Origin of the sequence: Arthrobacter sp. FW306-05-C (assembly GCF_021801725.1) — a bacterium.
Lineage (GTDB): Bacteria > Actinomycetota > Actinomycetes > Actinomycetales > Micrococcaceae > Arthrobacter.
The window spans coordinates 4,330,201-4,386,092 of record NZ_CP084556.1 but is presented as its reverse complement, the minus strand read 5'-3'; the positions used below and the strand labels follow the sequence as shown (position 1 = coordinate 4,386,092).

Here is a 55,892-nt window from a genome sequence, read left to right as displayed (position 1 = left end):
TGAGTGGCTGCCGGCAACAAGCTACGAAGCGGTCAATGCGCTCGCGGGCTCGTTCGTCTCCAACGACATCGAAGACTATTACCTCACGCCCTGGGAGCTCGGCTACGGATCTTTCGTGAAATTCGACCACGACTTCATTGGCCGCGACGCCCTCCAGCAGATCGATCCAGCCAGGCAACGGAAAAAGGTGACCCTTGCCTGGAACGACGAGGACCTCGCCCGGATCTGGGCATCGTTCCTGGACCGTGACACCCCGGGCTACCAATTCTTCGACATCCCCAACGCCAACTATGGCTCGTCCAACTACGATTCCGTGGTGGACGCCGACGGCACGGGCGTCGGCCTCTCGCTATTCACCGGGGTCACGGCCAACGAACACCGCGGCCTTTCGCTGGCAACGGTTGATCCAAACGTAGAGCTGGGAACGGAAGTCAGGGTTATCTGGGGGGAGCCCGACGGCGGGTCCCGCAAGACAACGGTGGAGCCGCACGAACAGATCAGCGTCCGTGCCGTGGTCAGTCCCGCCCCTTATGCCGTCACTGCCAGGACCGAATACCACGGGGGCTGGCGAACCGCGGCCGCCGGTGCGCGGTAGCAGGAGGGGGACGGACGGTATCTGGATCGCCGTCCTGGGCCTCGGGGAAGCCGGAAGCATCTATGCGCAGGACCTTGCTGCCCGCGGGCTGAAGGTCACCGCGACAGACCCCGCCGTCGAGGCTGTCCCGCTGGGCGTCGTGCCCGCCGGCTCCATCAGCGAAGCGGTGACGGGTGCAGGCCTGGTGCTCAGCCTGGTGGGAGGACGTGCTGCGGAACATGTCCTCCAGGAGGCGCTGCCCGCCATGGAACCGGGGGCTCTCTTCGCGGACCTGAACACCTCCGGACCGGACCAAAAGCGGCGGCTCGCTGAACAGACAGCCCGCAGGAACGTCCTTTTCGCGGACGTGGCCGTTCTGGCGCCTGTACCCCGCAGCCGGATCGATTCGCCCCTGCTGATAAGCGGCACGGGGGCGGATGCCCTGGCATCCCTCTTCGGCGGTTGGGGCATCCCGGCCACCACCGCAGGAATTGAAGCGGGGGCGGCAGCGGGCCTCAAGCTGCTCCGCAGCGTGTTCATGAAAGGACTGGCGTCGGCCATCCTGGAGTCGGTCACTGCCGCCGAAGCGGCAGGCGCGAAAGAGTGGATGATCGGCCAGATTGCGGGAGAGCTGGGTCCCTCCGGTCCGGCGCTTGTGGCCCGGATGCTTGAAGGTACGCGCCTGCACGCTGAGCGAAGGGAAGCGGAGATGTTGGATGCCCGGGCATTCCTCGAGTCGTTGGGAACCCCGCATCCGGTGACCGATGCCGCCATCGCGTGGCTGCAGTCGCTGGCGCAGATGGACCAGGGGCGGGTTGCGGACAGTCCTTCCTGACTACGTCCGCCTCCCGCTGCCCGGAAGTCCTACGCCACCCGCCAGACGCTGCACTCGTCCGTATTGATCGCCTTGCGGAGGCCGGTGAGCCGGTCCAGGATCCAGACGACGCCGATGCCGGGGGCGGTTTCCTGGACGCTGCCGCGGCGGATCACCACGTCGTCGTAGGACGGCCCCACTGAGAGGCGGGCTTCAATTTCGTCACCGCGGTGGAGCTGGTCCAGGGCGCGGATTCTTGTTACATGCGGGGTCGCTTTCTTCAACATCGGGGCCTCCTGGCTGGAGCTGGTGCCGGCTCTTGCCTGCACTCACCAGTGTGGCCGTGCAATGTTGCGTACCGGTTTCCCCGCTGTTAGGGGCCGGTTAGTTCTTCACTCCGTCACTGTTTCAACTTCGAAGGCCGCCTCACGGTTGCGGTAGGCGGCAAGGAACGTGGAGATCCGGCGGACCGCTTCCTCGATCTCGCGCACCGAGGGAAGGATGACGAAGCGGAAGTGGTCCGGTGTGGGCCAATTGAAGGCCGAGCCGTGCGAGACCAGGATTTTCTGGTCCTTCAGAAGATCCAGGACAAACTGTTCGTCGCTGTCGATCGGGTAAAGCTCCGGGTCCAGGCGGGGGAACAGGTACATGGCGCCCGACGCCGGCACGCACGTTACGCCTGGAATGGCCGTGAGGAGCTTGTGGGCCAGGTCCCGCTGCTCGCGCAGGCGGCCGCCCGGCTGCACCAGGGCCTCGATGCTTTGGTATCCGCCCAGGCAGGTCTGGATGGCGTGCTGCGCCGGGACGTTGGCGCACAGCCGCAGCGAGGCCAGCAGTTCCAGGCCCTCGCGGTAGGCGGCGGTGGCGGCCAGGGGCCCGGTGATGGCCACCCATCCCGCCCGGTAGCCGGGCATCCGGTAGGCCTTGGACAGGCCGCTGAAGGTCAGGCAGCAGACGTCTTCGGCCACGGCGGCGGTGTGGATGTGCTTGGCGTCTTCGTACAGCACCTTCTCGTAGATCTCGTCGGAGAACAGGACCAGGTTGTGCTTCCGCGCCAGGGCCGCGAACTGCTCCAGGATGTGCCGCGGATAGACGGCACCGGTGGGGTTGTTCGGGTTGATGATGACGATGCCCTTGGTGCGGCTGGTGATTTTTGCTTCCACGTCCGCCATGTCCGGCCACCAGTTCTCCGCCTCGTCGCAGAGGTAGTGCACGGGCTTGCCGCCGGTAAGGGTCACGGCAGCGGTCCAGAGGGGGTAGTCCGGTGCGGGGACCAGGATCTGGTCGCCGTTTTCCATGAATGCCTGCAGGCACATGGAGATCAGTTCGCTGACGCCGTTGCCGATCACGATGTCCTCGACGCCGATATTCATCAGGCCGCGGGTCTGGTAGTACTGCGAGATGGCCGTCCGCGCGGTGAAGATGCCCTTTGAGTCGCTGTAGCCCTGGGCGCCGCGCAGGTGGTGGATCATGTCCACCACCACGGACTCGGGCGCTTCCAGTCCGAACGGCGCGGTGTCCCCGAGGTTCATCTTCAGGATCCGGTGCCCTTCAGCCTCCATGTTCTTGGCTGCCTGGAGGATGGGTCCCCGGAGTTCGTACCGGACGTTCTGGAGTTTGCTGGAGTGCTGCATGGCGTGCATGGTTGATTTTTTCACAAACCACGACGGCGGACGGCCGGTTACGGCGCCAGCCGGTCACCTTTGCGGTGCACACGGAACCAGCGGCAGCCGTAGCGCCCCAGCTTCACCGTGAAGCCGCCGTCGGGCGCCAACCCAACGCTGTCGCCGTCGAACAGGTCCAGCAGCATGGCGTCCCGGAAGCCCCGGGGACCGTCATCCGGCTCCAGTCTCCCGCTGACCTTCACGGAATCTTCGCCGAAGTTGTGCAGCAGTACCAGCGTCCCGCCCTCGGAACTGCAGGTGTGGGCGAACACCGCGGGCTCACCCTGGTCGATGACCCCGAAGCTGCCCCAGCCCAGCTCGGCGGCCTCACGGTACCGCGCGATCAAGGTGGCCATGAAGTTAAACAGCGACTCCGGGTCCCGCTTGGCCGCGGCGGCGTTGACCCGGTCCGGACCGTACTCCCCGCGCACCAGGGGTGCCACCAGGTCCGCTGTTTTGGCGCTTGAGAAGCCGCCGTTCTTCTCGTTGTTCCACTGCATGGGGGTACGGACGGCAGCGCGGCCCTTCTGCCGCAGGTCTTCGCCCATGCCGAGCTCCTCGCCGTAGAACAGCACCGGGGTACCGGGCAGGGAGAACATCAGGGAGTACACCATCCGCAGGCGGTCCGGGTCCCCGCCGAGCATTGGCGGCAGCCTCCGCCGCAGTCCGCGCCCGTAGATCTGCATGTTCTTCTCCGGCCCGAAAGCTGCAAAGACCTCTTGGCGCTCGCCGTCACTGAGCTTGTCCAGCGTGAGTTCGTCGTGGTTCCGCACGAACATGGCCCACTGGTTGTCCGGGTTGATCTGCGGCCGGCCCTTCAGCGTTTCCGCCAGGGGACGTGCATCCTGCCGGGCCAGGGACAGGTAGAGGTGCTGCATGGACAGGAAATCGAACTGCATGTTCAGCTCGTTGCCTTCCATTCCGCCGAAGTACTCCAGCTGCTCCTTGTAGGACAGGTTCACCTCGCCCAGCAGCACCGCGCTACCGTTGCGCCGGTTCAGGAAGCTGCGCAGTGCCCTGAGGTAGCCGTGCGGGTTGATCCTGGCTGCCTGGTCCTTGGGCTCGCCCTTGGTCTCCAGGAAGAACGGCACGGCGTCCAGCCGGAACCCGTCCAGTCCCAGTTCCAGCCACAGTCCCATGGCCTTGGCGATCTGGTCCCGGACCTGCGGATTGGTGACGTTCAGGTCCGGCTGGTACTTGGCGAACATGTGGAGGTACCACTCGCCCGTGGCCTCGTCCCGGGTCCACAGCGAGTTCTCCTCCCCGGGAAACACCACCTCGGCGGAGGTGTCAGGGGGTGTGTCCTTGCGCCAGACGTAGAAATCGCGGTACGGGTTGTCCGTGGACTTCCTGGCCTCCACGAACCACGGATGCTGGCTGGAGGTGTGGTTCACCACGAAGTCCGCGATCACCCGCATCCCCCGGTCCTTTGCGGCGCGGATGAATTCCACCAGGTCGCCCAGCGTGCCCAGCCGCGGGTCCACATTGAAGAAATCCGTCACGTCGTAGCCGTCGTCGCGGTCGGGGGACGGGTAGAACGGCATCAACCAAATGCAGGTCACGCCCAGGGCAGCCAGGTAGTCAACCCGCTGGGTGAGGCCGGCGAAGTCCCCCGTGCCGTCGCCGTCGTCGTCATGGAACGTCTCCACGTCCAGGCAGTAGATGACGGCGTTCTTCCACCAAAGGTCGGAGGTCTCGGCGATCCTCATGCGGAAGCGTCCGACGCCGGTTTGCCGGCTGCCGCGGCCAGTTGCGGTTCGGCGGGGGTGCCTGCGGGGGTGCGCAGTTGGGGGAGCACCTCCGCGGCGAAGGCGTCGATGAAGGCTGCCTGCTCCTGCCCCACGAAGTGCAGGTACAGCTCGTCGAAGCCAAGGTCCGCGTACCTGGCCAGCCACTCCACGTGCTGCTGAAGATCCGCGGAGACATTGACGGCGCTGCGGACCTGATCTTCGGGCACATGCGCCCCCGCGGTGTCGAAGTGCCGGGCGGTGGGCAGGTCCCAGGGGATGGGCGGGGCGAAGGTGTTGGTCCGCCACTGGTCCAGGGCAATGGCCGCGGCTTCCTTGTCCGTGCCCGCCCACGACAGGTGGACCTGCAGTACCGCCTTTCCCTTGCCGCCGTTGTCCCGGTAGGCGGACAGCATGTCCCGGAGCTTTGGCGCCGGCTGGTTTATGGTGACCAGGCCGTCCGCCCAGGTGGCCGCGCGGTGTGCCGTTTCCACGCTGACGGCGGGTGCGATGAGCGGCGGCGGTGTGTCCGGAACGTCCCAGATCCGCGCCTGCTCCACCGTGACCAAGCCCCGGTGGGTCACCTCCTCGCCGCGGTGCAGGCGGCGGATTACGTCCACGCATTCCTCCAGCCGGCGCTGCCTGATGTCCTTGGCGGGCCACGCGTCCCCAGTGATGTGTTCGTTCATGTTCTCGCCACTGCCTGGGGCGAACCAGAACCTGCCGGGGAACATGCTGGCCAGCGTCGCCGTGGCATGGGCGGTGATGGCCGGGTGGTAACGCTGACCCGGCGCGGTCACCACCCCGAACCGCAGGCTGGTGGTGGCAAGCGCCGCGCCCAGCCAGGACCACGCGAAGCCGGCGTGCCCCTGCCGTTGGGACCATGGTTCGATATGGTCTGAACACATGGCCGCGTCGAAGCCTGCGCGCTCTGCGTGCTGGACGTCCTTGAGCAGCTGGCCGGGGCTGATCTGTTCGTGCGAAGCGTGGAAGCCGACGGTAACCATCGTTAACCTGTACCGCCCCGGAAGCGCCGTGTCGAGGGGCCGGCGGCACGGCGGTGGGCCATTCTGTGGACGCTTCTGGCGCAGCGCTCCTTATTCGATAAGTTTGGGACTTGTAGTACTGCCTTCCTGCGGTGGTGCATGGTGGAAGCGGAAGGAAGTACCCACGTGGGCGGTGTGCTCATCGGACTGGCGGTGATCGGCGTGGTCATCGCCGTCGGCTATATCGCCGCGCGCTGCGGGCTGGGGGATGAGCCCACCATTTCGGCGCTGACGCGGACCGCCTTCTTCATCACCAACCCGGTGCTCCTCTTCACGGTGGTACTGAAATCGGATTTGTCAGTGGTCTTTTCCGCCTACGTTCCGCTTGCCATCATCACTGCAGGGGTAACGGCACTGCTCTATGTCGCCGCCAGCCGCATCTGGTTCCGGAGGCCGGCGGCCGAAACAGCCCTTGGTGCCATGGCCGGGTCCTACGTCAACGCCAACAACATCGGCATCCCCATCACCCTCTACGCCCTGGGTGACGCCACCCCGGTCGCCCCGGTCCTGCTGGTCCAGCTGCTCCTGTTCGCCCCGCTGGTACTGACCCTGTTGGACCTTTCGGCGGCCGGCCGGTTCTCGCCCCGGCTGATGCTGACCCAGCCCTTCCGCAACCCAATGATCATCGCCTCGCTGCTGGGCGTGGTCCTGGCCGCATTCCATGTGCAGCTGCCGGAACCTGTGATGGCGCCGCTGACCCTGCTGGGCGGCGCCGCCGTCCCGGTGGTGCTCCTGGCGTTCGGCATGTCGCTGCGCGGGACCAGGATGCTTCGGAGCGGCGGCCACACGGCCGAGATCCTCACTGCCACGGCACTCAAGTCCGCGGTGATGCCGGCGGTGGCGTTCGTCGTCGGACGCTTCCTGTTCAACCTGGACCACCGGATGCTCCTGGGCGTGGTGCTCATGGCGGCACTTCCCTCGGCCCAAAACGTCTTCCTGTTCGCCAGCAAGTACGGACGCGGGGTGGCTGTGGCGCGGGAAACCATCCTGCTTTCCACCGCGGCCGCAGCACCGGTGCTGGTGCTGATCGTCTGGCTGCTGGCGGGCTGACGCCGGGCGTGCCGCCCTACCGCCAAGCGGGCCGGCCGGGCAAGAATGGGCACATGGAACTTCCCGTGATGCCGCCCGTCCCGCCCATGCTCGCCAAGGCCGTCAGCGGCATCGACGGCATTCCAGGCAGCGGGGACCTCAGCTATGAGCCCAAGTGGGACGGCTTCCGCTCCATCATCTTCCGCGATGGTGACGATCTTGAGATCGGCAGCCGCAACGAAAAACCCATGACCCGCTACTTCCCGGAACTCGTTGCCGCGCTCAAGGAGAACCTGCCGCCCCGGTGCGTGGTGGACGGCGAGATCATCCTGGTGGGGACTTCGGGCGACCGCCTTGATTTCGACGCCCTGCAGCAGCGGATCCATCCCGCCGCCAGCCGCGTGAAGCTGCTGGCACAGCAGACACCCGCCTCCTTCGTGGCCTTCGACCTCCTTGCCCTCGATGATGACGACTACACCGGCAGGCCCTTTTCCGAGCGGCGGGCGGCGCTGGAGAAAGCCCTCGCGGCCAGCAAGGCACCCGTCCACTTGACAGCGGCAACCACGGACAGGGACACGGCCGCGCAGTGGTTCGAGCAGTTCGAGGGGGCCGGGCTGGACGGCATCGTCGCCAAACGGCTGGACGGCAGGTATGAGCCGGACAAGCGGGTGATGTTCAAGGTCAAGCACGAGCGCACCGCGGACTGCGTGGTGGCTGGCTACCGGCTCCACAAGAGTGGCCCGAACGCCATCGGTTCCCTGCTGCTGGGCCTGTACAAGGACGACGGCGGCCTGGCCAGCGTGGGGGTGATCGGCGCCTTCCCCATGAAGAAGCGGCAGGAATTGTTCGAACAGCTCCAGCCGCTGGTCACCGACTTCGAGGGCCACCCGTGGGCGTGGGGCAAGCAGGAGGAGGGCGAGCGGACGCCGCGGAACGCCGAAGGCAGCAGGTGGAGCGCCGGGAAGGACCTCTCCTTCGTTCCGCTTCGGCCCGAACTGGTGGTGGAGGTCCGCTACGACCACATGGAGGGCGACCGTTTCCGCCACACGGCGCAGTTCAACCGCTGGCGGCCGGACCGGGACCCGGAATCCTGCACGTATGAGCAACTGGAGGAGCCGGTGAACTTTGACCTGGCCTCGGTGCTGGAGACCGGCCGGGGGTAGCGGCCCCCTGCCGGGCACCCGGCCGGGCTCCGTCGTCGTGCATTCCTGCCCGGTTACCGGTGTCCAGCCTGTTGCGGCGCAACGGAAAAGCCCGCCGCCCCTGGTTTTTCCAGGAGGCGGCGGGCTTTCTGCGTTAAGTAACCGGGCAGGAACGCGCGCGGGCGCCTACTTCAGGCCGAGCTGCTTGGTGGGTGTCCGGAAGGACTCCTTGGCGGTCAGCGCTGACACTGCGGCGATGGCGCAGATGATGGCCGTGAAGATGGTGATCTGCACCCAGCCGCCGGCCTTGATGCCGCCCATGGCAGCCACGATGGCCGGAGCGAACCCTGCCATCAGGAAGCCCAGCTGGGTGCCGATGGCCAGGCCGGAGAAGCGGACCTTGGTGCTGAACATCTCGGCGTAGAAGGACGGCCATACGGCGTTGGCGGCCGCGTAGCCACCGGAGAAGTAGCCGATGGCGGCCAGGAACATCAGCGGGACGCTGCCGGACTCCAGGCTGAGCAGGAACACGGGGGTCAGGAGCGCGCTGGCCACGGCGCCGTAGATGAAGACGGGCTTGCGGCCGATCTTGTCAGCGAGCATGCCGAAGAGCGGCTGGGTGCCCAGGGCCACGATGTTGGCGGCCACCACCAGCCACAGGGTGGTGGTGCCGTCAACGCCGGCCACGGTCTTGGCATAGCTGATGGCCAGGGTGCCGAACACGGTGGAGACGGCGGCGATGAAGGCGCAGCAGATCACGCGGAGGACGTCGCGCCAGTGGCCCTTGAGCAGGTCAGCGACCGGGAGCTTGGCGATCTGTGCGGTCTTCCGGGCCTCTTCGAAGGCGGGCGGCTCGTGGAGCGTGCGGCGGATGAGGAATGCCACTACAACCACCGCGGCACTGAGCCAGAACGGGATGCGCCAGCCGATGCCGAATTTGATCTCATCCGGCAGGGCCAGGACGGGAATGAACACCAGGGCGGCGAGGATCTGGCCGCCCTGCGTTCCCGTGAGCGTCCAGGAGGTGAAGAAGGAGCGGCGGTTGTCCGGGGCGTGCTCAAGGGTCATGGAGGAGGCGCCGGCCTGCTCACCCGCGGCGGAGAGGCCCTGGCACAGCCGGGCCAGCACCAGCAGGGCCGGAGCCCACCAGCCCACAGTCCGGAAGTCCGGGAGGCAGCCGATGACGAAGGTGGACGCACCCATGAGCACCAACGTGAACATCAGGACCTTCTGGCGGCCCACCCGGTCACCGAAGTGGCCCAGGATGATGGCGCCGACGGGGCGCGCCACGTAGGCGAAGCCGAAGGTGGCGAAGGACATGATGGCGGCGTTGGCATCGGCACTGGGGAAGAAGACCGTGGGGAAAATCAGCGCCGCGGCGGAGCCGAAGATAAAGAAGTCGTAGTACTCGACGGCGCTGCCGAGGAAGCTGGCGAGGGCGGCCTTCCTGGGCGTCCCGGCATGCGTGAGGGCACCCGCCTCTGCGGACGGAAGTGTCTTGCTCATGGTGTTCCTTTGGTGTGACGACATTGTCGCGGATGGATCTGGTGGTCGCAGCCGCCGCTGCCTTGGTGCGGGCGGGGCGCGATGCGGCTGGAGTCCGGAAAAGACCCGGCATAAATAGCCACATGGTGGGAGCTACTTGTGCGATACAGAAACTATGACTGTGAGTGCTGTCACCTGTCAAGAAAAATAATCACCATCTAGAAGCAGCTCTCACATTGTGGCAACATGGAGTCATGAGTGTGAACCAAACCACAGCGATCAACGACGACTCCGCTGTAGCCGCCCCCACTGCGGAACCTGTCAACGCCATGCCTCCGGAGGGAAGGGTTGCTGCCCGTCCCGCCGACCGCACAGACATGGTGGGCAAGGCCCTTGGCCTGCTCGTCCTGCTGGGCGAGGAACCGCGGGGCGCCACCGCCGCAGACATCTCCCGCCGGGCGGAACTTCCGTTCAGCACCACCTACCGCCTGCTCGGCTCCCTGACCCGCGACGGTTTCGTCGACTACGAGCCGGACGGCCGCCGCTACCACCTGGGCCTGCGGATCTTCCAGCTGGGGCAGCGGGTCTCCAACCACCACGGCTTTGCCGGCACTGCTATGCCGGTCCTCCGCCGGGTGACGGCCGAAACCGGCGAAGCGACCATCCTGAGTGTCCGCGACGGCCTGCACCACCTGACCGTGAGCAAGGTGGACGGCCCGCAGACTTTCCGGGTGACCAGCGACCCCGGCCACTTGGGCTCCCTGTCAGCCACCGCCGTCGGCAAAGCTCTTGTGGCGTTCGCCGAGGACGCCGAACGGGAAAAACTGCTGGACGAGCTGCCGCTGGAAGCGTTCACCGGGAAGTCCATCACCGACCGCGACGCCTTCCGTGCGGAAATCGACAAGGTCCGCAGGCAGGGCTACGCCGTCATGGATGAGGAAAACGAGGCCGGCATGCGGGCCGTGGCCGTCCCGCTGCTCAACAGCCAGGGACATGCCTTTGCCTCCCTGGCCACCGCCGTGCCCGTCTTCCGACTGGGCCTGGATGAGCTGGTTGCCCATGTACCCCTGCTGCAGGAGGCGGCTGCGGAGCTCGCAGCACGGCTTCCGCAGCGCTAGCGGGCTGCTTCATTACGCCCTCTTGACCCGCCAATGTTCGTATCTAGAACAACGGTGCGATAAGTGAACATTTGATGTACCGTAATCCCTATCACCCCGCAGCGCGGCCCAAGTTCCGCTGCTGCCCGGTGCCGTACCAAAGGAGCTGCACGCATGAGCAATCGAACTGAGTCCTACCTGGTGGGACTGGTTGGTGATGGTGTGATGCCATCGCTTACGCCGCCCATGCATGAACGGGAAGGTGATGTGCAGGGCCTGCGCTACCTCTACCGGCCCATTGACCTGCTTGAACTGGGGCTCACCGGGGAATCCGTGGGTGACATCCTGAACTGCGCCCGCAACCTGGGCTTCAACGGCCTGAACATCACCCACCCCTGTAAGCAGCTGGTCCTGCAGCACCTGGACGAGGTGAGCCCCGATGCCCGCCGCCTGGGCGCCGTCAACACCGTGGTGATCCGCGACGGCAGGTTCATCGGCCACAACACCGATTTCTCCGGTTTCGCCGCGGCGCTCGCCGCCGGACTTCCCGGCGCCCGCCTGGACCGTGTGGTGCAGCTTGGTGCCGGCGGCGCCGGATCGGCGGTGGCCTACGCCCTGCTCACCGCCGGCGTGCGGACGCTGGACCTGGTGGACATGGACCCCGCCCGGGCCGCCGCACGGGCTGCCGAGTTGCAGGCCTTTTTCCCGGACAGCACCGTCACGGCAGGCACGACGGCGGAGCTGCCGCAGCTCATGCCCCTGGCCGACGGTTTGGTGCACTGCACCCCGGTGGGCATGGCCGCCCACCCCGGCGTCCCGCTGGACCTGGACCTGCTGGAGCCCCGGCACTGGGTGGCGGACATCGTCTACCGCCCCATCGACACCGAACTGGTCCGCGGCGCCCGCGCCAAGGGCTGCGAGGTGCTGGACGGTGGCCGCATGGCGGTAGGCCAGGCCGCCGACGCCTTCCGGATCTTCACCGGGCTGGAGGCGGATCCGGACCGGATGCGCTCACACTTCCTGGAACTCGTGGCCGCCGAGGAGGTGGCCGCCTGATGCGCACCGGAATCGCCACCGTCTGCCTCTCCGGGACCCTGAAGGAAAAGATGCAGGCCTGCGCCATCGCCGGCTTCGACGGGATCGAGATCTTTGAACAGGACCTGGTCACGTCCCCGCTCAGCCCCGAGGACGTGCGGAAGATGGCGGCGGACCTGGGCCTTGGCCTGGACCTGTACCAGCCGTTCAGGGACTTCGACGGCGTCTCGCCGGACCCGCTGAAGGCCAACCTCCGGCGGGCCGAGGCCAAGTTCAAGCTCATGGCGCGCCTTGGCATGGACACGATCCTGGTCTGCTCCAACGTCGCCACTGCCACCATCGACGACGATGCCGTCCGCGCTGAACAGCTGGCGCAGCTTGCCAACCTCGCCGGGGACCACGGCGTCAAGGTGGCCTACGAGGCCCTGGCCTGGGGCAAGTACGTCAACGACTACGAGCACGCCTACCGCCTGGTGGAGATGGTGGACCACCCCAACCTGGGCACCTGCCTGGACTCGTTCCACATCCTGAGCCGGGACTGGGAGACCTCCCACATCGAGGCCTTTGACCCCGAAAAGATCTTCTTTGTCCAGGTGGCGGACGCCCCCAAGCTCTCCATGGACGTCCTCTCCTGGAGCCGCCACTACCGCGTATTCCCCGGCGAGGGGCAGTTCGAGCTGGCCAAGTTCATGGGCCACGTGGTCCGGGCAGGCTACTCCGGTCCCGTCTCCCTCGAGGTCTTCAACGATGTCTTCCGCCAGTCCGACGTTGAGCGTACGGCCGTGGACGCCATGCGCTCGCTCATCTGGCTGGAGGAGCAGAGCGCCAAGTGGCTGGCCGGTACCCCAGCCGAAGGTGCGGCGGGGAACAGCGGCGTGGTCCGCCGTCGTTATCCCATGGAACTGGCCACGCTGCCCAAGGTGAACGAGCCCGCCGGCTTCAACTTTGCCGAGGTGAAGGCGGACGATACCGCGCAGCTGGAGAAGTTGCTGGGCCAGCTGGGTTTTGCGTTCGAGGGCCGGCACCGCACCAAGGACGTCCAGCTGTGGACCATGGGGCAGGCGCGGGTGATCATCAACGAGCAGGCCGCGCAGCACGCGGAACCGGCCATCGCCGCGCTGGGGTTCGACGTCGATTCCCCCGTGATTGCCTCCGCCCGGGCCCAGCAGCTCAAGGCGCCCGTGGTGGCCCGCAAGGTGCAGGCGGACGAGGAAGTGTTCCAGGGTATCTCCGCGCCGGACTCCACCGAGATCTTCCTCTGCCAGGGCAGCCCGGACGGCACCGCAGCGTGGACGCATGAGTTCGGGGAAGGGCTCGAACACCCATCAGCCGGGTCCAGTGCCGTGATCGACCACGTCAACCTTGCCCAGCCCTGGCAGCACTTTGATGAGGCCGTCCTCTTCTACACCAGTGCCCTGGCCCTGGAGCCCCAGCCCTTCGCCGAGGTGCCCAGCCCCAGCGGCCTGGTGCGCTCACAGGTGATGCAGACCTCCGACGGCGCGGTGCGGCTGGTGCTGAACCTGGCCCCCATCCAGCAGGCACGGAACGAGGCCCGCAAGACCTACCAGGAACACATCGCCTTCGCCGTGGACGACCTCGTGGCAACCGCCCGGGCTGCGAGGGACCGCGGCCTGGAGTTCCTGCAGATCCCGGCCAACTACTACGAGGACCTGGACGCCCGGTTCGACCTCGAGCCGGATTTCCTGGCCACCCTGCAGGAGCTCAACCTGCTGTTCGACCGGGACGCTGACGGAGAATTCCTGCACTTCTACACCGCCACGGTGGGCAGCGTGTTCTTCGAAATGGTGGAACGCCGCGGCAACTACGACGGCTACGGCGCCCCCAACGCGCCGGTACGCCACGCGGTCCAGTACGACTCGCTGCACCGCAGCACGCCACACCGCACCACTTAGACCAGAGCAGGAAACGAACAAAACAGAAAGGAGCCAGCCGTGCCGGAAAACATCACCGAGGAGCTGGAGTCGGAGGAACTCGTGCCCCCGGCCGAACCCAAGGCCGCCCACCAGCTGGACAAGGCCATCGAATCGCAGGCAGACCTCAGTGCAGAGATCACCGCCATCGGCGAGGCCTACCAGCGGGCCCTCAAGGACGGCGCCCAGCAGGAAACGCAGCCGCGGCTGGACTACCCGCCCTACCGCAGCAGCATCCTGCGCCACCCCACCAAGAGCCTGCAGCATGCGGACCCGGAGACCATCGAGCTGTTCTCGCCGGCGTTCGGACACCAGGACGTGCACGCGCTGGAGTCGGACCTGACCATCCAGCACAACGGCGAACCGCTGGGTGAGCGGATCATCGTGTCCGGCAAGGTCCTGGACGGCGACGGCCGCCCCGTGGCGGGCCAGCTCGTGGAGATCTGGCAGGCCAACTCCTCCGGCCGCTACATCCACAAGCGCGACCAGCACCCGGCCCCCATTGATCCCAACTTCACCGGCATCGGCCGCTGCATCACCGGCCCGGACGGTTCCTACCGGTTCATCACCATCAAGCCCGGTGCGTACCCCTGGAAGAACCACCTGAACGCGTGGCGGCCGGCGCACATCCATTTCTCGTTGTTCGGCAGCGAGTTTACCCAGCGGATCATCACCCAGATGTACTTCCCGGGTGACCAGCTCTTCCCGCTGGACCCGATCTACCAGACCATCGTGGACCAGGACGCCCGCGACCGCCTGGTGGCCACCTACGACCACAGCCTCACCGAGCCGGAGTGGGCCCTGGGGTACAACTGGGACATTGTCCTGACCGGCCCCAAGCGGACCTGGACCGAGAATGAAGCATTCGGCACCGAAGGCGACGAGGAGTAGACATGAGCACCAAACTGGTACCCACCCCCGGGCAGACCGTGGGCCCGTTCTACGGCTACGCCCTCCCGTTCGAGAAGGATAACGAGCTGCTCCCTCCCGGGTTCCCTGGCGGCATCCGCCTGCAGGGTACGGTCTACGACGGCGCCGGCCACACCATCCCGGACGCCATCCTTGAGATCTGGCAGCCGGATGCCGACGGCAAGATCGTCCAGCGCACCGGCTCCCTGGTCCGCGACGGCTACACCTTCACCGGCTGGGGACGCGGCGCCGTGGGCAACTCCGGCGTGTTTACCTTCACCACCGTCAACCCCGGCCCCACCAAGCCGGGTGCAGCGCCCTTTATTTCCGTGGCGCTCTTTGCCCGTGGCCTCACCAACCGGCTGTTCACCCGCATCTACCTGCCGGAGGACACCGAGGCCCTGGCCAACGACCCCCTGCTGAGCTCCCTGGACCCGGAGCGCCGCAAGACGCTCATCGCCCGCCGAGACGCCGACGGGGGCCTCACCTGGGACATCCGTCTCCAAGGTGAGGACGAGACGGTCTTCCTGGACTTCCAGTGACCCACGCCGCCGCCTTGGGAGACTTGCGCGCCTTCGCAGAAGAGGCCGACGCCGGCCTGCTCAGTCCCGTCTCAGCCTCACCTTTGGTGGCAGCGCTGACGGGGGACCGGGCAGTGCTGGCGGCCATCCTCGCCGTCGAGTCCGGCTGGGCAGCCGTGCTGCAACGGGCCGGCCTGGCACCCGCCGGTTCGGCCGCCGTCGTCGCTTCCGCCGCAGAGGCGGGGCGCTACGACCTGGCCGGTATCGCGCTGCGCGCCCAGGGCGGCGGCAACCCGGTGATTCCCCTCCTGGCCGATCTCCGGAAAAACGTGGCGGCCCTGGACATCGCCGGCGTGGGAGCCGGGAAGGCCGTGCACACGTCCCTGACCAGCCAGGACGTGCTGGACACCGCACTCATGCTGCTGGCCCGCAACACCGTCCACGCCGTGCTGGCAGACATAAGGGGTACGACGATGGCGCTCGCCGCCCTGGCGGGGCAGCATGCGAACACGCTGTGCGTGGGCAGGAGCCTGACCCAGCATTCCCTTCCCTTCACCTTTGGGCTGCGGGCGGCGCAATGGTTCCAGGGCGTCGCCGCCGCGGGCCGCCAGCTGGAGGCACTGGAGTTCCCGGTCCAATTCGGCGGGGCTGCTGGAACGCTTGCTGCGGGCACCGTGCTGACGGAGGGCTCCTCCGCCACCCCGTTCAGCCTGGCCGATGCCCTCGCGGTGCAGCTGGGCCTGGCCCCGGCGGCCGCTCCCTGGCACACCAACCGGCTGGCCATCACGTCCCTGGGCCATGCACTGGCTTCCGTGCTGGACGCCTTTGGCAAAATCGCCGCGGACGTACTGTTCCTCAGCCGGCCCGAGGTGGCAGAACTCGCCGAACCGCGCGCTGCCGGCCGCGGCGTCTCCTCCGCCATGCCCCAGAAACAGAACCCCGTGCTGTCCGTCCTGGTCCGCAGCGCCGCACTGCAGGCACCGCAGCTGGCAGCTCAGCTGCACGTGGCCGCCGCCAACTTCAACGATGAGCGCCCGGACGGAGCCTGGCACACGGAGTGGCCGGCTCTCCGACAGCTGCTGGCCCTCGCCCTCGGGGCCGCTGGGCACCTCCGCGAACTCGCCGAGGGGCTGCGGGTATTCTCGGACGCCATGCGCCGCAACCTTGACCTTGCCGGGCCGCTGCTGCTGGCCGAGGGCGTCAGCGCAGCGGTGGCACCGTTGCTCGAGGAGAAGGACGGCCGCAGCGGCAAGCAGCAACTGCAGGACGTGGTGGACCAGACGCTGCAGGCGCCCCCCACTGAGCAGGGGGCCGCGTACCGGAAGCTGCTCCGTGAAGCTGTCCCCGCCGCCGTCGTCACCGACGCACGGCTGAAGGAACTCCTGGATCCGGCCAGCTACCTGGGCCAGGCGGCGGAGATCGCGCGCCGCATCCTGGCCACCTTCCCCGACTTTGTTTCCCCCGACGCGAATGGAGCTTCCCGTGGCTAGACCGGCTTTGAAGGCAGCGCTGCTGTCCCCCCAGCGGCCCCTTGGCGACCACCCCCTGCTGGTGGCGGGCCCGTCCCTGGGCACGTCCACGATCCTGTGGAACAGGGTGGCGTCCCTGCTTGGCAACGACTACGACGTAGTGGCCTGGGACCTTCCGGGCCACGGCGTCTCGCCCGCCGCCACCGAAACCTTTGACGTCGCGGACCTTGCAGACGCCGTGGTGGATCTGGTCGACTCCATCGCTCCCGGTGAAAATTTCCACTACGCCGGCGTTTCCCTGGGCGGGGCCACCGGCCTGCAGTTGGGCATCAAGCACGGGGAGCGGCTCAAGAGCCTGTCCGTGCAAAACAGTGGTGCCAAGATCGGCACGCCGGAGGGTTGGCTGGAGCGCGCCGAAACGGTCCGCACCCAGGGCACGCCGGTGATGATCCAGGGCTCCGCGCAACGCTGGTTCGCGCCGGGCTTCATGGACCGCGAACCCGAGTTCAGCAGCCGGCTCCTGCACGCCCTGCGCGACGCCGACCGCTTCAGCTACGCCTTCTGCTGTGAAGCCCTGGCAGCCTTTGACGTCCGGAACGAGCTCGGCAGCATCACCGTTCCGACCCAGGTCATCGCCGGCGCGCTGGACGGCGTGGCCACGCCCGCCATGGCGGAGGAAGTGGCCTCGGGAATCACTGCCGGCGGCGGCACCGCCACCGCCGTGACAATCGAGGGCATCTCCCACCTGGCCCCCGCCGAGGCGCCCGCGCACGTGGCGGACCTCATGCGCAGCCTGATCAGCTGGGCCGAATCCCGGGCGGCAGCCAAGTGAGCGGCGCCGAACGTCCGGGCCTGGAGCGTCACGGCGTGGTCCAGCCGGGCGCCACCAGCCAGGAGATTTACGACGGCGGCATGGCAGTCCGGCGCGAAGTCCTGGGCGACGCGCACGTGGACCGGGCCAACGCCAACAAGGATGAGTTCACCGAGGACTTCCAGGACATGATCACCCGCATTGCCTGGGGTGGCATCTGGACCCGTCCGGGGCTCCCGCGCCAGATGCGCTCGGCCGTGACCATCACCGCCATGGTGGCGCACGGGCACTGGGAGGAACTGGCCATGCATATCCGCGCCGCCCTCCACAACGGCCTGAGCCGGGACGAGATCAAGGAAATCCTGCTCCAGACCGCCATCTACTGCGGCGTCCCCTCCGCCAATACTGCCTTCAAGACCGCCCAGCAGGTCTTTCGCGAGATCGACACCACGCATGAAGAACCTGCGGTCCCCGACACCAACCCCACCCCTCCCAACTAGCTCGCAGCAGTTGTCGTTTTGGGCCGCCAAAACGACAACAAGTGCCAGTCAGTTGGGCCCAGAGAACCAGAGGAATCATGAACCAGGCTTTTGTGTACGACGCCGTGCGCACCCCGTTTGGCAAGTTCGGCTCCGGCCTTGCGGCCGTGCGTCCGGATGACCTTGCCGCGCACGTGATCAGGGAGTCCGTGAAGCGCGCCCCGTCGCTGGACGTCGAGCGGATTGACGAGGTGGTGTTCGGCAACGCCAACGGCGCCGGTGAGGAGAACCGCAACGTGGCCCGGATGGGCACTCTGCTCGCGGGCCTGCCGGTGTCGATTCCGGGCACCACCGTGAACCGGCTCTGCGGGTCCTCCCTGGACGCGGCGATCATCGCGTCCCGCCAGATCAACGCAGGCGACGCCGACCTGATGCTCGTGGGCGGTGTGGAGTCGATGTCCCGGGCCCCGTGGGTGCTGCCCAAGACCGACAAACCGTACCCGGCCGGGGACATGACCCTGGCCTCCACCACCCTGGGCTGGCGCCTGGTGAACAAGGCAATGCCCAAGGAGTGGACCATTTCCCTGGGCGAGGCCACCGAGCGGCTGCGTGAGAAGTACGGCGTGACCCGGCAGGCGCAGGACGAGTTCGCCGCCGACTCGCACAACCGTGCCGCCGCAGCCTGGGACGAGGGGTTCTACGACAACCTGGTTGCACCGGTCCCCGGCACGGACCTGGTCCGTGATGAGGGCATCCGCCCCGGCTCCACCGCAGAGAAGCTGGCCGCGCTGAAGACGGTGTTCCGCAAGGACCCCGAGGGCGCAGAGGTGGGCGGCACGGTCACCGCGGGCAACGCATCGCCGCTATCCGACGGTGCCTCCGCGGCCTGGATCGGATCCGAGGGAGCCGCCGGGCTGCTGGGCCTGGAGCCGCTGGCCCGCATCGCCGGCCGCGGGGCACACGCGAACGATCCGCAGTACTTCGGCTACGCCCCGGTCGAGGCGGCGAACAAGGCCCTGGCTAAGGCGGGCATCGGCTGGGACCAGGTGGGCGCTGTCGAACTTAACGAAGCGTTCGCCGCGCAGTCGCTGGCCTGCATCAACGCCTGGGGCATCGACCCTGCCATCGTGAACCGCCACGGCGGCGCCATCGCCATGGGCCACCCGCTGGGCGCGTCCGGCACCCGGATCCTGGGCACCCTGGCCCGGTCGCTGCAGGCCTCCGGCGAACGTTGGGGCGTGGCCGCGATCTGCATCGGTGTGGGCCAGGGCCTGGCCGTGGTGCTTGAAAACGTGACTGCTTCCGGAAATGCCGCTGGAAAGGACCAGTAATGCTGAACTTTGTCGACTCCGTCCAGGCCGCCGTGGCCGAAATCAAGGACGGATCCACCGTGATGATCGGCGGGTTCGGCAACGCCGGCCAGCCGTTCGAACTGATCGATGCGCTGCTCGAATGCGGTGCCACCGACCTGACCGTGGTGAACAACAACGCAGGCCAGGGCGACCAGGGCCTGGCCCTGCTGATCAAGGAGGGCCGGGTGAAGAAGATGATCTGCTCCTTCCCCCGGCAGTCCGATTCCTGGCACTTCGACACCAAGTACAAAGCCGGTGAGATCGAGCTCGAACTGGTGCCCCAGGGCAACCTGGCCGAACGGATCCGTGCCGCCGGAGCCGGGATCGGGGGCTTCTTCACCCCCACCGGCTACGGCACCATGCTCGCCGAGGGCAAGGAAACCCGCTTCCTGGATGGCAAGTGGCAGGTCTTCGAGACCCCCATCCACGCCGACGTCGCCCTCATCAAGGCGTTGAAGGCGGACGGCAAGGGTAACCTCGTCTACCGCAAGACGGCCCGGAACTTCGGCCCGATCATGGCCGCGGCCGCTAAGCACACCATCGCGCAGGTCTCGGAGATCGTCCCCACCGGCGGGCTGGACCCCGAAAACGTGGTGACTCCGGGAATCTACGTCAACACCATCGTCAAAGTTGCCGGCAGCGGCAACCCCGCTGCAAGCACAAACCCGAAGGTGGCCTGAGATGAGCCTGACCGAAACGTCCCTCCAGACCTCGGCGACGCCCCTGGGCCGGGATGACCTGGCCCGGCTCGTGGCCAGGGACATCGCGCCCGGGTCCTTTGTGAACCTCGGCATCGGGCAGCCCACGCTGGTGTCCAACTACCTCACCGAGGAGCAGAACATCACCCTCCACACGGAGAACGGCATGCTCGGGATGGGTCCCGAAGCCCAGGGCGATGAGATCGACGAGGACCTCATCAACGCCGGAAAGATCCCCGTCACCGAACTCCCCGGCGCCTCGTACTTCCACCACGCCGACTCCTTCGCAATGATGCGCGGCGGGCACCTAGACATCTGCGTGCTCGGTGCGTTCCAGGTATCAGTCACTGGCGACCTCGCCAACTGGCACACCGGGGCACCGGGTGCCATTCCCGCCGTCGGTGGTGCCATGGACCTGGCCACCGGCGCCAAGGACGTCTTCGTCATGATGACCCTCCTGACCCGCGAAGGTGCCTCCAAGATCGTGGAGTCCTGCACCTACCCCGTCACCGGCGTGGGGTGCGTGACCCGCGTTTACACGGACAAGGCCGTGTTCCTGACCGGACCCGAGGGCATTACCGTGCGGGAAACCTTCGGCTGCACCCTCGAAGAACTCCAGGAACTGGTGCCCGTCCCGCTCAAGGCCGCCGCCGCCATCGGAAGCGCCACCTAGGATTGGTAACCATGACCGACGCCGTCCGCACGGACACCCAGCCGCCGCAGGCCAGCGACCAGTACGTCCAGTCGCTGGCGCGGGGCCTGGCCGTGATCCGTGCCTTCGACGCCGACCGCCCCGTCATGACGCTCACGGAGGTGGCGTCCCGCACCGGGCTGACCCGCGCCACCGCCCGCCGGTTCCTGCACACACTCGTGGAGCTGGGCTATGTCAGGACCGACGGCAAGACGTTCGCGCTGACGGCCAAGGTCCTGCAGTTGGGGTACGCGTACCTCTCCGGCCTGTCCCTGCCACAGCTGGCCCAGCCGCATCTGGAGGAGCTGTCCCTCAAGCTGGGCGAATCCACCTCCGCTGCGGTGCTGGACGGCACGGACATTGCGTACGTTGCCCGCGTGACCACCCGCCGGATCATGACCATCGGGATCACCGTGGGCACCCGTTTCCCGGCCTATGCCACCTCGATGGGCAGGGTACTGCTCGCGGCACTCCCGCCTGCGGAACTCAAGGCTTACTTGGCGGCCGCCGATATCAAGCCGCTCACTCCGCGCGCCCTGGGAAGCGTCCCGGAGTTGCTGGGGGTGCTGGAAACCGTGCGGGCGCAGGGCTGGTGCCTGCTCAACCAGGAACTGGAACTGGGGCTGATGTCCGTTGCGGCGCCCGTGTACGACGGAACCAAGGTGGTGGCGGCCGTAAACGTCTCCCTGCAGGCCCAGTCCGTGGAGGCCAAGCCGGACCCGGACGCCTACCTGGCATCGGTCACGCGAGAGATCGTGGCCACCGCCAAGCTGATTTCCGCAGACCTCACCGCCCGGGGATAGGCCGCCGCCAGCGGTACGCGCCCTTGTCCCGCCGCCCTACCCGGGGGCAGACTCGGATGCATGGTCAGCGAGGACGAAGTCAGGCAGGCTGCCCTTGCCCTGCCGGGCGTGACGGAACGGTCCAGTTGGGGACAGCCGGCGTGGTTTGCCAGAACCCTGGTGGCCCGAATCTGGGAGCCCGGCGTCCTCACCGTCAAGACCGGGGAGCGCCACGCGCTGGCCGGGACCGAGCCGGAGACCTTCTTCTGGACTGCGCACCACGAACGCTCACCCCTGCTGGTGCTGGTCCGCATGGAACGCATTGACGCGGCGCTTCTGGCGGAACTGCTCGAGGATTCCTACCGGCTGGCAGGAGGTACGACGGCCCGCGGACAGCAGTCCCCTTAAGGCAGGAGGCCGACGGCGGTGCTTCCCGCCGTCGGACTCTTCCTGTTTGCTGCGTGGCTGGTAGGGCCCCTACCGCACGTGGTTGCCCAGCTCCCGGAGCGGGGTCTTGGCTGTCTCGCGGGCCCACCAGGCACCCGCCACGGCGAGGACCGAAGAACCTGCCACGATCCAGGCTGCCGGTCCCCAGTTGGCCTTGTCCGCTCCCACCAGGGCGGTGCCCAGCAGCGGGGTGAAACCGGCGCACAGGATTCCGATCTGGAGTCCGATCGCCATGCCCGAGTAGCGGACCTTCACGTTGAACAGCTCCGAGAACCAGGCCGGGTAGATGGCATTGGACATGGCGTAGGTTCCGGCCGTGATCAGCGTGCTGGTCAGGAAGATCATGGGGATGTTCCCGGTGGAGATCACCCAGAAGTAGACGAAGATCATGGCGCCGGAACCGAGCACGCCCCCGATGAAGATGGGACGCCGGCCAAGGCTGTCGGACCATCGTGCCATCAGGGGCTGGCTGCCGATCGCCAGGACGTTGCCGAGGATGCTCACCCAAAGCATGGTGGAGGCCGGGACGCCCACCGAAACCGCGTAGGCGAGGCCAAAGGACTGCATGAACGTGTTGGTGACGGTCTCGAAGGACATCAGCGCCACCTGGAAGAACTGGGCGGGGTGGGTCTGGAACATCTTGGCGAAGGGCAGCTTTACCAGTTCGCCGTGGTCATGCTTTTCCTCGAAAACCTCCGGCTCCTCCAGGGAGCGGCGCACCAGGTAGGCCACGATCAGGACTACGAGGGAGAGCCAGAAGGGGATCCGCCATCCCCAGGCAAGGCGGTCCGCCTCGCTCATGGCGGCAACAGGAAGGAAGGCCAGGGATGCCAGCACGATGCCGGCCGAGATGCCGCTCATGGCGAAGCTGGCGAAGAAACCGCGGCGGCCTTCAGGGGCTTCCTCGGTGGACAATGCCGAGGCGCCGGCCGTCTCGGCGCCGGCGGACAGGCCCTGCATCAGGCGCAGCACCACCAGCAGTGCCGGGGCCCAGTAGCCCGCCACGCTGAAGTCCGGCAGCGCGCCGATCAGGAACGTGGCGCTGCCCATCAGGACCAGGGTGAGAACGAGGGTGTTCTTGCGGCCGATCTTGTCACCCAGGTGGCCGAACACCACTGCGCCGAACGGCCTCGCGACGTAGGCGACACCGAACGTGGCGAAGGACGCGATAAGCGCCACGGTGGGGTCGCCCGCGGGGAAGAAGATCTTCGAGAAGACGAGGGAGGCGGCAGTGGCATAGATGAAGAAGTCGTAGTACTCCAGCGCGCCGCCGAGGAAGGCTGCCAACGCTGCCTTCTTTGCGCGCTTGAGACGGCGCTGCGCCTCGGGCGTCGCCTGGGCTCCTGTTGCGATGTTGGTCATTGTGGGGTTCCTTCCACGCTGAAGGTGGGAATCTTATTCTAGTTTGTACGCATAGCGAACAAGTGTGCGAAATGCGCCTAAAAAGAGGATACTAGCCGGTGACGCCAATCACAACGCCAATCTCTGCGAAAGGTGGAGCCACGTATGGAACCGCGCGCTCACGCTTCCCGCCTGGTCCTGATCGGGTCAGCTGCTTCCCAGGCCATGTCCCCCGCGCTTTGGAATCCCGTCCTGGCCCGGCTGGGCAACGGCTGGAGGTATGAGGCATGGGATGTGCCACCGGATGGCGACCTGGCGCAGGTCCGCAGAGAGCTCTTGGACCCGGACCTGGTGGCGGCGAACGTGACCATGCCGCATAAGCACTGGGCGGCGGAAACCGCTGATGTTGCCGACGGGTCCGTGAGGCTGAGCGGTGCCTGCAACCTGCTGGTGCGGGCAGGCGAAAGGTTGGAGGCCCACAACACCGACATCACCGCTGCCCGCGAACTGCTGGGGACCGCCTACCAGCGCCACGCCCTCCTGCTCGGGGCCGGGGGAGCCGCCCGCGCAGCCCTCATTTCCATCCGGGAAAACGTGGGGACCGTGTCCATCACGGACCGCGATCCCCGCGCTTCCGCCGCACTGCTGGAACTTGCGTGCCAACTGGGCCTCGAGGCGCACGCCATCACATGGGAGCAAGCCCGCGATGCCGCCGCTGATGCCTCCCTGATCGTCAACGCCACGCCTATCGGAAAGAGCACCTCCGATCCGGCTGCCTGGGGTGGTGCTGCCCTGGCACCCGACGCTGTCCTGTACGACTTCGTATACGCCCGCCACACCACCGCCAGCGTGGCCTGCGCAGAGGCCATGGGCATTCGGTGCATCGATGGATGGGACCACCTTCGGGAGCAGGCGGTGGCCATGGTGCCCCTCCTGGGACTGGACGAGGAAACAGGCGTGTTGTTGCAGGAAACCCTCGTCCGTCTTCGGGCTACGCACTAGGGCGACTTGGCCAGGCTTGCTCCCCGCCGGTGCCCGATATGATCGAACAGGTGTGAAAAGCCCGGCAATTCCGTGCCGTGCGCACGGTTGGTTCGGAAGGGAACAGGATAGTGGAGGAGCAGGCAGGCTACTTCGTTAAGTCGGTTGAGAAGGCTTTTGACGTCCTGCTTGCCTTTACCCCGGACCAGCCCCGGCTCACCGTTTCGCAGGTTGCAGCCCGGACGGACATGACCCGGGCTTCGGCCCGGCGCTTCCTGCTCACCCTCGCTGACCTTGGCTACCTCCGGGCTGTCGGGCCAGCCTTCGAGTTGACCGCGCGGTCCCTGGACGTGGGCAGGTCCTATCTTGCCGCGCTGACCTTGCCCAAGGTGGCCGAGCCGCACCTGAGGGACTTGGCGGCGGAGCTTAACGAGACAACGTCCCTGTGCATCCTCGACGGCGGCGACGTGGTCTACGTGGCCTGTGTTCCTTCTCCCCGCCTGCTGAGCGTGTCCATCACGGTGGGTACCCGCTTCCCGGCCTGGGCCACCTCCATGGGCCGTGTCCTCCTGGCCGGGCTGCCTGCGCCGCAGCTGGAGGAATACCTCCACTCGGTCCGGCTGCAACGCTTCACTGACCGCTCCATCGGCAGTGTGGAGGACCTGCGTGCCGAAGTGGAAGCGGCCAGGGCCAGGGGCTGGTGCATGGTTTCACAGGAGCTGGAGGAAGGTCTCCGGGGCGTGGCCGTCCCGGTCCGGCGCGGACATGAGGTTGTGGCCGCGGCCAACGTTTCGCTGCAAACGCACCGGGCCGCGGCGCAGGACATTGAAGCGGCCGTCCTGCCACAGCTGATGGAAGCCGCGCGCCGTATAGCGCTTGATTATGGCGGTCCCGCCGTTCGTGCCGTTCAATCCACGTAGCGCATCAATCCACGTAGCGCAGTCCCGCGGCTTCGAGCGGCCCCCGCATGCTGTAAATGTCCAGTCCAAGTTCCCCGCTGGCAAAGCGCTCACGCTTGGCTTTTTCGTTGTCTTCCCGGGCCCGTGCTGCTGCCGCCACGTCGGCTGCCCTGGCGGCGGGCACCACCACCACCCCATCGACGTCGGCAATCACCACGTCGCCAGGCGTGACCAGGGCGTTGGCGCAGACTACCGGGACATTGACTGAGCCCAGGGTGGCCTTGACGGTGCCCCTGGAATTGATTGCGCGGCTGAAGACGGGAAAGTCCATGGCCTGGAGGGCGGCGACGTCCCGGCAGCCGCCGTCGATGACCAGCCCCGCTGCGCCCTGTGACCGCAGTGATGTGGCCAGCAGCTCGCCGAAAAAGCCGTCTTCGCATTCCGTGGTGCAGCCGGCAACCACCACGTCTCCGGGCCGGACCTGCTCGGCGGCCACATGCAGCATCCAGTTGTCCCCGGGCTGCAGCAGGACCGTAATGGCAGTGCCGCACATTGCCGCGCCCGGGTACGCCGGCCGGATGTAGGGGCGCATCAGGCCCAGCCGGCCCATGGCCTCGTGGACGGTGCTGACGCCGAAGGCGGACAAGGCCTTGACGCTGTCTTCAGCCGCGCGGGTGATGTTGGTGTGGACAATACCGAGTTCCTGCATGGTGGTTCCCTTCCCAGGCGGGGTCAGCGTCCTTGAGTAGGGCGTCAAGGCCTGTATAGACGCTCCTGGCCGGGCCGGGGACGACGCCAAATTGACGAACAAACCGCACAAGCAAATTTTGTCAGCGATATAGCTAACAATCAACGGTGGGTATTTGGCACCTGCCCGCGGGAGCTGGAGTACGCTGAGTTCGGAAATTGTCAGCAAAATTGGCAACCGAAAGGGACAGGGAGAAGGTTGGCTGTGGACACCGTGAATAGAGCGGGCCGGACCCTTACCGCCGTTGAGCTTGCAGAGCTGCTGCGCACCGCTATTGTCAGCGGAGAGCTGGTGCCTAACCAGCGCCTCGTCGAAGGGGACCTGGCCGCCGAGTACGGGGCGAGCCGGGGAAACATCCGGGTTGCCCTCTCGGAGCTGAGCGTCGAAGGCCTGGTGGAGCGCGTCCAAAACCGGGGAGCGCGGGTGCGTGCGGTCTCGGTAGGGGAAGCGGTGGAGATCACCGAGGTGAGGGCCGCCCTGGAGGGCCTCTGTGCCCGTAAGGCTGCCGAACGGGCCACCGATGAGGACATCGCTGAGCTGCAGGACCTGGCCGCCCGGATGAAGGACGCCGTGGACCGGGGAGACCGTGAGTCCTACTCCGAAGGCAACCAGGCGATGCACGAAAAGATCATCGCCATGAGCGCGCAGCAGACGGCCGCAGCAACCATCCAGCGGCTCCGGGGACAGGCGGTCCGGTTCCAGTTCCGCCTTGCCCGCCAGCCTGGCCGCCCGGCCGTTTCCTTGCCGCAGCACCTGGCCATCATTGATGCCGTCTGTGCCCATGATCCGGACGCGGCGGCAGAAGCCATGCGGCTCCATCTCGAAAGCGTGGCGGACGCCATCCGCGCCAGCAACAAGTAAGGGCAGTCCTTCAGCCAGGCAACCGCCCGGGCATGGCGGTGGCGGGCTGACAGGCGAATTGTTACCACTTACCCTCCAGCCCCCACTCCCGCCGCAGCGCAGGGCGTTCTAGACTCATGCCAACTGCGTGCAGCAGAGCGGCTGCACTGCTCGTCAGGAAGAGGAGTTGGCGGGTGAGACTGGGGATTCCGCGGGAACGCCGGGAGGGCGAGCGGCGTGTGGCCGCCACCCCGGATACCGTCAGGCAACTGGCTGGGATGGGGCTTGAGGTTCTGGTTGAGGCGGGGGCCGGGGACGGTGCCGGGCACGCAGACCCCGCCTACCAAAACGCCGGGGCCGCCATCGTTCCCCAACTGGACTTGGCCGCCCTCGACATCCTGGCCCACGTCCGTCCCCTTGACCCGAACGCCGCTGCGCATCTCAAAAAGGGAGCCGTCACGGTGGGGCTCGCCTCGCCGTCGTCCGAACTGCCGGCCGTACAGGCGCTCGCGGACAGCGGCGTCACCTCCTTCGCCCTGGAACTGGTGCCGCGTATTTCCCGGGCCCAGTCCATGGACGCGCTGACGTCGCAGGCGCTGGTGGCCGGGTACCGCTGCGTCCTTGAGGCCGCCATCAGGCTGCCCCGGTTCTTCCCGCTGTACATGACCGCCGCCGGAACCATCCCGCCCGCCCGCGTCCTGGTGCTCGGCGCCGGCGTGGCCGGGCTGCAGGCCATCGGCACCGCCAAGCGCCTGGGCGCCCGCGTCTTCGCCAACGACATCCGCCCCGCCTCCGCCGACGAGGTAGCGTCCATGGGCGGCACCTTCATCCGTCTGGATCTGGAAACGGCCGAGGCGGCAGGCGGCTATGCCCGACAGTTGAGCTCCGACGCCGGGACCCGGCAGCGGCAGCTGCTGGCACCCCACGTGGCGCAATCGGACGTTCTGATCACGACGGCGGCAGTTCCCGGACGCCCCGCGCCCCTCTTGGTGACCCGCGAGATGGTGCAGGGCATGCGCCCGGGATCGGTCGTCGTCGACCTCGCCGCCGAGTCGGGCGGCAATGTGGAGGGCTCCGTACCTGGCCAGGAAATCCCCATTCCCACCGCCGACGGAACAGGTCTCATCACCCTGGTGGGGCTGAAGGACGCGGCCTCCGCGATGGCCTCCGACGCCTCCCGCCTCTATGCCAAGAACGTAGCCAACCTGCTGGCGCTGCTGGTCCACGACAGCGCGCTCATGCTGGATTTCGACGACGAAGTGGTGGCAGGTGCCTGCCTCACCCACGCCGGGGAGGTGCGGCACCAACCCACTGCGGAGTTGCTGAAGGCACGTGCTTCAACAGCCGGCGCCGCCGCAGCCCGGCAGGAAGGAGGGATCTGATGGACGGGATTGCCCTGCTGACCATCACGGTGCTGGCGGTGTTCGTCGGCTTCGAAGTGGTGTCCAAGGTTTCCAGCACCCTGCACACGCCCCTGATGTCCGGCGCCAACGCCATCCACGGCATCATCCTGGTGGGTGCCATCATCGTGGCCGGCCAGGCAACCGACCCCTGGGTGCTCGCGGTGGCGCTGCTCGCCGTCGTCCTTGCCACTGCCAACCTGGTGGGCGGCTTCGTGGTGACGGACCGGATGCTGCACATGTTCCACGCCAAAAAGGACGCGGTGGAACCCAAGGGGGGCAGCAAATGAGCCTCCTCGATCCGGTCTGGACCTCCGTCCTTTACCTCACTGCGGCGGTCTGCTTCATCCTGGCGCTGCGGGGGCTGAGCTCACCGCGCACGGCCCGCCGTGGAAACCTGGTGGGCGCACTCGGGGCGCTGATCGCCGTCGTCACCGTCTTCCTGTCCGCCCGGCTGGAGAACATCCCCTGGATCCTGGCCGCCATCGCCGTGGGTTCCGCGGTGGCGGCGCCGGTGGCCCGGCGCGTGAAGATGACGCAGATGCCGCAGCTCGTGGCGCTGTTCAATGGTGTGGGCGGCGGCGCCGCCGCCCTGGTGGCCCTCCTTGAACTGGCGCACGCGGAGGATCCGTGGGTGCGGGTGGCCATCGTGTTCACGCTCCTGGTGGGCGCGGTGTCCTTTGCCGGCTCGGGCGTCACGTTCGCCAAGCTGCAGGAACTCATGACCACCCGGCCGGTGGTGTTCCCGGGCCTGCCGGTGGTGATGGCCGTGGTCCTGCTCGCCGCGGTGGCCGCCGCGGTTGCCGTGGTCCTCACCGCGGCGCTGCCCCTTGCGGTCCTGCTGCTGGTCCTGGGCCTTGCCGCCGGTGTGTTGCTGGTGCTGCCGGTAGGCGGCGCCGACGTGCCCATTGTCATCTCGCTGCTGAACGCCTTCACCGGTCTGGCCGTCGCCGCCTCCGGCCTGGTGCTGGGCAACGTCCTGCTGGTGGTGGCCGGCACCCTGGTGGGCGCCTCGGGCACCATCCTCACCCGTGCCATGGCGGCGGCCATGGGCCGCAGCGTGGCAGGTATTCTGTTCGGCGCCTTCAGGGGAGGTTCGACGGCGGGATCCACCGCCGTGAGCGGGCGTCCGGTCCGCTCGTCCTCGCCGGAGGACGTGGCGGTTCTGTTGGGGTACGCCCAGCGGGTGATCATCGTCCCCGGCTACGGCCTGGCGGTGGCCCAGGGCCAGCACACGGCCGCCGAACTGGCCCAGGCCCTGGAAGCGCGGGGGATTGAAGTGGATTTCGCCATCCATCCGGTGGCCGGCCGCATGCCCGGGCACATGAACGTTCTTCTGGCCGAGGCCAACGTGCCGTACGAGTCGCTCAAGGAGATGGGCGACATCAACCCGGAGTTCAAGACCACGGACGTGGTATTGGTGGTGGGTGCCAACGATGTGGTGAACCCGGCCGCCAAGACCTCCTCAGGCTCACCGATCTACGGGATGCCCATCCTGGAAGTGGCGGAGGCGCGGCAGGTGGTGTTCCTGAAGAGGTCCATGCGCCCGGGTTTCGCCGGCATCGAAAACGACCTGCTGTATGAGCCGCAGACGTCGCTGCTGTTCGGGGACGCCAAGGACTCGCTGGCACAGGTGCTGGGCGCGGTCAAGGCCCTGTAGGCGCGGAACATGCCCCGCGCCGGGTTACCCTTCTTTGAGAAGCCTGCTTTACATTCCGCCATCTGAGGACGTCATGACTGAGACCAGCTCCACCCCTTCGCCCAAACGAGCCGCCGTCGTCATTAACCCGGCCAAGACGGTGGACATTGACGTGCGCGAGCTGATGGCCAAGCACTGCGAGGAGAACGGCTGGGGCGAAACCCTCTGGTTCGAGACAACGGAGGAGGACCCCGGCGTCGGTCAGGCGAAGGAAGCCCTGGCCCAGGGCGCGGACCTCATCATCGCGGCAGGCGGCGACGGAACAGTCCGCTGCGTGGCCGAGGTCCTTGCCGGCGGCGACGTCCCCATGGGCCTGCTGCCGCTGGGCACCGGGAACCTGCTGGCCCGCAACCTGGGCATCGACGTGACCGACTACGACGGTGCCCTGTCCGGAGCCCTGGTGGGCACCGAGCGGAAAATCGACGTGGTCCGCGCCCGCCGGAACGACCCCGACGAGGAGCAGCTGTTCCTGGTCATGGCCGGCCTGGGCTACGACGCCACCATCATGGCGGACACCAACCAGGAACTGAAGCACAAGGTGGGCTGGCTGGCCTACGTGGACGCCGGGATCCGCAACCTTCCCGGGAAACCGGTCAAGGCAACCGTTGCGATCGACGGCAAACGGGTTGTCCACCGCGGCGTGCGCAGCGTGATGGTGGGCAACTGCGGCAAGGTCCAGGGCGGGCTGGAGATCTTCCCCGACGCCAAGATCGACGACGGCCTGCTGGACATCGCCGTCCTGGCGCCGCACCACGGCAAGCTGGGCTGGCTCTCCGTGCTCGCCGGCATCATCGGCAAGGGCAAGAACAAGGACACCGCCGTGGAGTACTTCCAGGGCAAGAGCGTGGAGATCACGCTGGAGCACAAGGACGACTACCAGCTGGACGGCGACCACGAGGGCCAGGGCAAGCACGTGCTCATGACCATGGAGCCCGGTGCCCTGACCCTGCGGATGTAACCTTCCTGCCGATGTAGGGGCGGTCAGCCCAGCAGCCGCCCCCAGCGCCGCTCCAGCAGCGGTGCGCCGGCCAGTTTCAGGGCGTGCCACAGCGTGACCGCCACGGAGTCCAGCACCGGGACCCCGGTGGTTTCCTCGATCTCTGCAGTGATGTTGGCTCCGTAAAGGTTGGTGCACAGGTAGACCAGGGCATCCGGGGCCGCGGCGGCGAGTTCCCGGGAGCCGGGCCGCATCTCGTCGTCGGTCACCCGGGCAAAGGACTCGTTGTCGCTCAGGCCCAGCGCCCGGTGGTCCACGGTCTTGATGCCTTCACGCTCGTAGGATGCGATGACCTGGTGGTTCACGTCTTCCGTGTACGGCGTGAACAGGCCGATCCGTTCCGTCCCGAAGGCCCGGAACGCCTCGAGGTAAGCCAGCGTGGAGGTGGTCGCCGGGACCCCGGTGGCGGCGGTGATTTCACCGGCCAGCTCCTGGTCGTGGCCCGAACCGAGCCAGGAACCTGACGTGCCGTTCCAGGCAATCACGTCCACGTCCGCCGTCGCCAGCAGCTGCGACGCCTGGCGCATGACGGCGGGGTCGAACTGCCGGTCCGAGGAATCGTCCAGGGCGATGCGGGTCACCGGGATCCGGGTGAAGTGCACCGTGACGTCGGTGCGGCTGCCCAGGATGCGGTACGTCTGGGGTTCCAGGCAGGTGTTGGAGGACGGCACGATCATGCCGATCCTGTGCGGGCGGGTGGTTGCAGGCATGGTGGCTCCTAGAGCGCGGGGGCGGGAAGTTGGGCGGCGTCGGCGGCGGCTGACTGGTGCTGGCGGAAGCCGTTGCGGTGGATGAAGCGGCCTGTGGCGCCGGGATCGTGGAAGCCGTCCGCGTCCAGCACCACGCGTCCGTTGGAAACCACGACGGCGGGCCAGCCGGTCAGTGCCTTCCCGTCGAAGGGTGAGAAATCGGTGCCCATGTGCAGGGCTGCGCCGTCCACCGTGCGTTCCTCTGCGGGATCGAAGACCACCAGGTCGGCGTCGAACCCTTCGGCGATGCGGCCCTTGCCGGGAACGGCGTTGATCCGTGCAGGTTCGGCGGCGAAGGCGTTGACGAATTGTTCAACGGTGGCCCCCGCGGAGGTCATCGCGGTGAAGGTGACCGGCATCCGCGTCTCCACCCCGGGCAGTCCGTGCGGCATGGCGCGCACGTCATCGGTCCGCTCGCGCTTCTGGGACAGGTCGTAGCAGGAATGGTCCGAGGACATGGTGTGGATGGCACCGGACACCAGCCGCTCCTTGAGGGCAGCCACCGTTTCCGCGCTGCGCATGGGCGGGCAGCAGGCGAACCACTCCGGGAAGGTGGAGGCATAGACGGAGTCGTCCAGGGTGACGTAGTGCGGGCAGGTTTCGGAGTAGGCCTCAAGCCCGTGGTCCCGTGCCTGCGAGACCAGGTCCACCGCTCCGGGCGTGGACTGGTGCACGAAGTACACCGGCGCTCCCGTGTATTCGGCCATGGCCAGGGTCTCCTTCACGGAGATCTCCTCGGCCAGCTCGGGCCGGGTCCGGTGCAGGTGTTCGATGCCGATCCGGCCGTCCTGGGCGTGCTGTTCGGTGCAGTCGGCAATGATGGGGTCGTGTTCGGCGTGGATGTAGGCCAGGCCGTCCAGCCGCACCATTTCCCGCATGACCTTGACGATGGTGTCGCCGTCGGCCATGGTGGTGCCCCGGTTGGTGGTGTACATCTTCACTGAGCGGACGCCCTCGGCGGCCAGCTGCTCCAGCTGCCATGGCACCGTTTCGTCCCAGCTGATCACGGCGCCGTGCAGGGCCACGTCGCAGCGGGACTGGGTGGCGAGTTCCTTTTTGTGCAGGACGGCGGCCAGGGGGGTTTCCTGGGCGTCCCGCGGAATTCCGAAGTCGATGATGGTGGTGGTTCCGCCCCACAGGGCGGCTGTGGAGGTGGTGCGGTAGTCGTCCAGGGTGCGGAAGCGTCCGGTCACCTGGGCCACGTGGCAGTGTCCGTCCACGCCGCCGGGGATCACGAGTTTGCCCGTGGCGTCGACGGTGCGGTCCGCCGCGGGCACCGGCTGGGCGGCGTCGACGAGTTCGGCAATCTTTCCTTGGTGCACCACGATGTGGGCGTCCTGGCGGCCGTAGCTGTTCACCACGGTGGCGTTGGCAATGACGAGGTCTGGCTGGTGGGACATCGGTGTCCTCCTGGGTTGGTGAAGTCGGGGTTAGGCGGCGGGCTGCGGGGTGCCGGCGTGCTCTTGGCGGGCGGCGAGGGCCGCGTCCAGGTTGCCGGACAGGCCTTTGCGGTCCTTGGCCGGGGGTGGGGCGAAGGCGCCGGCGCGGTGGCTTCCGGACTGCAGGGCAGCCACGGCCTCCGCCATGCGGATGCCGGCGGAAATGCCGTCAACCACGGGCACGGGAATCTGTCCCTTGAGTTCGCGGGCCAGGCCTGCCAGCGGGGCGCCGGCAAGGATGACGACGTCGGCACCATCCTCCGCCACGGCCTGCCGGCTCAGTGCCAGCAGGGTTTCCCGGAAGTCCTGCTGGACGGAGGCGATGCTGGTCAGGGAGTCGTTGATGGAACGGATGGAGGCCAGCCGGCCGGCCAGGCCGAACTGCTCCACGCATTCCCGGTACCAGGGTTTGATCCGGTCCGAGATGGCGATGATGGAGAAGCGGTGGCCCTGCAGGGCTGCCGCGCACAGGGCGGCCTCGGTGATGCCGATGACGGGAACGTCAGCCAGTTCCTTGAGGGCCGGCATGCCGGGATCGCCGAACGCTGCGACCACCACGGCGTCCACCGGGTCTGCTCCGGGGCGGGTGTGTTCGGCGATGATTTCCGCCACGGCGCCGGCGGCGACGAGGGATTCGAAGCGGGTTTCGATGTACTCCACGCCGTGGCCGGCAGTCCGGACCAGCAGGTCGGTGCCGGGGGAGGCGGACCGCAGCGCTTCGGATTCGATCAGTGCGGTGACATCGGCACTGATGTTGGGGTTGATGACCAGGAGTTTCATTTTCTCTTCCGGTGGAATTCTGGTTCGGTTTTTTGGAAGTCCTCAGGGAACTGGTCCCGGTACTTGCCAATGTGGGAAGCGGACTGGGCGGCTGCCCTGTCCGGGTCGCCGCTGGCGATGGCGGCGTAGAGTTCGCGGTGTTCGCGGATGAGTTCGGGCAGGTCGCTGACGTGCCGGAACAGCCAGTGCATCCGCCCCTGGAGGGGTTCCAGGGCGGACTTGAGGAAGTTGTTGTCCGCGATGCGCGTGATGGCGTCGTGGAATTCGCTGTTGGAACGGTGTGCCTCCATCACCGACCCCTTGGCCAGGAAGGCCTCTGCGTTGTCCAGCAGGCCCTTGAGGTAGTCGAGGTGCTCCCTGGTGGCCCGCTTGGCGGCGAGCCGACAGGCCAGCACCTCCAGGGACTGGCGGACGTCGAAAAGGTCCTCGACGTCCTTGGGGCTGAGGCTGCTCACTTCGGCCCCGCGGGCCCCGCGGTCGCTGATCAGGCCTTCCTGGCGGAGCATGCGCAGGGCCTCGCGGACCGGCAGCCGGGATACGGAGAACTCGGCGGCCAGGTCGCGTTCCACCAGCCGCGTGCCGGGAGCGTAGTGTCCTTCGAAAATCCGGGTGCGGAGGGTGTCCCGGACGGTTTCGCGGAGGGGGCGGTCCTTGTCCTGGGTCTCTTCTGCGGTCAGCATGGTGCTCCATTTCGGATTCTCGTACGGCACTGCTCCCGGCTCGCGGGGGCGTCAATTGCAAGTTTCCCTGCGAGGGTCAGCTTAGACAGGAAGCCGCTTGTTGTAGTTCAGAGTGAGGACGGAGGCGCCCATGATCACCGCGGAACCCACAAAGTACAGCAGCGCCCAGGTGTAGGAGCTGGTGGCACCCACGATGAGGCCGACGACGATGGGGGTGACGAAGCCGGAGATGTTGCCACTGAGGTTCATCGCTCCGCCCAGGACGCCGGCGTTGGTGCGGCCGCCCAGGATGGAGGGGATGCTCCAAAACAGGCCCACCCAGCGCAGGAAGAACAGGACCACGGAGAGCAGGACCACGGCGGTGGTGGCGTCGGGGACCACGGTCACGCCCACCAGGCCCGCCACGACGATGGCGCTGGAGATGCCGAGGAGGGTCCGCATCACCAGGTTGGCGGAGGCGCCGGATGCGCGCCACTTGTCGGCGACGGTGCCGCCGATGATCTCGCCGACGAAGCCGGCACCGAAGATCACCAGCGTGGACCAGCCGATGGTCTTCAGGTCGAAGCCCTTGGCCTGGGCCAGGTACAGCGGGCCCCAGGTCAGCAAGCCGTAGAACACGCCGTTGAAGCCGAGCCAGCCCAGGCACATGGCCCAGAAGGAGCGGAATTTGAGGTAGGGAAGCAGGCCGCGCTTGCCCTTGCTGCCGTCCATGGCTGCTTCGGCGTCCTCGGCGGCGTGCGACGCTTCGATGTAGGAGGCCTCGGCCTCATTGACGCCGCGGTGCTGGCGGGGGTTGTCCCGGACGTACCACCAGACGGCCAGGCCCATGAGGACGGTGGCGGCGCCGGCGATGACGAAGGCCCAGCGCCAGCTGCCCGTGGAGGCGATGAGGCCGGCAATGATGATGCCGCCCAGGCCGGCTCCCAGGGGAGCGCCGGCGTCCAGGATGGTGGCGCCGCGGCCGCGTTCGGACTTGTGCATCCAGATGGCATTGAGCTTGCCGCCGGCGGGCATCACACCTGCCTCTGTTACGCCGATGCCGAGCCGGGCGATGAACATGCTGAGGAAGCCGCCCGCCATGCCGGAGGCCGCTGTGGCAGCACCCCAGCCGATGCAGGAAGCCGTCATGACCTTGCGGGGACCGAACTTGTCGATCAGCCAGCCCACCGGCACCTGCATGAGGGCGTAGGTCCAGAAGAAGGCGGAAAGGAGCAGGCCCACCAGTTCGGGAGGCAGGTTGAATTCCTTTTGGATGATGGGCAGGGCGACGGAGATGGAACCGCGGTCGATGTAATTGACGGAGACCAGGACCAGGAGCAGCAGGAAGAGCTTCCAGCGGACGGCAGTGCGTCGTTGCGTGCCGTCCTTTTCGGGTTTGTCGGCGGTGCCGGGAGCGGCCTCAAGGGATGTGGCCGTTGTTTCAGTGTTTGGGATGGACACAGCTTCTCCTTCACGGGGAAGTTTACGGATGGGGGATGCGAACGGTGCGGTACGTGCCCGTTGGGCCGTTGCCGGTGGAGAGGGTCCGCCGGACGATCCGGAGCGCCGAGCGGAAGCTTTTCATTTTTGGGATCCCAATTTGGGATCCCAAAAACAAAGGTAGGAGTGACACGCGCCACTGTCAAGGGTTTTGCGCGCGCATGCCGCGTGACCGCCTTCCCAACCGATTGTGACCGGCGGCGGGCGGGTAGGGGCAAGGAATGAACACACCCATGCTGGAACGGGCCAAGAAGAACTGGAACAAGCTGGGCGCCGGGCTGTACGCGGGTGTCCTGGGTATTGTCGTCCTCGCCGTCAGCGGCGCGGCGGGCCTCCTGTTCCATCTGCCCTGGCTGTTTCCCAGCCTCGGCCCCACGGTGATGCTGTTCTTCGAGTCTCCCGAACAGAAGGCTTCCAGGCCGGTCAACACCCTGGTGGGGCATGGGGTGGGGCTGTTGGCCGGGGCACTCTGCCTGTATGCCCTGGGCCTGCAGGACCAGCCGTCCGCTACGGTGGGCGGACTGACCCCGCTGCACGTCCTCAGTGGCGTGCTCTCGGTGGGGCTCACCACCCTGGTGCTGACCTGGCTGGGCCTGCCCCACCCGCCCGCCGGGGCAACCACCCTGATCGTCAGCCTCGGCATCCTGTCCGCTCCGGTCCAGCTGGCGTCCATGGCAGGGGCCATCATCCTGATCACGGTGGTGGGGTGGGGGCTCAACGTTCTGTTGGGGACGCGGCCGGCCGATAAGACGTAATCTCGGCCAGTTCGGCCAGCCGGTGGGCCCGCGCAGACTCCGCCGGCGTGAACGGTTCGCCTGGCCGGGAAAAGGTGACGGGACCGTGCCATGCCGTGGGGATCTTAAGGTGCGTCCCGTCGTCGGGCCCTTTGCTGCCGGCGTCCGACGGCGGCAGGATCCTTGCGTGCAGCAGCTCGGCCACCGCCAGGGGCAGTTCGTCGGGGGCGGCAGCGATGCGCGCCGCGAGGCTTAACGCCTTGGTCTGTCCGTCCGCCATGGCCAGCGCGGTGGTGGGCCAGACGTGCGGACTGCCGCCGCCGCCGTCGTGCAGTGCATCCAAAAGCTCACGTTCGCCCACGTGGCCCGGGACCGAGAGGACAAACTCGTCCAGGACGCCGCCCGGGACCGGGTGGACGTGGATGCTGAGGATGTTGCTGTCCAGCCGTGCCAGCGCCCGCGTGATCCGCTGCAGTGCGCCGGGCTGGTCCCGCAGCAGTGTCCGCGCCCGCCAGAGCGACGGGGCTGCCACCAGTTGCCGGCGGTGCCGCAGGGCCGGCGCATGCAGCCAGCGGAGCAGGATCCTGGCAGCTGACGGCTCGGCCACCCAGATCACCAGGACCGTGGCCGTGAGGGCCAGCACCAGCACCTTGGCTACATAAGGTAGATGGGCTTCCACCACCAGGGCGTGGACCAGCAGCTCGATGGGCAGCATCACGGCCACGTTCGCCACGGTCAGCCTGGCTTTGGGCGGCTCCGGCATCTGGCCGCAGACCTCGCAGCGCAGTTCTTGGGTGGACGAGTGGGGCGGGGTGTGCTTCATGGCTCCAGCATTGCCTCGCGTTGTTTCCCCCGCATTGCCTTCCGATTCCATTCAGGGGAACGCAGCGGGCACCGGGAGGGGGCCGGGCCGTAGGATTTATGAGGAACGTCAGCGCGGCCGCCCGTCAGGATCCACCCCAAGGAAGGCGCTGCCCGTGAAGATGTTTGCCGAGATGTTCACCATCGGCCCCGGCAACAAGGACCACCACCCGGCGCTTCGATGCGCGGTGGGCGTCTTCGTTCCCCTCACTACGCTGGTGCTGCTGGGCCGGCTGGACCTGGCAATCTTCGCGTCCTTCGGCGCCTTCACCGGAATCTACGGCCGCGGCGAACCGCATGCCGTCCGCTTTGTGCTGCAGCTGCGGGCCGGGCTGCTGATGCTGCTGGTGATGTTCCTGGCGGCGCTCGCGGCCCGCATCGGTCCCGCATGGGGCCTGGACACCGCCACCCACACCTGGCTCCTGGTCCTGGCCACCACGCTGGTGGCAGGCGCCTGTTCCGTCGCCATCTCCTGGCTGCGGCTGCGCCCGGCGGGATCGCTCTTCCACATCTTCGCGTTCGCCGCCATTGCGTCCATTCCGAACCAGCCGCCCCTGTGGCAGGGCATGCTGGTTGCCGTCCTCACCACGCTGTTCGCCCTGCTTGTCGGCTTCTCGTCCCGGATCCTTCCCAGCCACCGCACCCCGTGGACCAGGCCTCCGCGGATCCGTCGCACGCCCGCGGAGAAGCGCGCGGCGTGGCTTGAAGGGTCCGGCTACCTGGTGGCCGCAGGCCTCGCCGGCACGCTGGCCACCTGGGCCGGGTCCCGCCTGGGATTCGGGCATAACTACTGGGCCATGGTGGCCGCCGTTGTCCCCCTGGTGGGCCACACCACCCAGCACTGCGTGCGCCGCGGCATCCAAAGAATCATCGGCACTGTCCTGGGCCTGTTGGTCCTGGCGGCGATCCTGTTGCTGGGCCTTCAGCCCTGGCAGACAGTGCTGGTCATGGCGCTGTGCCAGTTTGGTGCCGAAATGTTCATCATCCGCCAGTACCTGCTGGCCCAGGTGTTCGTCACACCCCTGGCGCTGATCTCCACGCTCCTGGTGGTACCCGCCTCGCCTGCTTACCTCCTGCGCGACCGCATCGTCGAGACCGTCATTGGTGCCGCCGTCGGCATAGCGGTGGTGCTGGCACCTGCCGTATGGCGCCGTGTGCGGCGCAGGCAGGGACGGGTTGCGACGGCGGCCTGACCGCCTTTTCCGCCCGGCCCGCCCCCGAGCGGCACCTGGGGCGGGCCGGCCGGAGGCCGGTCATGGGCGTTCCGCGGCTGCTTCTTCCCGGACTGCCCGGATGGTGTGCGGCACTGCTATCAGCGCCAGCACGGCGATGGCGGCAGCGGCCGCAAAGACGTAAAAGCCCCAGGGGTAGGCAATGTTGGCAGCTACCAGCGTTCCGGTGACGGCGGGGCCCATGATGGCACCCAGCCGGCCCACGCCGGCGGCGAAACCCAACGCGGTGGCTCGGAGGACTGCCGGGAACAGCTGGCTGACCCATGCATAAACCAGCACCTGCGCGCTGAACACGAACACGCCGGTGACAAAGACTGCCAGGTTGAGCAGCAGTTCACTTTGGATCTTGACGCTCAGGACCGCCAGGAAGAGCGCGGAGAGCCCGAACCACAGCAGCACCACCTTCTTGGTGCCGTGCTTGTCGGCCAGGATTCCCGCGATGACCAGGCCCACCACGGCGCCCACATTCAGGACCAGCAGGAGGACCAGGCCGGTGCTGACGGTGTACCCGGCGCCGGCCATCAGCTGCGGGAGCCAGGTGTTCAGGCCGTAGACCAGGAGCAGGCCCATGAAGGAAGCCGCCGCGATGGCCAGCGCCACCAGGGGGTAGGGCTTCCGGGCAAGGTCGCGGAAGCCTGTGCGGGCTGCGGCCGGTTCTTTTCCTTCCGCCCCTGAGGCAGCCGCTGAGGGAAGGGTCTCCGGGAGCTTGAACCACAGGAAGGGTGCCAGGGCAATGCCCGCCAGGCCGCCCACGATGAACATCATCCGCCAGTCCGGAATCAGCATCAGGGCAAGGAAGGCCGTGGCCACAGCGCCTACGTGGTAGCCGGTCATGGTCCGGGTGGTCGACTTTCCGGCGGTCCCTGCCGGAGCGTAGTCGTTCATGTAGGCCAGGGCGGCCGGGAGGCAGGCGCCCAGCCCCAGCCCGGCAAGGAGGCGGAAGGCGCAGAACACCGCAACGTTGGGCGCGAACACCACGGCGATGGTGAAGATCGAAAACCACAGGACGCAGGCCACCAGGAGGCGGCGCCGGCCAAAGCGGTCAGACAGCGGGGCAATGAACAGGGCACCGGCGCCAACGCCGACCAGCGAGATGGTGGCGGCCCACGTGGCTCCCACCGCATCGAAGCCAAGCTCATGGGTCTTGATCAGCGTGGGGATGACGGTACCCAAAACCACCAGGTCAAAGCCGTCAAGGACCATCGCCAGCCAGCAGAGCCAGACTGGCCACTTTGATCGGTGCTGAGTGGGCGCAAGTGACATAGAAATACCTCGGTGTATCTTCCAGGAGTTGAGCGGCAGGCTTCGCCGGGGAGGATCGGGCAGCATCGCCCACATCCCCAGTGAGGTTTGTATCACTAGGAGGTGTAATCTGGGACAACTTTTCCCATTGAACGGAAGAAGGTGCTTGCGCTGGCCAACTCGAAATCGGGCGACTCGGTAGTGGACCGGATCGTGCGGCTGATTTCCGCGTTCCCGCAGGACGTCAGTGCCCTGCAGCTGAGCGACCTCGCCCAGCGCGCCGGCCTGCCGCTCACCACCACGCACCGCCTGGTGGGCCAGCTTGCCGCCCACGGGCTGCTTGAGGCGGCGCCGGGCGGCATGGTCCGGCCCGGGGTCCGGTTGTGGGAACTGGTGAACCGTACTTCCCCCACCCTCGCCCTGCGCCAGGCGGCCATGCCGTTCATGGAGGACATCCAGCAGGTCCTGCACCAAAATGTGAACCTGGCCGTGCTGGACGGCTGGGAGGCGCTGTTCGTGGAGCGGCTGTCCAGGCGGGGCTCGGTGGCCAACCGCGCCCAGGTGGCAGGAAGGATGCCGGTGCACATCTCGTCCGCGGGGCTGGCGCTGATGGCCCACCAGGACAAGATGGTGCAGGAGGAGTATCTCGGGCGCTTTACCGACCCGGAAGGAAAAGTCGCCGCGGATACCGTCCGGGCACTGTTGGCCGAAACTTCCCGCCAGGGCTTCGCCCAGCTCAAGGGCGTGGTGGATCCGGATACCTGGGGCATAGCCGTCCCGGTCCTGAACCGCAGGCAGCGCGCTGTGGCGTCGCTCGGCGTCGTGGTTCCCCTCCGTGAGATGCGCCTGCAGGCGCTGGTGCCCGCGCTGCAGACCGCCGCACGTGGCATCGCCCGGCACATGGCAGACTCCTGATCCATTCAACGGAATAGGTGTAACGGGGCTCACCACCCGGCGCCCACACTGGTTGGCAGAAGAACCGACCCGGTGCCGCCCAGGCGGGGCCCGCAATGAAGCGAGGACAGAACATGGCACGAAAAATCATCACCACCCAGGTGGCCATCATGGGCGGCGGTCCCGCCGGACTCATGCTCTCCCACCTGCTGTATAAGGCAGGCATCGACTCCACCGTGGTCGAGATCCGCAGCCACGAGCAAATCGCCCACACGGTCAGGGCCGGCATCCTGGAGCACGGCACCGTCAACCTGCTGGTGGACAGCGGTGTCTCGGACCGTGTGCTGCGCGACGGGGACCGGCACGACGGGATTGAGCTGCGCTTCAATGGCGAGAGCCACCGCATCGACTTCAAGGACCTGGTGGGGGAGTCCGTGTGGCTGTACCCGCAAACGGATGTGTTCCTGGACCTCGCCGCGCGCCGGAAGGACGACGGCGGCGACGTCCGCTACAGCGTCAGCGACACCTCGGTGCACGACCTCGAGGGCAAGCCGAAGGTCTGGTTCACCGACGCGGACGGCGCCGAGTTCGAAATCCAGGCCGACTTCCTGGTCGGCGCGGACGGCTCCCGCAGCCACTGCCGCACCCAGATCCCGGAAGCCAAGCGCAAGCGGTACTTCCATGAATACCCCTTCGCCTGGTTTGGCATCCTGGCCGAGGCGCCGCGCAGCTCGGATGAACTGATCTACGCCAACTCGGCCAACGGCTTCGCGCTGATCAGCCAGCGCACCGAGACTGTGCAGCGGATGTACTTCCAGTGCGACCCCAAGGAAAACGTGGCCGACTGGGATGACGGCCGGATCTGGGCCGAGTTCCGCAGCCGGGTCAACGGCAACGGCTTCGAGCTCAAGGAAGGGCCCGTCCTGGAAAAGATGGTCCTGCCGTTCCGCAGCTTCGTTCAAACCCCCATGCGGCACGGCAACCTGTTCCTGGCCGGCGACGCCGCGCACACCGTCCCGCCCACCGGTGCCAAGGGCCTCAACCTGGCCATCAACGACGTCAAGGTCCTCTTCGAAGGCCTCGACAGCCACTACAACTCCGGCTCTGATGCGCTCCTGGAGACCTACAGCAACCGCGCCCTGGACCGGGTGTGGAAGGCGCAGCAGTTCTCCTACTGGATGACCACCATGCTGCACACCCCCGCGGACGCCGACGACTTCTCCCGCGCCCGCCAGCTCGGGGAACTGAATTCCGTGGTCTCCTCCCGGCACGGCAGGGCCTACCTCGCCGAGGCGTACACGGGCTGGCCCACTGCCGCTTCCTAAGCCAAAGAGGACTACGACGGCGGGGCTGCCAGTTAGTCTTACGGCGCCAGCAGCCGCCGGACCGCCGAAGCGATCGCTGCGGCGTCCGGAGCATCGTCCCGCCGGACGGTCAGCAGATGGAGCAGGACGCCGTCGCCGTAGTCCGCCACGTCCCGGGCCCTGGCCCCGGCGTCAGGTACTTCCAGGGCGGCCAGGGCCTGCTCAAGCCCGCCCACCAGCCGGAAATGGCCGGCGGTCACCGATTCGGGCTTGTCCAGGGAGAGGGCCAGCCGGGCGCGGGTCAGCCCCGCATGCCGTCCGGCAAGTGCCAGGACGAGCGAGGCCAACTGGTTTGCCAGTTCCTCAACGCTGCGGGGCGGGCCGGCCGGCCCCTGCTCGGCCAGGAGCGCTGCGTCCAGTTCCAGCAGCCGCTCCAGCACTGCCGCAACCAGTGTGGCGCGGCTCCGGTAGTAGTTCGAGGTGGTTCCCTCGGCCACCCGGGCTGCGGCGTCAACTGCCCGGTGGGTGAGGCCCTTCATCCCCCTGTCCGCCACCACAGCCAGGGCGGCATCAAGCAGTTGGTTGCGGCGGTCCGGCATGCGTTCAGTGTAGTGGGACGCCCTTCCCATCCACTACAAAAGTAGTAAAATATGGTGCATGGAAACGATCACGATCGTTGGTGGCGGAATCGCCGGGCTCGCCCTCGCCGCGGCGTTGGATACCAGCCGTTTCCAGGTGACCGTCCATGAGAAACGCCCGGAACTGCCCACCGTGGGCAACGCGCTGGGCATGTGGCCACACGCCCAGCGGGCGCTGGCGCGCCTCGGAATCCTGGATGAGGCACGGGCGGTCAGCCCGGTGCTTGGCAGCGGCTCGGTCCGCAACGCGCAGGGGGAGCCGTGGGTGACCGTCGATGCGGGCGGGATGTTCGGCATTTCCCGGATTGACCTGATCCGGCTGCTGGATGCAGCCGTGCCCGCAACCGTCCGCAGGGTCACGGACACGGTGCAGGCAGTCCCCGCGGACGGCAGCCTGGTGGTAGGCGCCGACGGTGTCCACAGCATGGTCCGACGTGCGGCTTGGGGCGGGGCCACCCAAGCACGCCTCACGCCGTACCTTGCCCTCCGCGGCACCCTTCCACTCCAGTCGGCCCGGATGAGGTAGGCGAATACTGGGGCCGCGGCGACCTGTTCGGGATGGCCGCCGCCCGGGGAGGCTCCTTTTGGTATGCGAGTTACCGGTCCGAACTCGGCCCCTACGGGATAGATCCCGCGTCAGTCCTCGAGCAGGCAAGGGCTCGCTTCGCCAACCACGCCCCTGCCATCCGCCGCACGCTTGCCGCAGCAACGCCGGAGGAATGCCTGGTCCAGCGCCTGTGGACGGTTCCGCGCCTTGGCTCCTACGTCAGCGGCAGGAGGGTGCTCATTGGAGACGCCGCGCACGCCATGATGCCTACGCTGGGCCGCGGGGCCTGCGAATCGCTGGTGGATGCGGTTACGCTGGCAGACCTCCTCAACACCCTGCCCGAGGACCAGGCGCTGCGGGCCTACAACCGGCAGCGGAGGCTGCGCACCCGTGCCGTGAGCGTGGCCTCGTCAGCGCTGGGACGGATTGCGCTCGCCGACCGTGCCCAGCCGCTGCGGGACCGGGTGCTCAACCTCGCCCGACGGCGGACCGCACGGGCCGCCGTCGGCAGCACCTCCGGCGGTTGATCAGCGAACGGCAGCGGCCGGACGCGTAGCGTCATCTTCACCCGGCGCTTGGGTGCCCGGGGCTCCCGGGCCGGGGGCTTGCGATGCGGAAGGCAGCGTTGGCAGGGGTTTTCTGGTCCTGCGCCGCCCGGCCCTGCCGTACACCAGGTACATGGTCACGCCCGTGATGACCATGAGGAGCACCGTGTAAACGAAGGTGTTGGCGATTCCCTCGGTGCCCTCGGCGCCGTCGGTATTGGCCTTGATGACCAGGCCCAATGGCTGCACCAGCGGGTGGGCCAGGAAGATGGCGGTGTCGTAGTCGTCGAGCAGGCTGTTGAAGTTCAAGGCTGTGATGGCTGCCGCTGCCGGGAGCACCAGCGGCAGGAGGATCCGCCTGAAAACGTACAGGGTCTTGGCGCCCATGATGGCTGCGGCCTCCTCCAGCGAGGAGTTCACGGAGGCAAAGGATGCCTTGAGCATCCGGAGGGTGAACGGGATCTTCACCGTGACGAAGGCGATGAGCAGAATCACCGTCGTTCCGGTCAGGACCGTACCTCCCACCAGCGGACTGGGATGGTCGTAACTGACAATCAGGCCCAGGGCCAGAAGGGCGGAGGGAAGGATCCACGGGATGTGCAGCAGATATTCGAAGGTTGACGCCAGCCAGTTTTTGTATTTTTGCAGCAGCCGGGCCACGAAAAGGAGTCCACCGACGGCGATGACCGCCGCCAGGGCGCTGTACACCACGCTGACGATGAACGGACGGATGCCCGACTGCTGGGTAAGGACGCGGCCGTAGTTGTCCAGTGTCAGGTTGGCCAGCGAGAGTTGTCCCGTCTGGATGGCAGCGCCGTCGGCAAACGAGTACAGCACGATCAGCACGACCGGGAGCGTGTAGACGGCAAAGAGGAGGTAGGCCACGCCGTGCACGGCCAGGTTGGCTGCGCGATTGGTGATCTCCTGCTTCTGGAGCTCGGAAGACACCTTCGACACGGAAAAGTAGGTGCCGCCCTTTTCGAGGCGGGACATCACGGCGAGCATCAGCATGGTGGCCAGACCCAGGATCACGGCCAGCAGCGCCGCCAGGTCGCGCGAGGTGGGGCTGTTGGTGAATGTCAGGATCATCGGCGTGATGGTCTGGAAGTCACGGCCGCCCAGCACTTGTGGAGCGCTCAACGCGCCCAGGCCCGTGAGGAACGACAGGATGGTGACGGCGAACAGCGTAGGTTTGAGCATCGGCAGGACGATGCGCCGCAGGATGGTCCACGTCGAGGCGCCAAGATTCCGCGCCGCCTCGATGGTCTGGTAGTCGATGCCCTTGAGCGCGTTGGCCACGAACAGCATGTGGTTGGTGGTGGTTGCAAAGGTCATGACCACCAGGACGGCGAAGAACCCGGAGAACCAGCCGGGGTCCATCCCGGGGATCAGCCTGACCAGCAGCGAGGTGACGATGCCCTTGTCCCCGTAGATGAACTTGTAGCCCGCCGCCAGCACTATGCCGCCGTAGATGAAGGTGGAGGCATACCCCAGGAAAAGGATCCTTGAGCCGCGGATCCGGAAGTAATGCGTGACCAGGACGATGAAGACCCCCACCGCGTTGACGGTGATAGACAGAGCTACGGCCAGGAGAAAGCTGTTGCCCAGTGCCTTCATTGCCCGCTGGGAGGAAAACAGTTTTTCCGCCGCGCGGCCCGAAAAACTGCCATCGGGAAAGAACGTGGCCATCAGGATGTTGACGTTGGGCCATACCAGGAACGCGGCAATAAACCACGTGAGGACTACTCCAACCACCAGGACGAAGGGGGAACGAACCATGCCGCGGACTGTGGTGCTGCCGCTCATGGCAGGGCAACCGCCTGGTCCTGTTCCAGCGAAACACCAGTGTCTGGTTGGTACTGGAGGATGTGCTCCGGCCGGAGGTAAATGGTTGTACTGGTACCGGCGTCGGGGTGGGCGCCGCCGTCTTCCCGGACCAGGAGGCGTATGTCCGCGCCGTGGCTGCGGACCACATAGCGACTGTGCAGGCCGTGGTAGGTGCGTGAGACCACGGTGGCGGGAAGTCCGACGGCGCTCCCTCCGTCCCCAGGCCGGTCCAGTGAGGCTTTTTCCACGCGCAGGTACGACCTGGCGTCCGTGCTAAGGGCGGCTCCCGAGTGCCGGTTCACTTCTGCGACAAATTCCGGCGTCAGCGTGGAGCTGTCGCCGATGAAGTTGCAGACGAACTCGGTGGCGGCATGGTCGTAGATTTCCTGAGGGGTGCCGACCTGCTCCACGACGCCCTTATTGAACACGGCGACGCGGTCACTCATGGCCAGCGCCTCGTCCTGGTCATGAGTGACGTAGACAGTGGTGATTCCGAACTCGCTCTGCAGGTCCTTGAGCTGCTGGCGCAACTGGTGGCGGAGTTTGGCGTCCAGGTTGGACAGAGGCTCGTCCAGCAGCAGGATCTTTGGTCGCAGCACCAGGGCACGCGCAACGGCCACCCGCTGCTGCTGGCCTCCGGAAAGTTCGGATACATTTTTCGTGAGCTGCTCGTCGCTGAGCTCCACCCGCCGTGCAATATCCCGGACAAGGCGGTCACTGTCCGCCGATTTTTCCTTCCGCACCCGGAGCCCGAAGGCGATGTTCTCCCACACGCTCATGCTGGGGAACAGGGCATAGTTCTGGAACACCATGCCTACCTGCCGCTTGTCGCTTGGGAGGCGGGTCACGTCCTTCCCGTCCACCCGGACGGTACCCCTGGCCGGCTGGATGAAGCCGGCCAGGGTGCGCAGCGCCGTCGTCTTTCCGCAACCGGAGGGCCCCAGGAGGGTGAAGAACTCGCCGGGGCGGACATGCAGGTCCAGGTGCGGAATGGCGGTGAAATCGCCAAAGGTAACTTCGATGTTTTCCAAGCGGATCATGGCAAACCTGTCTGATGGAACGCGGGGACGGCGGCTGGTAGATCGTGTTACGTCATGTACTCAAGTTCGATCTTCTCCACCCAGGCGCCCATGTTTTTCTGGACGAAGCCCCAGTCGATGTCCTGCTGTTTGAGGCCTGCAAAGAAGTTCACAACATCAGGGTTGGCCTTTGCCTGGGCGCCCTTATTGACCGGCATGGCGTTGAACTTCTGCGCGAACTCGCCCTGGACCTCAGCGCTCCCGAACCAGTCAATGAATTTCTGCGCCTGTTCCTTTTTCTTGGTCCCCTTCACCAGAGCTATCTGCTCCACGGCAAGCGGAACACCCACGGAAGGGATGACCGTGTCCACGTTCACTTTGAAGGACTTTTCACGGTCGGCGATGATCGAGGACGGCATCTGGCCCATGTCCACCTCGCCCGAAGCTATGCGGGCAAAGAGGTCGGTCTTGGCGACGGCGGGGCTGCCGTTCTTGAAGTACTGCTCAACCTGCTTCCACCCGTCGTCGGAAATCCCCAGATCGCCGGAGTCGTCCCGGTACCGGGAGAGAATGCCGGCGAAGACCAGTTGCGCGGTGGCCGTGCCCATGCCGGTGACCCGTTCATAACGGCTCTTGAATTCGTCCTTGGTCCAGAGATCCGTCCAGTCCTTGGGTGCGGCGTCCTTGGCGATCTTGTCCGAGTTGTAGCCAAGGAGGATGGCCTGCTTCACCAGGGGCCAATACGTCTCACCGTCACCCAGGCCCTTGTCCACGTCACCGGCCCATGTGGGCTGGTAGCTCTCCAGCGCGCCTTCGTTCTTGATCTGCGAGAAGTACATGTTGTTTAGGCCGAAGGCGACGTCCGCGATGGGATTGTTCTTTTCGGCAATGAGCTTGTTGGTGGCATCGGCGCCCCCGGCCCCCACGATCTCGATCTTGAACCCGGCCTCGGCAGCCTTGGCGGCCAGCCAGTCCCCCCGGCCTTCGCCGTTGGAGTTGGTGTAGATGACCAGGGTGTCACCGGACGCACCTGCCTGCGTTCCGGAAGCTTCACCGGTTGATGCCGGCTGGGTGGAAGCACCACCGCATCCGGCGAGAAGGGTGGCGGCGACGGCGGCGGCAACCAAAGTCTGCATTTTACGCACGATCAGGACTCATTTCTGGACTGGAATCGGAGCATGTCCGCACAGCCTATAGCCGGGCATGACGAAAACCGGGCTGTTATAGCTATCGATTCGATAAACAGCCCGGCTGCTCACTTTGAACCAGTCAGGGAAACAGTGGGGTCCGTGAGGGTGAACTGAGGGCGAACTTAGTCCTGTGACGGAGCCGCGCGGTACACCGGCAGTTAGGCCATGGCGGTCTGGGCGGCGCTGTGGGCGTTGATGGTTTTGGCGTAGCAGGAAGAGTGTTCCACCCCGACGTAGGGTCCGAAGTTCGGGATCGCCTCGAAGCCGGAGTTCCGGTAGAAGTTGCGGCCGTCCGGCTGGGCGGAGCCAGCCTCCGCCTTGATCCGCGTGATGCCTTGCCTGTAAGCCTCCGCCTCAAGTGCGGCCAGGATTGAGCTGGCAACCCCGGAACCGCGGGTGTACGGCAGTACATAAAGGCGCTTGATTTCGGCCGTAGATGCATCCAGGAGCCGCAAACCGCCGCAGCCGACGGGTTGACCTGAACCTTTGTCATACGCCACGAGGAACACTGCGCAGTCGGCGCCCGACGGCGGCAGGCCGGGTTCGTGGTCAGGGCGGCCAAAGCGGGCATCCAGTTCGGCCTGCTGGGCACGGCGCAGGTCCGCACCTACGGGGTTGGACCAGGGGACCTGACGGATGTTCAGCCGGGGGTTGGTCTGCATAACTGCCTCGATTCGCCGGAGGGGTATGCCTGATAAGGCTAGGCGGGCGCGGTTACGCGGGTGTTTCCTGCCGGTTAGGGCCTGGATAACGGGTGTGGGAGGCGGCACTGCACTTTACTTGGCAGGCTAGTTATCAGCTGGTCTAGAATGATGGCATGGTTTCTACGGGCAACGAAGGATCCGGCTACTGGTATGGGCCCGACGGCCAGCTGGACTACAGTGCAGCGGTGTTGAAGTCACTCCGGGACTACCGGGCGGCCGAAACGGAAATCCGCCGCAGCACCAGGGACTCCATGGGCATGGGGGAAACGGACATCCTTGCCCTGCGGTACCTGCTGAGGGTCCAGGCGTCGGGCAAGCAGGTTGTCCCGAAGGATCTCAGCCAGTTCCTCAATATTACTAGCGCCTCCACCACCTCGCTCATCGACAGGCTGGTGGCCAGTGGGCATGTCCGCCGCGAGCCGCATCCCTCCGACCGCCGCTCGGTGGTGGTCGTGCCGACGGTCGAGTCCGACAAAGAGGTGCGCGAAACCCTCGGCGCCATGCATCAGCGGATGATGTCCGTGGCGGAGAGCCTCACTGCGGACGAAGCGCGTGTTGTCGTGGATTTCCTCCAGCGCATGACCGAGTCCCTTCAGGTGCATGAAAACGAGGAATTAAAAGTTCACTAGGCTGACTAGCTAGTTCAGCTAGTTATATGTATGCTTACGAATGTTCCTGAAGTTGCTTCCAACGGAGTCGTGAGTGTCTTGGTTACCTACACCGAAGTTTCACCGCCTGAGCCTCGCCTGGGCCCTCTAATCCCTGACAACCACGCCGGCCTCCCGGACAGCCACACGGACCTGACCCGATCTACCCTGGACGGCACCACTGCGCCGCAGGGCGGACGCGTGGTCCACTGCGGCACTCCCATGCAGCTCGTGACGCCGGCAGTTGGCTTGGAAGCAGCGAGCTATACCTTCGCACCCGCCGACGCCGTCGGTACTGAGCTTCCGCCCGTTTGGCGCTGCGGCTGTGGGTTTCAGCTCGATGCCTGGTCCGCCGGTCCCCGCCGGGGACACGCGTCAGTGGTTTCCCCCGTATGAGGCTCCTGGACACAGAACTTGCTGCGCCGCTCCCTGTTCGTGCCGAGGGTGTCGTTGCCGGGCGCTGGCAGCTTCGGGAACGCCTGGGCCGCGGGTCCGCTGCCGAAGTTTTCCGGGCCGTAGACCCGGAAGGCGGTCCCGATGTTGCAGTCAAGATCGCCGCTGCCAACGGCCGGAAGCAGCACCAGCGCATCCAGAACGAAGCCACCGTCCTGGCTGGGCTCAACCACCCGTCCATTGTGCGGCTTCTTGCCCAGGGTGTTATGTCCCAGGGTGGTACCTACGCCGGGCGTCCCTTCCTGGTGGAGGAGCTGGCTCTGGGAACAAACATGGCCGAAACCATACGGCTGCAGAGCCCGCAATCAGGTGACGTAGCACGTTGGGCGCGCGGCCTTTTCGAAGCGCTCGCCCACCTTCACACCAGCGGCCTTGTGCACCGTGACATCAAACCGGCAAACCTGATGCTGAGCGGCCTGCGGAGAAGTCCCGTCCGGATCGTTGACTTTGGGATCGCAGCGGCGGCCGGGGCGGCTCCCGAGCCCGGGATTTCCTCCGGAACCGTGCATTACATGAGCCCGGAGCAAGCAGCCGGCGGGGCAGCGGAGCCGTCCTGGGACGTGTATGCCATGGGGCTGGTCCTGCTGGAACTGCTCACCGGCACCAAGGCGTTTCCCGGTACCGCCATCGAATCCCTCGTGGCCCGCACCTTGCGCTCGCCCGAGATGCCGGATTCCTTGGGTGACTGGGCTGTCCTGCTGCGTTCCCTGACGGCGATGGATCCCAGTGAACGCCCGACGGCGGCAGTCGCCGCGGCGATGGCGTCCCGGTTGATTCCGTCGGCATCGCCTTCCAGCCAAGGTTTCCAGCGCACGCTGCACAGCCCAAAGAGTCAGTGGGGCCGGCGCGGCGAGGCAGTTGCGGGGACGTGCCCGGCGACGCGCCCGTTCCCTCTCCGGCGCCACCGGCAGCAGGCCTAGGGAGCCGCTACGTCCCGGCCGGTGGGATCCCCGGCCGTTGGGTCTGCCAAGGCAAGACCGCCCACCGGACTTCCGTCCCAATGGATCAGGGTCCAGCCGGCAGCCAAGTCACCCTCCAGGGCAACGATCCCGGTGTTGGCCAGGACATGCCGTGCTGCGAACTCGTGGTCTGCGCCCTCGGCCCGACGTCCCGCCCAGGTGCGGATGGCAGCTCCGTGGCTGACCACGGCGACCGTGCCGTGCTGCTGCCGCTCCGCCCGTTCCACCACCTGCGCGATGGCAGCGTCGAACCGCTCGAAGAAGGCATGGCCGTCCGGGCCGGCAGGCATGCGGCGGTCCAGGTCACCGGCGGCCCAGGAGATCACCGTCCCCATATAGCGTTTGTGGGCTTCGTGGTCGGTCAGCTTCTCCAGTGAGCCGGCCTCAATTTCGTGCAGCCCGTCCAGGACCTCCACATCGAGGGTGTGCAGCCGGGCCAGCGGGGCGGCGGTGATCTGCGTCCTGACCAGGGTGGAGGCGTAGAGTGCCCCGATGCGTTCGTTGGCCAGGGCCTGCGCCATGGCTTCCGCCTGGCGTTCGCCCAGTTCGGTCAGACCGGGCCCGGGGTGGTCGGTATCCAGTTGGCCCAGCACATTGCCGGGGGTTTCGCCATGGCGGATCAGGAGCAACTTCATGTTTCCCAGTTTCCCACCTGAACCCTTCCGGACGTGCGGCGGCAGCGGTGTTGCCCTGCCGGGTGCAAGGAAGAAGGCGCCGGGCCTCGTCGAAGCCCGGCGCCGCCGTCGTACGTTCCTGCCCTGCGTGCGGGCTTATTTCAGGTGGTCCACCAGCTGGTCCGCGATGCCGGTGTACTTGCCGGGAGTGAGGGCCAGGAGGCGTGCCTCAGCCTCGGGGGAGAGGCCCAGGCCCTGTACAAACTCCTGCATGCGGGCGGCATCCACACGGTGGCCGCGGGTCAGGTCCTTGAGGCGCTCGTACGGGTTCTCCATGCCTTCGACGCCGGCAATCGCCTCGGCGCGCATGACCATCTGGATTGCCTCGCCCAGGACCTCCCAGTTCGTGTCGAGGTCCGCGGCGAGGACATCCCCGGCCACGTCCAGGCGGTCAAGGCCCTTGGCGACGTTGGAGATGGCCAGCAGGGAGTGGCCGAAGGCCACGCCGATGTTGCGCTGGCTGGAGGAGTCGGTGAGGTCGCGCTGCCAGCGGGAGGTCACCAGGGTGGAGCCCAGGACATCCAGCAGGCCGGACGAGATCTCCAGGTTGGCCTCGGCGTTTTCGAAGCGGATGGGGTTGACCTTGTGCGGCATGGTGGACGAACCCGTTGCGCCGGCCACCGGGATCTGCGCGAAGTAACCAATGGAGATGTAGCTCCAGATGTCCGTGCAGACGTTGTGCAGGATGCGGTTGAAGCGCGCAACGTCGGCGTACAGCTCTGCCTGCCAGTCGTGGCTCTCGATCTGCGTGGTCAGCGGGTTCCAGGTGAGGCCAAGTCCTTCGACGAACGACTTGGAGACCTGCTGCCAGTCGGCGCCGGGAACCGAGGCCACATGGGCTGCATAGGTGCCGGTGGCGCCGTTGATCTTGCCCAGGTATTCGGTCTTGGCGATCCGGTCCAGCTGCCGGGTCAGGCGGTGTGCAATGACGGCCAGTTCCTTGCCCAAGGTGGTGGGCGTGGCGGGCTGGCCGTGCGTGCGGGACAGCATGGGCACGGCACGGTTGTCTTCGGCCATCTTGCTGATCTGGCCCACCAGGGCGCGTGCGGCCGGCAGCCACACGTCCTCCACAGCACCCTTGACTCCCAGGGCGTAGGAGAGGTTGTTGATGTCCTCGGACGTGCAGCCGAAGTGGACCATGGCGGTCAGGTTTTCGATGCCGATCGCGGGGAGGCGGCGTCCGATGTAGTACTCCACGGCCTTCACATCGTGGACGGTGACGGCCTCGATCTCGGCCAGCTCTGCCACGGACGCGGCATCAAATTCGGTGACGATGGCACGGAGCTGCTGTTGCTGTTCCGCGCTCAGGGGTCCCGCGCCGGGAAGCACATTGTTGCTGGTCAGGTGAATGAGCCATTCCACTTCGACGGCCACGCGGTCGCGGTTCAGCGCGGCCTCGGACAGGTAGTCAACGAGGGGTGCGACGGCGGACTGGTAGCGGCCGTCCAGGGGACCGAGCGCGATTTTTTCCGGTGACGCGGCGAGGGCCAGGCGTCCTGAGGGCGTGCGGGTATCAGCTGTGGCGGCAGTTTCAGGCATGTGCTGATTCTTTCACGAAGTCCGGCGCCGCCTTAAGCGCGTTCCTCACGTTACTTGTCCACATAGCCGACGGCCGCGCTTACCCGGGCAGGCAAGCGTCCCTAGCGTTGGAAGCGGCAAGGTTGGGGCGGGATCATCTGGCCAGGGAGACCGGGACGGGAAGCAGCATGGGGAACGAACTGATGGACGGGATCTGGGGCAGCGGGTTGGGTGTCAGCCTGGAAGTCCAAGAGGTGGGCAGGAGGGTGGCGCAGTGCTCGGAAAGTGCTGAAGGGGTGCTCTCGGGATTCCAGGACATCCAGCTGTTGGACTGGCAGTCGCCAGCGGGACAGGCCTACCGGGATTCTGTCGCCTTGCAGGCGGTGGCGGTGCGAAGGGCGCTGGACCGGATCCGGGAGGCTTCTGCCGCGGTGGCAGCACATGCCCGCGCTGCACTGACCTCAGAATGTTCGCCTGACGGCCGGTTCTGATGGCTGACGCAATGCCATCCGGAACGGGAGGACCTATCCGGGTTTTGCCGCCACTTCCGGACGGCAACCTTACAGTCTCCGGCGGGGCGGGCGGCATTACGGTCCAGCTGGAGGAGTTGGAGGTGGGAGCCGGAAAGCTCGATCGGCTCGCCGAGCGGCTTGCCGCCATCGAATCCGGGCTTTTCACCGCATGGCAGGATCTCGCTGCACACCAGAACCGCCCGCGCACTACGGGAACTGCCGCCCTCATTGCCGTGTGGGAAGCGAAGGATGCCGTCCAGGAAGTCTGCCTGGAACTGCAGCGGATCAGCGGCCAAGTGCGCAGCTGCAGGCGGGAGTATGAGATTGCCGAATCTGCTGCCCACCTGAAGTGGAGGCTGGGTCTGTCGGATCCCGACGTGGAGCTCCAGAAGCACGTGGACTTCTGGCGGACGGGATTCCTGAACGGGGATGCCACGGAAATGCTGGTGGCAGATGCCGTCATCCTCCTCCCCGCGATCAAGCCCGCGGTTGAAGAAAATATCCCCTCGCTGCGCACGGGCCCGGTAACGGCCACGCAGGAAGAACGTCTGCCCATCGATCTTGAGGTCAGCCCGGGCGGGCTGCTTGAACGGGTACGGCTGATCGAGGCACGCGGCAGCGGCTACATCGAGGTTATCGAGGTGGACGCTGGAGGCAGGAAGGCCTACGTTGTGGTGGTTCCCGGAACCCAGGTCAACGAATCCGATGGCGGCACCAATCCTTTCGATCTGGGGGGCATCGTCGATGGCATGGGCGGCCGGTCCGAACGCGTGAATGCCGCCGTGATCCAGTCGCTGAGGGCGGCGGGCGCGGAACCGGGAGCGGATGTTGTTGCCGTTGGGTACAGCCAAGGCGGCATTCATGCCATGAACCTGGCGGCAGACGAGGCCTTCTTGAAGGAGTACCGGCTCAAATACGTCCTGACCGCCGGGTCGCCCGTTTCACGCATCATGCCTTCCCCCGATGTCAGCACCCTGCACCTGGAGCACCGAACAGACTGGGTGCCCGGCAGCGACGGCTTGCCGAACCGCGACGCCAGGAACCAGGTCACGGTAACCATGACCAATGACCTTTACGTGCGGGGCGGAGAAGATGCCGGGCTGGGTCCCGGACACAGCCTCACGGGCTATCAGGAGGCGGCCCGGCAGGTGGGCGCCAGCAAAGACCCCTCACTGGTCCAGTCCACGGCGGTGCTTGGCAGTGTCCTCGGCGCCGGAGGTGCTGCGACTGCCACCCGCTTTGTGTTGTCCAAGACTCCGCCGCCCCCTGTTCCCAAGGACCGCAGGGACCCCTTTTCCGGGCGGCCGCAACCGGGTGCCCGGTAGGGGCGCCGCCTGGTCCCGGAGGTGGAGTCAGTAGAAGCGGGGCAAGTCAAGAGATCTGCGCGGCATGCAGCTCAGCGGACAGGTTTGGCCGTGTCTTCTCCGGCTTGGGGGCAGGCTCCGGAGCGGGTGGTGGCGCGGGCTGCGGAGCTGGCTGTGAAACCGGGGGCGGAACTGCGCCAGGGCACCGGTAGTTGTAGTCGAGGTCGTTCTCCGTGAACTGGGTCGTGGTTACAGTCCCGCCGGGCGTCAACGGGGCGGCCTCGCAGTATTCCTCTGCCGACTCAGCGGAGTAGGCGCCCGCCAGCCAGTTCTGAAGTTTGTAGAGGTTGCTGTCGGGACTGACATCGCCCACGATCTCGCCGAACTGGTACCCCGTGGAGTAAATCCCGACTTCTGCCCCGGCACCCTGCAGGTAGGCCGTCATGCCTTCCAGCTCGGCCGCATTGACCGCCTTGTCCCATAGCCAGCTGTTCCCGAATTCGACATCGAGCCACCACATCCGGTGGGGCACGTTGTGCCCGGCATGCTGCAGGATGTCGGCCGCGTTGGCGGCCATGGCGTAGCCGTGGACGTAGGCGCAGGCCGGCGAGCCGGTGCCGTCACATGTCCCGTAGGGGTTGCCGACAACAGCGTCGCGATAGGTGTTGCCTGCGGGCCACCACAGAGTGTCCACAGGACCGGTTGCGGCGGTGTTCACATACACGGCCGCCGGTGTCCCTCCTACCGAGGCGGCGCTTTGGTCCGCCCAGGCCAGCTGGTCCGACAGGCACGGGTTGGCCGTATCCGGCCGGCCACCGTTCACGCCGACGATCGCAAACGCAGGGGGTGAAGGAAGATCTGTGCCGCATTGGGGCCAGGAGATGTCGTTGCCCAGCCCTGCGGGACTGGGTACAGGCCCCGATTCGGCGTCCGCGTAAGCGGGACCGGCCTGCCAGGCGAAAAGCAGGCACGCAGCGAGCAGGATTCTTATGGGCTTCATCTTTGGCCCCCATGTTCCGGAACTGACACCAACGGGCCTTCTTGCGGCCCGGTTCGCAGCCTAAAAGGCCGGCGCCACGGGGGTCATGGGTGGCTGGTACTGGTCTTTTGGGAACCGGCACGGGGGAAGGCACTGTTAGGTACCTGGTTCCGCGGGCACTCCTACTTGGGTGGATGAATCCCGGCCGGTCCGCGGGCGCCGCCAGGGCGGCAGGTCACCCTGCAGGACGTCAGCGCCGTCCGCCGGGCAGCAGCCCTGCCACCAGCGAGACCAGGGAGATGATGATCACGGCGAACACCGCGGTCCAGAAGAAGGAATCGATGGTGAGTTGCACGGACGTATAGCTGCTGATC

General features: G+C 66.8%; 55 protein-coding genes and 1 pseudogene (2 of these 56 only partly in view). 33 read left to right on the top strand and 23 right to left on the bottom strand.

All coding sequences use genetic code 11. From position 1 onward, the window contains the following. Together ligM and LFT44_RS20335 are read left to right on the top strand one after the other, a co-directional pair. Positions 1-595, top strand: partial view of a vanillate/3-O-methylgallate O-demethylase gene (gene ligM / locus LFT44_RS20340; protein WP_236800318.1) — the 3' end only. Its footprint begins 818 nt before the window's first position; 595 of the gene's 1,413 nt are visible here — the last part of the coding sequence; its start codon lies off the left edge, out of view; the stop codon is at positions 593-595. Beyond that, positions 585-1,409, top strand: a complete 825-nt coding sequence (locus LFT44_RS20335; protein WP_236800317.1) for an NAD(P)-binding domain-containing protein — start codon at positions 585-587, stop codon at positions 1,407-1,409. Before ligM ends, LFT44_RS20335 begins: the two co-directional genes overlap by 11 nt. A gap of 29 nt (positions 1,410-1,438) precedes the next feature. On the opposite strand, the gene LFT44_RS20330 is transcribed toward LFT44_RS20335, so the two are convergent. The 4 genes from LFT44_RS20330 to LFT44_RS20315 form a co-directional block, all read right to left on the bottom strand. Then, complete coding sequence (locus tag LFT44_RS20330) at positions 1,439-1,675, bottom strand: hypothetical protein (protein WP_236800316.1); 237 nt, start codon at positions 1,673-1,675, stop codon at positions 1,439-1,441. A gap of 105 nt (positions 1,676-1,780) precedes the next feature. After that, positions 1,781-3,031 carry a pyridoxal phosphate-dependent aminotransferase gene (locus tag LFT44_RS20325; RefSeq protein WP_236800315.1) on the bottom strand — a complete coding sequence of 417 codons (1,251 nt, stop codon included), beginning with the start codon at positions 3,029-3,031 and terminating at the stop codon, positions 1,781-1,783. 38 nt (positions 3,032-3,069) lie between these two features. Then, positions 3,070-4,761 (bottom strand): alpha-amylase family protein, encoded by a 1,692-nt coding sequence (locus LFT44_RS20320; RefSeq protein WP_236800314.1) that lies wholly within the window; start codon positions 4,759-4,761, stop codon positions 3,070-3,072. After that, a complete protein-coding gene (locus LFT44_RS20315; protein ID WP_236800313.1) occupies positions 4,758-5,786 on the bottom strand; it encodes a TIGR03885 family FMN-dependent LLM class oxidoreductase in 1,029 nt (342 codons plus the stop codon). The genes LFT44_RS20320 and LFT44_RS20315 overlap by 4 nt, the downstream gene beginning before the upstream one ends. A gap of 165 nt (positions 5,787-5,951) precedes the next feature. Here LFT44_RS20315 and LFT44_RS20310 point away from each other — a divergent pair, with 165 nt between their 5' ends. Next, a complete protein-coding gene (locus LFT44_RS20310; RefSeq protein ID WP_236800312.1) occupies positions 5,952-6,875 on the top strand; it encodes an AEC family transporter in 924 nt (307 codons plus the stop codon). 53 nt (positions 6,876-6,928) lie between these two features. Next, positions 6,929-8,017 carry an ATP-dependent DNA ligase gene (locus tag LFT44_RS20305; RefSeq protein WP_236800311.1) on the top strand — a complete coding sequence of 363 codons (1,089 nt, stop codon included), beginning with the start codon at positions 6,929-6,931 and terminating at the stop codon, positions 8,015-8,017. Positions 8,018-8,182: 165 nt separating this feature from the next. Here LFT44_RS20305 and LFT44_RS20300 read toward each other — a convergent pair whose 3' ends face one another. After that, the gene (locus LFT44_RS20300) at positions 8,183-9,502 is read right to left on the bottom strand and encodes an MFS transporter (protein ID WP_236800310.1); all 1,320 of its coding nucleotides are present in this window, start codon (positions 9,500-9,502) and stop codon (positions 8,183-8,185) included. A gap of 233 nt (positions 9,503-9,735) precedes the next feature. Between LFT44_RS20300 and LFT44_RS20295 the strand changes: the two genes are divergently transcribed. The 13 genes from LFT44_RS20295 to LFT44_RS20235 all read left to right on the top strand — a co-directional run bounded on the left by LFT44_RS20295 (position 9,736) and on the right by LFT44_RS20235 (position 21,664). Beyond that, on the top strand, positions 9,736-10,599 hold the full coding sequence (locus LFT44_RS20295) for an IclR family transcriptional regulator (RefSeq protein WP_236800309.1): 864 nt from the start codon (positions 9,736-9,738) through the stop codon (positions 10,597-10,599). Positions 10,600-10,752: 153 nt separating this feature from the next. Then, on the top strand, positions 10,753-11,634 hold the full coding sequence (locus LFT44_RS20290) for a shikimate dehydrogenase (protein ID WP_236800308.1): 882 nt from the start codon (positions 10,753-10,755) through the stop codon (positions 11,632-11,634). After that, complete coding sequence (locus LFT44_RS20285; protein WP_236800307.1) at positions 11,634-13,526, top strand: bifunctional sugar phosphate isomerase/epimerase/4-hydroxyphenylpyruvate dioxygenase family protein; 1,893 nt, start codon at positions 11,634-11,636, stop codon at positions 13,524-13,526. Before LFT44_RS20290 ends, LFT44_RS20285 begins: the two co-directional genes overlap by 1 nt. 39 nt (positions 13,527-13,565) lie before the next feature. Continuing rightward, positions 13,566-14,435 carry a protocatechuate 3,4-dioxygenase subunit beta gene (gene pcaH, locus LFT44_RS20280; protein ID WP_236800306.1) on the top strand — a complete coding sequence of 290 codons (870 nt, stop codon included), beginning with the start codon at positions 13,566-13,568 and terminating at the stop codon, positions 14,433-14,435. 2 nt (positions 14,436-14,437) lie between these two features. Further along, a complete protein-coding gene (pcaG, locus tag LFT44_RS20275) occupies positions 14,438-14,995 on the top strand; it encodes a protocatechuate 3,4-dioxygenase subunit alpha (protein ID WP_236800305.1) in 558 nt (185 codons plus the stop codon). Then, positions 14,992-16,464, top strand: coding sequence for a lyase family protein (locus LFT44_RS20270; protein ID WP_236800304.1), 1,473 nt, complete (start codon positions 14,992-14,994; stop codon positions 16,462-16,464). The genes pcaG and LFT44_RS20270 overlap by 4 nt, the downstream gene beginning before the upstream one ends. After that, complete coding sequence (locus tag LFT44_RS20265; RefSeq protein ID WP_236800303.1) at positions 16,457-17,275, top strand: alpha/beta fold hydrolase; 819 nt, start codon at positions 16,457-16,459, stop codon at positions 17,273-17,275. The genes LFT44_RS20270 and LFT44_RS20265 overlap by 8 nt, the downstream gene beginning before the upstream one ends. Next, positions 17,272-17,754, top strand: a complete 483-nt coding sequence (pcaC, locus tag LFT44_RS20260) for a 4-carboxymuconolactone decarboxylase (protein ID WP_236800302.1) — start codon at positions 17,272-17,274, stop codon at positions 17,752-17,754. Before LFT44_RS20265 ends, pcaC begins: the two co-directional genes overlap by 4 nt. Positions 17,755-17,831: 77 nt before the next feature. After that, positions 17,832-19,064 carry a thiolase family protein gene (locus LFT44_RS20255; protein ID WP_236800301.1) on the top strand — a complete coding sequence of 411 codons (1,233 nt, stop codon included), beginning with the start codon at positions 17,832-17,834 and terminating at the stop codon, positions 19,062-19,064. Continuing rightward, positions 19,064-19,765: a 3-oxoacid CoA-transferase subunit A gene (locus LFT44_RS20250; protein WP_236800300.1), complete on the top strand. Its 702-nt coding sequence runs from the start codon at positions 19,064-19,066 to the stop codon at positions 19,763-19,765. The genes LFT44_RS20255 and LFT44_RS20250 overlap by 1 nt, the downstream gene beginning before the upstream one ends. 1 nt (position 19,766) lies before the next feature. Then, a complete protein-coding gene (locus LFT44_RS20245; RefSeq protein WP_236800299.1) occupies positions 19,767-20,456 on the top strand; it encodes a 3-oxoacid CoA-transferase subunit B in 690 nt (229 codons plus the stop codon). An 11-nt stretch (positions 20,457-20,467) separates the two neighbouring features. After that, complete coding sequence (locus LFT44_RS20240; protein ID WP_236800298.1) at positions 20,468-21,277, top strand: IclR family transcriptional regulator domain-containing protein; 810 nt, start codon at positions 20,468-20,470, stop codon at positions 21,275-21,277. A gap of 60 nt (positions 21,278-21,337) precedes the next feature. Further along, positions 21,338-21,664, top strand: coding sequence for an MmcQ/YjbR family DNA-binding protein (locus LFT44_RS20235; RefSeq protein WP_236800297.1), 327 nt, complete (start codon positions 21,338-21,340; stop codon positions 21,662-21,664). 69 nt (positions 21,665-21,733) lie between these two features. Here LFT44_RS20235 and LFT44_RS20230 read toward each other — a convergent pair whose 3' ends face one another. Then, positions 21,734-23,065, bottom strand: a complete 1,332-nt coding sequence (locus tag LFT44_RS20230; RefSeq protein WP_236800296.1) for an MFS transporter — start codon at positions 23,063-23,065, stop codon at positions 21,734-21,736. A 144-nt stretch (positions 23,066-23,209) separates the two neighbouring features. Here LFT44_RS20230 and LFT44_RS20225 point away from each other — a divergent pair, with 144 nt between their 5' ends. Next, positions 23,210-24,046: a shikimate dehydrogenase family protein gene (locus LFT44_RS20225; RefSeq protein WP_236800295.1), complete on the top strand. Its 837-nt coding sequence runs from the start codon at positions 23,210-23,212 to the stop codon at positions 24,044-24,046. Positions 24,047-24,156: 110 nt separating this feature from the next. Further along, complete coding sequence (locus LFT44_RS20220) at positions 24,157-24,945, top strand: IclR family transcriptional regulator domain-containing protein (protein WP_236800294.1); 789 nt, start codon at positions 24,157-24,159, stop codon at positions 24,943-24,945. A gap of 4 nt (positions 24,946-24,949) precedes the next feature. Here the strand turns inward: LFT44_RS20220 and ligK are convergent, their stop codons facing one another. After that, positions 24,950-25,633, bottom strand: a complete 684-nt coding sequence (gene ligK, locus LFT44_RS20215; RefSeq protein ID WP_236800293.1) for a 4-carboxy-4-hydroxy-2-oxoadipate aldolase/oxaloacetate decarboxylase — start codon at positions 25,631-25,633, stop codon at positions 24,950-24,952. 243 nt (positions 25,634-25,876) lie between these two features. Here ligK and LFT44_RS20210 point away from each other — a divergent pair, with 243 nt between their 5' ends. From LFT44_RS20210 to LFT44_RS20190, 5 genes are all read left to right on the top strand, one after another. Further along, complete coding sequence (locus LFT44_RS20210) at positions 25,877-26,533, top strand: GntR family transcriptional regulator (RefSeq protein ID WP_236800292.1); 657 nt, start codon at positions 25,877-25,879, stop codon at positions 26,531-26,533. A gap of 173 nt (positions 26,534-26,706) precedes the next feature. Further along, on the top strand, positions 26,707-27,894 hold the full coding sequence (locus LFT44_RS20205) for a Re/Si-specific NAD(P)(+) transhydrogenase subunit alpha (RefSeq protein WP_236800291.1): 1,188 nt from the start codon (positions 26,707-26,709) through the stop codon (positions 27,892-27,894). Then, positions 27,894-28,202, top strand: coding sequence for an NAD(P) transhydrogenase subunit alpha (locus LFT44_RS20200; RefSeq protein ID WP_236800290.1), 309 nt, complete (start codon positions 27,894-27,896; stop codon positions 28,200-28,202). Before LFT44_RS20205 ends, LFT44_RS20200 begins: the two co-directional genes overlap by 1 nt. Further along, positions 28,199-29,572 carry an NAD(P)(+) transhydrogenase (Re/Si-specific) subunit beta gene (locus LFT44_RS20195; protein ID WP_236800289.1) on the top strand — a complete coding sequence of 458 codons (1,374 nt, stop codon included), beginning with the start codon at positions 28,199-28,201 and terminating at the stop codon, positions 29,570-29,572. The genes LFT44_RS20200 and LFT44_RS20195 overlap by 4 nt, the downstream gene beginning before the upstream one ends. A 73-nt stretch (positions 29,573-29,645) precedes the next feature. Continuing rightward, positions 29,646-30,569, top strand: coding sequence for a diacylglycerol/lipid kinase family protein (locus LFT44_RS20190; RefSeq protein ID WP_236800288.1), 924 nt, complete (start codon positions 29,646-29,648; stop codon positions 30,567-30,569). A 23-nt stretch (positions 30,570-30,592) separates the two neighbouring features. On the opposite strand, the gene LFT44_RS20185 is transcribed toward LFT44_RS20190, so the two are convergent. From LFT44_RS20185 to LFT44_RS20165, 5 genes are all read right to left on the bottom strand, one after another. Continuing rightward, complete coding sequence (locus LFT44_RS20185; protein WP_236800287.1) at positions 30,593-31,318, bottom strand: maleate cis-trans isomerase family protein; 726 nt, start codon at positions 31,316-31,318, stop codon at positions 30,593-30,595. Between the two features lie 8 nt (positions 31,319-31,326). Then, positions 31,327-32,757 (bottom strand): amidohydrolase family protein, encoded by a 1,431-nt coding sequence (locus LFT44_RS20180; RefSeq protein WP_236800286.1) that lies wholly within the window; start codon positions 32,755-32,757, stop codon positions 31,327-31,329. Positions 32,758-32,787: 30 nt separating this feature from the next. Then, positions 32,788-33,576 carry an aspartate/glutamate racemase family protein gene (locus LFT44_RS20175; RefSeq protein ID WP_236800285.1) on the bottom strand — a complete coding sequence of 263 codons (789 nt, stop codon included), beginning with the start codon at positions 33,574-33,576 and terminating at the stop codon, positions 32,788-32,790. After that, complete coding sequence (locus tag LFT44_RS20170; protein WP_236800284.1) at positions 33,573-34,256, bottom strand: GntR family transcriptional regulator; 684 nt, start codon at positions 34,254-34,256, stop codon at positions 33,573-33,575. Before LFT44_RS20170 ends, LFT44_RS20175 begins: the two co-directional genes overlap by 4 nt. Positions 34,257-34,337: 81 nt before the next feature. Next, a complete protein-coding gene (locus LFT44_RS20165; RefSeq protein ID WP_236800283.1) occupies positions 34,338-35,696 on the bottom strand; it encodes an MFS transporter in 1,359 nt (452 codons plus the stop codon). A gap of 260 nt (positions 35,697-35,956) precedes the next feature. On the opposite strand from LFT44_RS20165, the gene LFT44_RS20160 reads away from it, so the two are divergent. After that, complete coding sequence (locus LFT44_RS20160) at positions 35,957-36,490, top strand: HPP family protein (RefSeq protein WP_236800282.1); 534 nt, start codon at positions 35,957-35,959, stop codon at positions 36,488-36,490. Here LFT44_RS20160 and LFT44_RS20155 read toward each other — a convergent pair. Next, positions 36,450-37,292 (bottom strand): ACT domain-containing protein, encoded by an 843-nt coding sequence (locus LFT44_RS20155; RefSeq protein ID WP_236800281.1) that lies wholly within the window; start codon positions 37,290-37,292, stop codon positions 36,450-36,452. The two genes, LFT44_RS20160 and LFT44_RS20155, sit on opposite strands and share 41 nt — an antisense overlap. Positions 37,293-37,446: 154 nt before the next feature. Here LFT44_RS20155 and LFT44_RS20150 point away from each other — a divergent pair, with 154 nt between their 5' ends. Beyond that, the gene (locus LFT44_RS20150; protein WP_236800280.1) at positions 37,447-38,523 is read left to right on the top strand and encodes an FUSC family protein; all 1,077 of its coding nucleotides are present in this window, start codon (positions 37,447-37,449) and stop codon (positions 38,521-38,523) included. A 60-nt stretch (positions 38,524-38,583) separates the two neighbouring features. Here the strand turns inward: LFT44_RS20150 and LFT44_RS20145 are convergent, their stop codons facing one another. Next, entirely contained in the window at positions 38,584-39,765 is a 1,182-nt protein-coding gene (locus tag LFT44_RS20145) for an MFS transporter (RefSeq protein WP_236800279.1), read from the bottom strand. A gap of 210 nt (positions 39,766-39,975) precedes the next feature. Here LFT44_RS20145 and LFT44_RS20140 point away from each other — a divergent pair, with 210 nt between their 5' ends. Further along, on the top strand, positions 39,976-40,719 hold the full coding sequence (locus LFT44_RS20140; RefSeq protein ID WP_236802965.1) for an IclR family transcriptional regulator: 744 nt from the start codon (positions 39,976-39,978) through the stop codon (positions 40,717-40,719). A 113-nt stretch (positions 40,720-40,832) separates the two neighbouring features. Next, positions 40,833-42,023, top strand: a complete 1,191-nt coding sequence (locus tag LFT44_RS20135; RefSeq protein ID WP_236800278.1) for a 4-hydroxybenzoate 3-monooxygenase — start codon at positions 40,833-40,835, stop codon at positions 42,021-42,023. A gap of 38 nt (positions 42,024-42,061) precedes the next feature. On the opposite strand, the gene LFT44_RS20130 is transcribed toward LFT44_RS20135, so the two are convergent. Next, positions 42,062-42,601, bottom strand: coding sequence for a TetR/AcrR family transcriptional regulator (locus tag LFT44_RS20130; protein WP_236800277.1), 540 nt, complete (start codon positions 42,599-42,601; stop codon positions 42,062-42,064). A gap of 58 nt (positions 42,602-42,659) precedes the next feature. Between LFT44_RS20130 and LFT44_RS22160 the strand changes: the two are divergent. Continuing rightward, a pseudogene (locus LFT44_RS22160) lies at positions 42,660-43,714 on the top strand (FAD-dependent monooxygenase). On the opposite strand, the gene LFT44_RS20120 reads toward LFT44_RS22160, so the two are convergent. From LFT44_RS20120 to LFT44_RS20105, 4 genes are all read right to left on the bottom strand, one after another. Beyond that, positions 43,715-45,538, bottom strand: a complete 1,824-nt coding sequence (locus tag LFT44_RS20120; RefSeq protein WP_236800276.1) for an ABC transporter permease — start codon at positions 45,536-45,538, stop codon at positions 43,715-43,717. After that, positions 45,535-46,599, bottom strand: a complete 1,065-nt coding sequence (locus LFT44_RS20115; protein ID WP_236800275.1) for an ABC transporter ATP-binding protein — start codon at positions 46,597-46,599, stop codon at positions 45,535-45,537. The genes LFT44_RS20120 and LFT44_RS20115 overlap by 4 nt, the downstream gene beginning before the upstream one ends. Positions 46,600-46,646: 47 nt before the next feature. After that, positions 46,647-47,723 carry an extracellular solute-binding protein gene (locus LFT44_RS20110; RefSeq protein WP_236800274.1) on the bottom strand — a complete coding sequence of 359 codons (1,077 nt, stop codon included), beginning with the start codon at positions 47,721-47,723 and terminating at the stop codon, positions 46,647-46,649. A 203-nt stretch (positions 47,724-47,926) separates the two neighbouring features. Continuing rightward, the gene (locus LFT44_RS20105; RefSeq protein WP_236800273.1) at positions 47,927-48,430 is read right to left on the bottom strand and encodes a GNAT family N-acetyltransferase; all 504 of its coding nucleotides are present in this window, start codon (positions 48,428-48,430) and stop codon (positions 47,927-47,929) included. Positions 48,431-48,585: 155 nt separating this feature from the next. On the opposite strand from LFT44_RS20105, the gene LFT44_RS20100 reads away from it, so the two are divergent. After that, positions 48,586-49,101 carry a MarR family winged helix-turn-helix transcriptional regulator gene (locus LFT44_RS20100; protein WP_236800272.1) on the top strand — a complete coding sequence of 172 codons (516 nt, stop codon included), beginning with the start codon at positions 48,586-48,588 and terminating at the stop codon, positions 49,099-49,101. A gap of 410 nt (positions 49,102-49,511) precedes the next feature. Next, positions 49,512-50,492: a serine/threonine-protein kinase gene (locus LFT44_RS20095; protein ID WP_236800271.1), complete on the top strand. Its 981-nt coding sequence runs from the start codon at positions 49,512-49,514 to the stop codon at positions 50,490-50,492. Here the strand turns inward: LFT44_RS20095 and LFT44_RS20090 are convergent. Together LFT44_RS20090 and purB are read right to left on the bottom strand one after the other, a co-directional pair. Beyond that, positions 50,489-51,166 (bottom strand): histidine phosphatase family protein, encoded by a 678-nt coding sequence (locus LFT44_RS20090; protein WP_236800270.1) that lies wholly within the window; start codon positions 51,164-51,166, stop codon positions 50,489-50,491. The two genes, LFT44_RS20095 and LFT44_RS20090, sit on opposite strands and share 4 nt — an antisense overlap. 135 nt (positions 51,167-51,301) lie before the next feature. Then, positions 51,302-52,744, bottom strand: coding sequence for an adenylosuccinate lyase (gene purB, locus LFT44_RS20085; RefSeq protein WP_236800269.1), 1,443 nt, complete (start codon positions 52,742-52,744; stop codon positions 51,302-51,304). A 167-nt stretch (positions 52,745-52,911) separates the two neighbouring features. On the opposite strand from purB, the gene LFT44_RS20080 reads away from it, so the two are divergent. Then, positions 52,912-53,214, top strand: coding sequence for a hypothetical protein (locus tag LFT44_RS20080; protein ID WP_236800268.1), 303 nt, complete (start codon positions 52,912-52,914; stop codon positions 53,212-53,214). Positions 53,215-53,258: 44 nt separating this feature from the next. Further along, positions 53,259-54,560 (top strand): hypothetical protein, encoded by a 1,302-nt coding sequence (locus tag LFT44_RS20075; RefSeq protein ID WP_236800267.1) that lies wholly within the window; start codon positions 53,259-53,261, stop codon positions 54,558-54,560. A 46-nt stretch (positions 54,561-54,606) separates the two neighbouring features. On the opposite strand, the gene LFT44_RS20070 is transcribed toward LFT44_RS20075, so the two are convergent. Together LFT44_RS20070 and LFT44_RS20065 are read right to left on the bottom strand one after the other, a co-directional pair. Continuing rightward, positions 54,607-55,539 carry a hypothetical protein gene (locus LFT44_RS20070; protein ID WP_236800266.1) on the bottom strand — a complete coding sequence of 311 codons (933 nt, stop codon included), beginning with the start codon at positions 55,537-55,539 and terminating at the stop codon, positions 54,607-54,609. Between the two features lie 229 nt (positions 55,540-55,768). Then, positions 55,769-55,892 carry the final stretch of a phage holin family protein gene (locus tag LFT44_RS20065; RefSeq protein WP_236800265.1) on the bottom strand. The gene runs 302 nt beyond the window's last position, so only the last 124 of its 426 coding nucleotides appear in the window; its start codon lies off the right edge, out of view; the stop codon is at positions 55,769-55,771.

Excerpts from the sequence above, each read along its gene's own strand:
- LFT44_RS20330 (WP_236800316.1), bottom strand. The coding sequence starts at position 1,675 with ATGTTGAAGAAAGCGACCCCGCATGTAACAAGAATCCGCGCCCTGGAC.
- LFT44_RS20325 (WP_236800315.1), bottom strand. The coding sequence starts at position 3,031 with ATGCACGCCATGCAGCACTCCAGCAAACTCCAGAACGTCCGGTACGAA.
- LFT44_RS20320 (WP_236800314.1), bottom strand. The coding sequence starts at position 4,761 with ATGAGGATCGCCGAGACCTCCGACCTTTGGTGGAAGAACGCCGTCATC.
- LFT44_RS20315 (WP_236800313.1), bottom strand. The coding sequence starts at position 5,786 with ATGGTTACCGTCGGCTTCCACGCTTCGCACGAACAGATCAGCCCCGGC.
- LFT44_RS20305 (WP_236800311.1), top strand. The coding sequence starts at position 6,929 with ATGGAACTTCCCGTGATGCCGCCCGTCCCGCCCATGCTCGCCAAGGCC.
- LFT44_RS20300 (WP_236800310.1), bottom strand. The coding sequence starts at position 9,502 with ATGAGCAAGACACTTCCGTCCGCAGAGGCGGGTGCCCTCACGCATGCC.
- LFT44_RS20295 (WP_236800309.1), top strand. The coding sequence starts at position 9,736 with ATGAGTGTGAACCAAACCACAGCGATCAACGACGACTCCGCTGTAGCC.
- LFT44_RS20290 (WP_236800308.1), top strand. The coding sequence starts at position 10,753 with ATGAGCAATCGAACTGAGTCCTACCTGGTGGGACTGGTTGGTGATGGT.
- LFT44_RS20285 (WP_236800307.1), top strand. The coding sequence starts at position 11,634 with ATGCGCACCGGAATCGCCACCGTCTGCCTCTCCGGGACCCTGAAGGAA.
- pcaG (WP_236800305.1), top strand. The coding sequence starts at position 14,438 with ATGAGCACCAAACTGGTACCCACCCCCGGGCAGACCGTGGGCCCGTTC.
- LFT44_RS20255 (WP_236800301.1), top strand. The coding sequence starts at position 17,832 with ATGAACCAGGCTTTTGTGTACGACGCCGTGCGCACCCCGTTTGGCAAG.
- LFT44_RS20250 (WP_236800300.1), top strand. The coding sequence starts at position 19,064 with ATGCTGAACTTTGTCGACTCCGTCCAGGCCGCCGTGGCCGAAATCAAG.
- LFT44_RS20245 (WP_236800299.1), top strand. The coding sequence starts at position 19,767 with ATGAGCCTGACCGAAACGTCCCTCCAGACCTCGGCGACGCCCCTGGGC.
- LFT44_RS20240 (WP_236800298.1), top strand. The coding sequence starts at position 20,468 with ATGACCGACGCCGTCCGCACGGACACCCAGCCGCCGCAGGCCAGCGAC.
- LFT44_RS20235 (WP_236800297.1), top strand. The coding sequence starts at position 21,338 with ATGGTCAGCGAGGACGAAGTCAGGCAGGCTGCCCTTGCCCTGCCGGGC.
- LFT44_RS20230 (WP_236800296.1), bottom strand. The coding sequence starts at position 23,065 with ATGACCAACATCGCAACAGGAGCCCAGGCGACGCCCGAGGCGCAGCGC.
- LFT44_RS20225 (WP_236800295.1), top strand. The coding sequence starts at position 23,210 with ATGGAACCGCGCGCTCACGCTTCCCGCCTGGTCCTGATCGGGTCAGCT.
- ligK (WP_236800293.1), bottom strand. The coding sequence starts at position 25,633 with ATGCAGGAACTCGGTATTGTCCACACCAACATCACCCGCGCGGCTGAA.
- LFT44_RS20200 (WP_236800290.1), top strand. The coding sequence starts at position 27,894 with ATGGACGGGATTGCCCTGCTGACCATCACGGTGCTGGCGGTGTTCGTC.
- LFT44_RS20195 (WP_236800289.1), top strand. The coding sequence starts at position 28,199 with ATGAGCCTCCTCGATCCGGTCTGGACCTCCGTCCTTTACCTCACTGCG.
- LFT44_RS20190 (WP_236800288.1), top strand. The coding sequence starts at position 29,646 with ATGACTGAGACCAGCTCCACCCCTTCGCCCAAACGAGCCGCCGTCGTC.
- LFT44_RS20185 (WP_236800287.1), bottom strand. The coding sequence starts at position 31,318 with ATGCCTGCAACCACCCGCCCGCACAGGATCGGCATGATCGTGCCGTCC.
- LFT44_RS20180 (WP_236800286.1), bottom strand. The coding sequence starts at position 32,757 with ATGTCCCACCAGCCAGACCTCGTCATTGCCAACGCCACCGTGGTGAAC.
- LFT44_RS20175 (WP_236800285.1), bottom strand. The coding sequence starts at position 33,576 with ATGAAACTCCTGGTCATCAACCCCAACATCAGTGCCGATGTCACCGCA.
- LFT44_RS20170 (WP_236800284.1), bottom strand. The coding sequence starts at position 34,256 with ATGCTGACCGCAGAAGAGACCCAGGACAAGGACCGCCCCCTCCGCGAA.
- LFT44_RS20160 (WP_236800282.1), top strand. The coding sequence starts at position 35,957 with ATGAACACACCCATGCTGGAACGGGCCAAGAAGAACTGGAACAAGCTG.
- LFT44_RS20155 (WP_236800281.1), bottom strand. The coding sequence starts at position 37,292 with ATGAAGCACACCCCGCCCCACTCGTCCACCCAAGAACTGCGCTGCGAG.
- LFT44_RS20145 (WP_236800279.1), bottom strand. The coding sequence starts at position 39,765 with ATGGTCCTTGACGGCTTTGACCTGGTGGTTTTGGGTACCGTCATCCCC.
- LFT44_RS20135 (WP_236800278.1), top strand. The coding sequence starts at position 40,833 with ATGGCACGAAAAATCATCACCACCCAGGTGGCCATCATGGGCGGCGGT.
- LFT44_RS20130 (WP_236800277.1), bottom strand. The coding sequence starts at position 42,601 with ATGCCGGACCGCCGCAACCAACTGCTTGATGCCGCCCTGGCTGTGGTG.
- LFT44_RS20120 (WP_236800276.1), bottom strand. The coding sequence starts at position 45,538 with ATGAGCGGCAGCACCACAGTCCGCGGCATGGTTCGTTCCCCCTTCGTC.
- LFT44_RS20115 (WP_236800275.1), bottom strand. The coding sequence starts at position 46,599 with ATGATCCGCTTGGAAAACATCGAAGTTACCTTTGGCGATTTCACCGCC.
- LFT44_RS20105 (WP_236800273.1), bottom strand. The coding sequence starts at position 48,430 with ATGCAGACCAACCCCCGGCTGAACATCCGTCAGGTCCCCTGGTCCAAC.
- LFT44_RS20100 (WP_236800272.1), top strand. The coding sequence starts at position 48,586 with ATGGTTTCTACGGGCAACGAAGGATCCGGCTACTGGTATGGGCCCGAC.
- LFT44_RS20095 (WP_236800271.1), top strand. The coding sequence starts at position 49,512 with ATGAGGCTCCTGGACACAGAACTTGCTGCGCCGCTCCCTGTTCGTGCC.
- LFT44_RS20090 (WP_236800270.1), bottom strand. The coding sequence starts at position 51,166 with ATGAAGTTGCTCCTGATCCGCCATGGCGAAACCCCCGGCAATGTGCTG.
- purB (WP_236800269.1), bottom strand. The coding sequence starts at position 52,744 with ATGCCTGAAACTGCCGCCACAGCTGATACCCGCACGCCCTCAGGACGC.
- LFT44_RS20080 (WP_236800268.1), top strand. The coding sequence starts at position 52,912 with ATGGGGAACGAACTGATGGACGGGATCTGGGGCAGCGGGTTGGGTGTC.
- LFT44_RS20070 (WP_236800266.1), bottom strand. The coding sequence starts at position 55,539 with ATGAAGCCCATAAGAATCCTGCTCGCTGCGTGCCTGCTTTTCGCCTGG.